At 73.0% G+C, this 50,476-nt stretch carries 42 protein-coding genes and 1 pseudogene; 25 read left to right on the forward strand and 18 right to left on the reverse strand.

The genetic code is table 11. The annotated features are described in order from the left end of the window. The 4 genes from IH00_RS39510 to IH00_RS0116765 all read right to left on the reverse strand — a co-directional run. Positions 1-388, reverse strand: a 388-nt coding sequence (locus IH00_RS39510; protein WP_031074330.1) for a glycoside hydrolase family 1 protein, incomplete at its 3' end; no start/stop codon positions are given. A 53-nt stretch (positions 389-441) separates the two neighbouring features. After that, entirely contained in the window at positions 442-1,278 is an 837-nt protein-coding gene (locus IH00_RS0116755; RefSeq protein WP_031074331.1) for a carbohydrate ABC transporter permease, read from the reverse strand. Then, positions 1,275-2,216: a carbohydrate ABC transporter permease gene (locus tag IH00_RS0116760; RefSeq protein WP_031074332.1), complete on the reverse strand. Its 942-nt coding sequence runs from the start codon at positions 2,214-2,216 to the stop codon at positions 1,275-1,277. Before IH00_RS0116760 ends, IH00_RS0116755 begins: the two co-directional genes overlap by 4 nt. Before the next feature lie 528 nt (positions 2,217-2,744). Further along, a complete protein-coding gene (locus IH00_RS0116765; RefSeq protein WP_031074333.1) occupies positions 2,745-4,064 on the reverse strand; it encodes an ABC transporter substrate-binding protein in 1,320 nt (439 codons plus the stop codon). Positions 4,065-4,313: 249 nt separating this feature from the next. Here IH00_RS0116765 and IH00_RS0116770 point away from each other — a divergent pair, with 249 nt between their 5' ends. Continuing rightward, positions 4,314-7,085, forward strand: a complete 2,772-nt coding sequence (locus tag IH00_RS0116770; protein WP_031074339.1) for a glycosyl hydrolase — start codon at positions 4,314-4,316, stop codon at positions 7,083-7,085. A gap of 3 nt (positions 7,086-7,088) precedes the next feature. Here the strand turns inward: IH00_RS0116770 and IH00_RS0116775 are convergent, their stop codons facing one another. Both IH00_RS0116775 and IH00_RS0116780 read right to left on the reverse strand, forming a co-directional pair. After that, positions 7,089-8,144, reverse strand: a complete 1,056-nt coding sequence (locus IH00_RS0116775; RefSeq protein ID WP_031074341.1) for a LacI family DNA-binding transcriptional regulator — start codon at positions 8,142-8,144, stop codon at positions 7,089-7,091. Between the two features lie 183 nt (positions 8,145-8,327). Continuing rightward, positions 8,328-9,854 (reverse strand): M1 family metallopeptidase, encoded by a 1,527-nt coding sequence (locus IH00_RS0116780; protein ID WP_031074342.1) that lies wholly within the window; start codon positions 9,852-9,854, stop codon positions 8,328-8,330. Between the two features lie 203 nt (positions 9,855-10,057). Here IH00_RS0116780 and IH00_RS0116785 point away from each other — a divergent pair, with 203 nt between their 5' ends. The 4 genes from IH00_RS0116785 to IH00_RS37370 all read left to right on the forward strand — a co-directional run bounded on the left by IH00_RS0116785 (position 10,058) and on the right by IH00_RS37370 (position 15,599). After that, positions 10,058-12,067 carry a Xaa-Pro dipeptidyl-peptidase gene (locus IH00_RS0116785; protein WP_031074344.1) on the forward strand — a complete coding sequence of 670 codons (2,010 nt, stop codon included), beginning with the start codon at positions 10,058-10,060 and terminating at the stop codon, positions 12,065-12,067. Further along, a complete protein-coding gene (locus tag IH00_RS0116790; protein ID WP_031074346.1) occupies positions 12,064-13,353 on the forward strand; it encodes a M14 family metallopeptidase in 1,290 nt (429 codons plus the stop codon). Before IH00_RS0116785 ends, IH00_RS0116790 begins: the two co-directional genes overlap by 4 nt. Positions 13,354-13,430: 77 nt before the next feature. After that, positions 13,431-15,203, forward strand: a complete 1,773-nt coding sequence (locus IH00_RS0116795) for a BCCT family transporter (RefSeq protein ID WP_078887791.1) — start codon at positions 13,431-13,433, stop codon at positions 15,201-15,203. Positions 15,204-15,302: 99 nt separating this feature from the next. Then, a complete protein-coding gene (locus IH00_RS37370) occupies positions 15,303-15,599 on the forward strand; it encodes a hypothetical protein (protein ID WP_039947018.1) in 297 nt (98 codons plus the stop codon). A gap of 551 nt (positions 15,600-16,150) precedes the next feature. On the opposite strand, the gene IH00_RS0116805 is transcribed toward IH00_RS37370, so the two are convergent. Then, positions 16,151-17,089 (reverse strand): FAD-dependent oxidoreductase, encoded by a 939-nt coding sequence (locus tag IH00_RS0116805; protein ID WP_031074350.1) that lies wholly within the window; start codon positions 17,087-17,089, stop codon positions 16,151-16,153. Between the two features lie 44 nt (positions 17,090-17,133). On the opposite strand from IH00_RS0116805, the gene IH00_RS0116810 reads away from it, so the two are divergent. Next, complete coding sequence (locus IH00_RS0116810) at positions 17,134-18,246, forward strand: hypothetical protein (protein ID WP_052411426.1); 1,113 nt, start codon at positions 17,134-17,136, stop codon at positions 18,244-18,246. A 213-nt stretch (positions 18,247-18,459) separates the two neighbouring features. Then, the gene (locus IH00_RS0116815) at positions 18,460-20,100 is read left to right on the forward strand and encodes an ABC-F family ATP-binding cassette domain-containing protein (RefSeq protein ID WP_031074353.1); all 1,641 of its coding nucleotides are present in this window, start codon (positions 18,460-18,462) and stop codon (positions 20,098-20,100) included. A gap of 12 nt (positions 20,101-20,112) precedes the next feature. Here IH00_RS0116815 and IH00_RS0116820 read toward each other — a convergent pair whose 3' ends face one another. From IH00_RS0116820 to IH00_RS0116845, 6 genes are all read right to left on the reverse strand, one after another. Beyond that, positions 20,113-20,292: a hypothetical protein gene (locus IH00_RS0116820; RefSeq protein ID WP_031074355.1), complete on the reverse strand. Its 180-nt coding sequence runs from the start codon at positions 20,290-20,292 to the stop codon at positions 20,113-20,115. Positions 20,293-20,457: 165 nt separating this feature from the next. After that, positions 20,458-22,851 (reverse strand): Tex family protein, encoded by a 2,394-nt coding sequence (locus IH00_RS0116825; RefSeq protein ID WP_031074357.1) that lies wholly within the window; start codon positions 22,849-22,851, stop codon positions 20,458-20,460. A 117-nt stretch (positions 22,852-22,968) separates the two neighbouring features. Next, positions 22,969-23,364: a hypothetical protein gene (locus tag IH00_RS0116830; RefSeq protein ID WP_031074359.1), complete on the reverse strand. Its 396-nt coding sequence runs from the start codon at positions 23,362-23,364 to the stop codon at positions 22,969-22,971. A gap of 36 nt (positions 23,365-23,400) precedes the next feature. After that, a complete protein-coding gene (locus IH00_RS0116835) occupies positions 23,401-24,987 on the reverse strand; it encodes an outer membrane protein assembly factor BamB family protein (protein WP_031074362.1) in 1,587 nt (528 codons plus the stop codon). Positions 24,988-25,096: 109 nt separating this feature from the next. Next, positions 25,097-25,225, reverse strand: a complete 129-nt coding sequence (locus IH00_RS45065) for an LPFR motif small protein (protein WP_267882573.1) — start codon at positions 25,223-25,225, stop codon at positions 25,097-25,099. Between the two features lie 63 nt (positions 25,226-25,288). After that, positions 25,289-26,152 carry an SCO6745 family protein gene (locus IH00_RS0116845; protein WP_031074364.1) on the reverse strand — a complete coding sequence of 288 codons (864 nt, stop codon included), beginning with the start codon at positions 26,150-26,152 and terminating at the stop codon, positions 25,289-25,291. A gap of 111 nt (positions 26,153-26,263) precedes the next feature. Here IH00_RS0116845 and IH00_RS0116850 point away from each other — a divergent pair, with 111 nt between their 5' ends. After that, the gene (locus IH00_RS0116850; RefSeq protein WP_031074366.1) at positions 26,264-27,232 is read left to right on the forward strand and encodes a GlxA family transcriptional regulator; all 969 of its coding nucleotides are present in this window, start codon (positions 26,264-26,266) and stop codon (positions 27,230-27,232) included. A 15-nt stretch (positions 27,233-27,247) separates the two neighbouring features. Further along, complete coding sequence (locus tag IH00_RS0116855) at positions 27,248-27,889, forward strand: DJ-1/PfpI family protein (RefSeq protein WP_031074369.1); 642 nt, start codon at positions 27,248-27,250, stop codon at positions 27,887-27,889. A gap of 246 nt (positions 27,890-28,135) precedes the next feature. Here IH00_RS0116855 and IH00_RS0116860 read toward each other — a convergent pair whose 3' ends face one another. Continuing rightward, on the reverse strand, positions 28,136-28,894 hold the full coding sequence (locus tag IH00_RS0116860) for an enoyl-CoA hydratase/isomerase family protein (protein WP_031074371.1): 759 nt from the start codon (positions 28,892-28,894) through the stop codon (positions 28,136-28,138). 445 nt (positions 28,895-29,339) lie between these two features. Between IH00_RS0116860 and IH00_RS0116865 the strand changes: the two genes are divergently transcribed. After that, positions 29,340-29,804 carry an ATP-binding protein gene (locus IH00_RS0116865; protein ID WP_031074373.1) on the forward strand — a complete coding sequence of 155 codons (465 nt, stop codon included), beginning with the start codon at positions 29,340-29,342 and terminating at the stop codon, positions 29,802-29,804. A 40-nt stretch (positions 29,805-29,844) separates the two neighbouring features. Here IH00_RS0116865 and idi read toward each other — a convergent pair whose 3' ends face one another. The 4 genes from idi to galE all read right to left on the reverse strand — a co-directional run bounded on the left by idi (position 29,845) and on the right by galE (position 34,088). After that, entirely contained in the window at positions 29,845-30,438 is a 594-nt protein-coding gene (gene idi / locus IH00_RS0116870; protein WP_031074374.1) for an isopentenyl-diphosphate Delta-isomerase, read from the reverse strand. A gap of 120 nt (positions 30,439-30,558) precedes the next feature. Continuing rightward, positions 30,559-31,815, reverse strand: a complete 1,257-nt coding sequence (locus IH00_RS0116875; protein ID WP_031074376.1) for a bifunctional class I SAM-dependent methyltransferase/N-acetyltransferase — start codon at positions 31,813-31,815, stop codon at positions 30,559-30,561. A 196-nt stretch (positions 31,816-32,011) separates the two neighbouring features. Beyond that, positions 32,012-32,953 carry a cation diffusion facilitator family transporter gene (locus IH00_RS0116880; protein ID WP_031074378.1) on the reverse strand — a complete coding sequence of 314 codons (942 nt, stop codon included), beginning with the start codon at positions 32,951-32,953 and terminating at the stop codon, positions 32,012-32,014. Between the two features lie 148 nt (positions 32,954-33,101). Then, on the reverse strand, positions 33,102-34,088 hold the full coding sequence (gene galE / locus IH00_RS0116885; RefSeq protein WP_031074380.1) for a UDP-glucose 4-epimerase GalE: 987 nt from the start codon (positions 34,086-34,088) through the stop codon (positions 33,102-33,104). Between the two features lie 182 nt (positions 34,089-34,270). On the opposite strand from galE, the gene IH00_RS0116895 reads away from it, so the two are divergent. From IH00_RS0116895 to IH00_RS0116965, 15 genes and pseudogenes are all read left to right on the forward strand, one after another. Continuing rightward, the gene (locus IH00_RS0116895; protein WP_031074383.1) at positions 34,271-36,139 is read left to right on the forward strand and encodes a DUF5941 domain-containing protein; all 1,869 of its coding nucleotides are present in this window, start codon (positions 34,271-34,273) and stop codon (positions 36,137-36,139) included. Then, on the forward strand, positions 36,136-36,870 hold the full coding sequence (locus tag IH00_RS0116900; RefSeq protein WP_031074386.1) for a phosphocholine cytidylyltransferase family protein: 735 nt from the start codon (positions 36,136-36,138) through the stop codon (positions 36,868-36,870). Before IH00_RS0116895 ends, IH00_RS0116900 begins: the two co-directional genes overlap by 4 nt. Beyond that, a complete protein-coding gene (locus IH00_RS0116905; protein WP_031074388.1) occupies positions 36,858-37,919 on the forward strand; it encodes an iron-containing alcohol dehydrogenase family protein in 1,062 nt (353 codons plus the stop codon). Before IH00_RS0116900 ends, IH00_RS0116905 begins: the two co-directional genes overlap by 13 nt. Further along, complete coding sequence (locus IH00_RS0116910; RefSeq protein WP_052411427.1) at positions 37,897-38,676, forward strand: CDP-alcohol phosphatidyltransferase family protein; 780 nt, start codon at positions 37,897-37,899, stop codon at positions 38,674-38,676. Before IH00_RS0116905 ends, IH00_RS0116910 begins: the two co-directional genes overlap by 23 nt. Positions 38,677-38,681: 5 nt before the next feature. Next, complete coding sequence (locus IH00_RS0116915; RefSeq protein ID WP_031074391.1) at positions 38,682-39,554, forward strand: glycosyltransferase family 2 protein; 873 nt, start codon at positions 38,682-38,684, stop codon at positions 39,552-39,554. 98 nt (positions 39,555-39,652) lie between these two features. Further along, positions 39,653-40,591 carry an ABC transporter permease gene (locus tag IH00_RS0116920; RefSeq protein ID WP_031074394.1) on the forward strand — a complete coding sequence of 313 codons (939 nt, stop codon included), beginning with the start codon at positions 39,653-39,655 and terminating at the stop codon, positions 40,589-40,591. Between the two features lie 13 nt (positions 40,592-40,604). After that, a complete protein-coding gene (locus tag IH00_RS0116925) occupies positions 40,605-41,426 on the forward strand; it encodes an ABC transporter ATP-binding protein (protein WP_052411450.1) in 822 nt (273 codons plus the stop codon). Between the two features lie 500 nt (positions 41,427-41,926). Next, positions 41,927-42,838 carry a squalene synthase HpnC gene (gene hpnC, locus IH00_RS0116930; protein ID WP_031074396.1) on the forward strand — a complete coding sequence of 304 codons (912 nt, stop codon included), beginning with the start codon at positions 41,927-41,929 and terminating at the stop codon, positions 42,836-42,838. 8 nt (positions 42,839-42,846) lie between these two features. Further along, the gene (gene hpnD / locus IH00_RS0116935) at positions 42,847-43,785 is read left to right on the forward strand and encodes a presqualene diphosphate synthase HpnD (protein ID WP_031074399.1); all 939 of its coding nucleotides are present in this window, start codon (positions 42,847-42,849) and stop codon (positions 43,783-43,785) included. 76 nt (positions 43,786-43,861) lie between these two features. Beyond that, the gene (gene hpnE / locus IH00_RS0116940; protein ID WP_031074401.1) at positions 43,862-45,250 is read left to right on the forward strand and encodes a hydroxysqualene dehydroxylase HpnE; all 1,389 of its coding nucleotides are present in this window, start codon (positions 43,862-43,864) and stop codon (positions 45,248-45,250) included. Continuing rightward, complete coding sequence (locus tag IH00_RS0116945; RefSeq protein ID WP_199819764.1) at positions 45,247-46,347, forward strand: polyprenyl synthetase family protein; 1,101 nt, start codon at positions 45,247-45,249, stop codon at positions 46,345-46,347. The genes hpnE and IH00_RS0116945 overlap by 4 nt, the downstream gene beginning before the upstream one ends. Before the next feature lie 122 nt (positions 46,348-46,469). Then, positions 46,470-48,482: a squalene--hopene cyclase gene (shc, locus tag IH00_RS0116950; RefSeq protein ID WP_031074410.1), complete on the forward strand. Its 2,013-nt coding sequence runs from the start codon at positions 46,470-46,472 to the stop codon at positions 48,480-48,482. Beyond that, positions 48,482-49,153: a phosphorylase family protein gene (locus IH00_RS0116955; protein WP_052411428.1), complete on the forward strand. Its 672-nt coding sequence runs from the start codon at positions 48,482-48,484 to the stop codon at positions 49,151-49,153. The genes shc and IH00_RS0116955 overlap by 1 nt, the downstream gene beginning before the upstream one ends. A gap of 5 nt (positions 49,154-49,158) precedes the next feature. Beyond that, positions 49,159-50,181 carry an adenosyl-hopene transferase HpnH gene (gene hpnH / locus IH00_RS0116960; protein ID WP_031074413.1) on the forward strand — a complete coding sequence of 341 codons (1,023 nt, stop codon included), beginning with the start codon at positions 49,159-49,161 and terminating at the stop codon, positions 50,179-50,181. A gap of 96 nt (positions 50,182-50,277) precedes the next feature. After that, positions 50,278-50,476 (forward strand): annotated as a pseudogene (locus IH00_RS0116965) (1-deoxy-D-xylulose-5-phosphate synthase N-terminal domain-containing protein); the annotation flags it as partial.

A 50,476-nucleotide genomic window follows, 5' to 3' on the forward strand; every position in this document is an offset into this window, starting at 1 on the left:
CCTCCAGCTCCTGCGGCAGGTCCCAGTGGTAGAGCGTCGCGACCGGCCGGATGTCCGCCGACCGCAGCTCGTCGACGAGCCGGCGGTAGAAGTCCAGGCCCTTCTGCACCGCCGGGCCCCGGCCCGTCGGCTGGACCCGGGGCCAGGCGACGGAGAACCGGTAGTCCGACACCCCCAGGTCCTTCAGCAGCGCCACGTCGTCCCGCATGCGGTGGTAGTGGTCGGCGGCGATGTCACCGGTGTCGCCGTTGCGGACCTTGCCCGGCACACGGCTGAAGGTGTCCCAGATGGACGGCGTCCTGCCGTCCTCGTCGGCGGCACCCTCGATCTGGTACGCGGCGGTGGCCGTGCCCCAGCGGAAACCGGCCGGGAAGGTGAGCGCGGTCATGAGACTCCCAACGGAGGTGAAGTGGACAGGAGGAGAGGGAAAGCGGGGGCCGGTCAGCCCTTGACGGCGCCCTGCATGATGCCGCCGACGATCTGCCGGCCCAGCAGCCCGAAGACCAGCAGCACGGGCAGGGTGCCGAGCAGCGTGCCCGCCATGATCACGGACTGGTCGTGCACATAGCCGCCGCCCAGCTGGCGCAGCGCGACCTGCACGGTCGGGTTCTGCGAGGAGAGGGCGACGATCGGCCAGAAGAAGTCGTTCCAGGCCGCCATGAACGTCAGCATGCCCAGCACCGCCATTCCGGGACGGGCGACGGGGACGACGATCGACCAGAAGATACGGGCGTTCGACGCGCCGTCCACCCGTGCCGCCTCGATGAGCTCGTCCGGCAGCGACTGCACCAGGAACTGGCGCATGAAGAACACGCCGAACGCCGACACCAGCCCGGGCAGGATCACCGACTGGAGCTGGTTGACCCACTCCAGCTTCGCGATCAGCATGAACAGCGGGATCACACCCAGCTGCGGCGGGATCATCATCGTGCCCACGGTCACCGCCAGCAGCGCGCCCCGGCCGCGGAAGCGCAGCTTGGCGAAGGCGAACCCGGCGAGCGTGCAGCACAGCACCGTGCCGACGGTGATGGAACCCGACACGATGAAGGAGTTCAGCAGCGCCGTGCCGATGTCCGCCTCCTCCAGCACCGCTTCCAGGTTCCGCATCAGGTTCGGTCCCGGGAGCAGAGCCGGCGGCACCTGCGCCAGGTCCGCGTTCGAACGGCTCGCGGCGACGATCGTCCAGTAGAACGGGAAGGCGGAGACGAGGACGGCCAGGATCAGGACCGCGTACGCGACCTTCCCGCCGTGCATCGTGCGCCCGGCGCGCGCGGTCATCGGGTGGCCTCCTTGCGGGCGCGGCGGCGCACCATCAGGGCGTTGACCCCGACGAGCACCAGGATCAACAGGAACATCACCCAGGCGACGGCGGCGGCCCTGCCCAGGTGGAAGAAGCCCCAGCCCTGCTCGTACAGGTACAGCCCGAGCGTCTGGTACTGGTGCGAGATGCCGCCGGAGACGCTGCCCTCGAACAGCAGCGGCTCGCCGAAGAGCTGCGTGGCGCCGATCGTCGACACGATGGTGGTGAACACGATCGTCGGGCGCAGCCCCGGCAGCGTGACGTGCAGGAACTGCCGCCAGCGCGAGGCACCGTCCATCTCCGCGGCCTCGTACAGCTCGGTCGGGATGGACTGCATGCCGGCGAGGTAGATCAGGGCGTTGTAGCCGGTCCAGCGCCAGATGACGATCGTCGACACCGCGATCTGCGAGGCGACGGTGCCCGTCTGCCAGTCGACCGGGCCGAATCCCACCAGCCCCAGGACGTAGTTGACCAGACCGAAGTCCCGCCCGAAGAGCTGCGCGAACACGAGCGTCGCGGCGGCGACGGACGTCGCGTACGGCAGCAGCATCGCCGTGCGGAAGAACGTCCGGCCGCGCAGCCTGTAGTTCAGCAGGTGCGCCAGGCCCAGCGCCATGATCAGCTGCGGGACCGTGGAGATGACGCCGATCGTGAACGTGTTGCGGAGCGAGATCCAGAAGAAGTCGTCCGTGAAGAGGGCGGTGTAGTTGCCCAGGCCGCGCCACTGCATGTCGCCGGGCGTCTGGAGTTCGACGCGGTACAGCGAGACGAAGGCGGTGTAGAGCAGCGGGAAGAGGCCGAAGGCGGCGAAGAGGGTGAGGAACGGAGCGATGTACGCGTACGGCGAGGCCGCCTGCCATGCGCGCCGGAGCCTCGTGCCGCGTGGGGCGGCGACGGGTGGAGCGGGGAGGGTCACGGTACGGGCCCTTCAAACGAGTCGATACGAACACGAACGATGCGGCGGCTTCCGCTGCGCGGGGCGCTGCGTGCGGGGGCGCTCCGGGGTGCGGGGCCTGGTGGTTACGTGGGTCCCGCCGTGGTCCGGGGCGGGTGCTTCGGTTCGGGGGCCCGTGCGGCTCGGTGGGTCGCGCCGTGGTCCGGGGTGGGTGCCGGGGCCTCCGGTGGGGGGCGGCCGGACTCTCGTTCACCGCGCTTCGCGCGAGTTCGGTCGTCTTACGTCCGGCCACCCCCCACGCTCCGACCCCGTCCCCCTCACGCGCTCCGGGGTTGCTCCCCCGCGCGGGTGGGCGCGCCCGGCCCCGTCTCCCTCGCGCGGGTGGTCGCCCCCGGCTCACGCGCTCCGGGGTTGCTCCCCGCCCAGGGGCCGTGGCCTGCCTCCTGCCTCGCCTCCGCGCGCAGGGCCCACCCCGGGGACCCCCGTGGCCGGGACCGGGCAGGGGTCCGAAGGCCAGGGAGGTACCGGGGGCGTAGCCACCGGTAAGGGTCAGCCCGTCGCGTTGGCGACGCCCTTCTTCGCGGTGGACCACGCCTCGTCCGGCGGCGTGCCCTTCCGCTCCACCTCGCTGAGCGCGTTCGTGATCTGGTCGGCGACGTTCTTGTCGTGGACCCCCAGCACCTGCACCGGCGCGGCCTTCGCCGCGTCGCCGAAGATGCGGCCGATGGGGGCGCCCGAGAAGTACGGGTCCGTGGCGTCCGCGATCGTCGCGATCGCGCCCGTCGACGACGGGAAGTTGCCCTGGGCGCGGAAGAGCTTGGCCTGCTGCTCCGGGGCCGTGAGCCACTGGATCAGCTCGTACGCCTCCTTCTTGTGCTTCGCCGCGCGCGGCACGCTCAGGTACGAGCCGCCCCAGTTGCCCGCGCCTCCCGGCAGCTTCGCGATGTCCCACTTGCCCTTGCCCGCGTCACCGGCCTGGCCCTTGATGTAGCCGAGCATCCACGCGGGGCAGGGGATCGTCGCGAACGACCCGGCGGCGAACGCCTGGTTCCACTGGGGCGACCACTGGTCGAGCTTGGCGCTGAGGCCCGCGGCCGCGGCCTCGGCGGCGGTGTCCCACGCGGCCTTGACGGCCGGGTTGGACTCGTAGATGAGCTCGCCGGAGGCGTTGTAGTACCGCTCCTCCTCCTGCCCGATCATGATCGTGTAGAGGCTGCCGACGCTGTCGAGCCATGCGCTCTTGGCGGGGGCCTTGGCCTTGTACTGCTTGCCGAGCTCCACGTAACCGTCCCAGGTGGACCACCGCTTCGCCAGCTCGGTGCGGTCGGTCGGCAGGCCCGCCTTCTTGAGGAGGTCCGTGCGGTAGCACATCGCCTCCGGCCCCACGTCGGTGCCGAGGCCCAGGACGCGGCCGTCCTTCGTGGTCGCCGCGGACCACTTCGCCTCCGCGAACTGGTCCTTGAGCTTGTCCGCGCCGTACTTGGTCAGGTCCTCGAACTTGTCCGCCTGCTGCTGGGTGACCGACGCGATGCGGCCGACCTCGATGCCCTGGACGTCGGCGAGCCCGCCGCCGCCGGCGAGCCGCGTCTGGAGGGACTTCCAGTAGTCCTGCTCGTCCTCGGTGTCGGTCTGCTTGATCTTGATGCCGGGGTGCAGCTTCTCGTACTCGGCGTACAGCCCGGCCTCCTTGTAGCCGAAGGAGCCGAAGAGGTCGACGGTGACCGTGACCGTGCCGTCGGACGCCTCGTCCGCGGACCCGGATCCGCAGGCGGCGAGCAGCGCCCCGGCGAGCGTGACCGCGCCGAGCCGGACGGCGGTCCTGGTGACGGCCGATCTCGTGGCCCTACTGGCGGCTCGGGCGATGGGCATGGGAAGCCTCCCTTGGCTTCGGAGGAGCGGGGATGCCGAGAGACGCTCTGAGAGCGCTCTCACCAAACTGCGTCGGAGCGTGCCCGCTGCGGCCCCCCGGCGTCAAGACTCGAACGCATAACGGCTGCGGTCACCGGCCAACTCCCGCTGTTGCCGGATGTATTGACAGTCATGTTTCAGGAGTCTTACGTTCCTCGGCAATTGAGAGCGCTCTCAAGCGCTCGCCCCCCATACCCCGAGGTGCTGTCCATGCCATCCCCGCGCACCCGATCAGCCGCATTGCTCCTGGCCACGGCCTTGGCGACGCTCGGCCTGGGCGGTCCCGCCGCCGCCCCGGCCGCAGCGGCCACCGTCCCGGTCGGTGCAGGCGGTTACTCCGACACCCGCCCCGCCGGAACCTCCGGCCCCACCACCAACACCGGCACCCCGGTCACCCCCAAGCTGACCGCGGCCGCCCAGGGGAAGCCCGTCCCCACCAACGACTGGTGGTCCTCGCTCGCCTTCCAGCGCTACGGGGACAACCCCTGGTCGACCCCCATGTACGGCCACCCCCTCACCTACCGGGCCACCGCCGCCGGCCTGGACGTCGGCTACCCCACGGCGCCCGCGATCGTCGGCGACGGCCGCCAGTACGAGTACGCCCACCAGCGCGACCTCACCCTCGGTCTGACCGGCCTGAACTCACCGGACACCAAGGCCGACGCCTGGTCCGACTGGACGGTCACCCCGTACTGGTCCGACGGCACCCGCACGCTGCGGACGACCATTGGGCACGGCCTGCCCTTCGTGTACGCGAAAGGAACCGGCGGAAGCGCCCGCATCACCACCGCCACCGCCCCGGCCGTCTTCGCCGACCAGGGCAACGTCCTCGGCATCACCGTCGCCGGCCACCACTACGCCCTGTTCGCCCCCACCGGCACCGACTGGACCGTCTCCGGCTCCACGCTCACGGCGCCCCTCGGCGGCAAGGACTACTTCTCGCTCGCCGTCCTGCCCTCGACGGACGCGCTCGCCCTGTACAAGAAGTACGCCTTCAGCTTCGTGACCGGGTCGAAGGCCGCCTGGAGCTACGCCGGCGGCACGGTCAGGGCCACGTACACCCTGACCACACAGCCGCAGGAAGGCACCGAGACCGGCAGCCTGCAGGCCCTCTACCGCCACCAGTGGCTGCACACGACCGACCCGCTGACGCCGTACACGTACGTCTCCCCGCGCGGCACCATGAAGGTCCGCGAGGGGCTGTCCTTCACCACGAGCCAGCGGGCCGCCGCCGTGCTGCCCGGGCTGCCGAAGTCGGCCGGCACCGACCCGGCCCGGCTGCGCGGCCACCTGCGCGAGGTCGCCGACGCGGCGGACCCGTTCGCCGGTGCCACCGACACCTACTGGACGGGCAAGGCCCTCGGCCGGCTCGCCCAGCTCGTGCCGCTCGCGGAGCAGACCGGCGACACCGCCGTCCGCGACAAGCTGCTCGGGCTGATCAAGGGCCGCCTCCAGGACTGGTTCACCACCGGCGGGCCGAACGAGTTCTCGTACGACACGGCATGGAAGACGCTGATCGGCTACCCCGCCTCGTACGGCAGCGACACCGAGCTCAACGACCACCACTTCCACTACTCGTACTACGTCTACGCGGCGGCGGTCGTCGCCCAGTACGACCCCGGCTGGGCCGCCGACTCCGCGTGGGGCGGCATGGTGAGGACACTCGTCCGCGACGCCGCCAATCCCAGCCGCACCGACAGCGCCTTTCCCTTCCTGCGCGGCTTCGACGTGTACGCGGGCCACAGCTGGGCCTCCGGCCACCAGGGATTCGCCGCCGGGAACAACCAGGAGTCGTCGTCGGAGTCCACGAACCTCAGCGCCGGGCTGGTGCTGTGGGGCTCGGCCACCGGGGACACCGCCCTGCGGGACCTCGGGGTGTACCTGCTGACCACCGAGTCCGAGGCCATCGCCCAGTACTGGTTCGACGCCGACCAGCAGGTCTTCCCGGCCTCCTTCGGCCATGACACGGCCGGCATGGTCTGGGGCAGCGGCGCCGCCTACGCGACCTGGTGGACCGCGAATCCCGAGGAGATCCACGGCATCAACGTCCTGCCGGTGACCGGCGGTTCCCTGCACCTGGGCGGCGAGAAGGCGGCCATCCGCCGCAACATCGCCGAGATGGAACGCGAGAACGGCGGCCCGGCCGTCGAATGGCGCGACATCCTCTGGGAGTTCCAGGCCCTCGCCGACCCCGCCGCCGCGAAGGCGAAGTGGGACGGCGGCCACGCCTCCTACACTCCGGAGGCGGGGGAGTCGAAGGCGCACACCTACCACTGGATCACCACGCTGGACGCGCTCGGCGCGCCCGACGCGGCCGTGACCGGTGACATCCCCACCTCGGCCGTCTTCACCAAGGGCACCGTCCGGACGTACGCGGCGCACAACCACGGCTCCACCGCCCGCACCGTGACCTTCTCCGACGGCGCGAAGCTCACCGTCCCCGCCCGGTCGACCGCCACGGGCACCGGCAGCGGCGGCACCGACCCGGACCCCGGCCCGTCCACCGGGGACACCTTCCAGCTCCGCTCCGGCGGCACCCTGACGACCGCCACCGGCGGGACGGCCGGCAGCGACACCATCGCCTCGGCGGGCGGCGCCAACCACGACGGCACCCCGTACCAGCCGCTGGTGTACGAGGCCCGGGGCGTCAACGGCACCCTGAAGACGGGAGGCGCCACCGCCTTCCGGCTCCAGGTCGACGCCGGGACCACGGTCGGGCTCGGGCAGCAGGCACGGGTCAGCTACGACCTGACCGGCGACGGGACCTTCGAGCGGACGGAGACGTACCACTACTTCGCCACCGACCCGGTGGCCGGCTGGGAGGAGTACGGCCAGGCCCGCGGCCTGAAGTCGGCGACCGGAGCACTGGGCGACCTCAAGGGCGGCACCGTGCGGCTGGAGGTGTGGCCCGCCATCGGGAGCGGCACCGCGAAGCTCCAGACCGGTACCGACCGGTCCGTGCTGGTGATCCCGTACCAGTAGCGGTCAGGCCGACGCCCGCCGGACCAGTTCCGTCGGCGTGATCACCGAGCCCGGGGCGCTGCCCGCCCCGGGCTCGTCCCCGTTCTCCGCCCGGTTCAGGACGCGCATCAGCAGCCGGACCATGAGCCGCCCCATGCCCTCCACGTCCTGGCGGACCGTCGTCAGGGGCGGGTCGGTCGCCTCCGCGATGGACGTCATGTCGTCGAAGCCGACCAGCGCCACGTCCTCGGGCACCCGCAGCCCGCGTTCGCGCAGCACCCGCAGCGCTCCGGACGCCATCAGGTCGTTGGCGGCGAACACCCCGTCCAGGTCGGGCCGGCGCGCCAGCAGCTCCGCCATCGCCCGCGCCCCGCTCTCCTCGGTGAAATCGCCCTGGGCGATCAGCCCGGGCCCGGCGTCCAGCAGGACGTCCCGGTAGCCGTCGAGCCGGTCCACCGCGGACGTCTGGTCGCGCGGCCCGGCGATGTGCCCGATGCGCCGGCGGCCCAGCGAGAGCAGGTGCCGCACGGCCTCCCGGGCCCCACCGCGGTTGTCCGCGTCCACGTACGGCACGGCGAGTTCCCCGGTGGCCCCGGCCCAGCCCGGCCGCCCGCCGAACACGGCCGGGATCTGCACGCGGCGGATCACCCCGGGCAGCTCGTCGTCGTCGTGCACGGAGAAGGCGAGCGCGCCGTCGACGTGGCCCCCGCCGAGGTAGCGGCCGATCCGGTCGTAGTCGCCGGGACCCTCCACCCACAGCAGGACCAGCTGGGAGTCGTGGGCCGTCAGCTCACGGCTGATGCCGCGCACCTGCTGTTCGAAGAAGGGGTCCGAGAAGATGCGGAACTCCGGCTCCGCGATGATCACGGCCACCGCGCCGTTGCGGCGCGTCACCAGGGTGCGGGCCGCGTGGTTGGGGATGTAGCCGAGCTCCTCGACCGCCCGGCGGACCTTCTCCACCAGGGGCGTGCGGACCCCGGCGGCGCCGTTCACGACGCGCGAGACCGTCGCCCGGGAGACCCCGGCGCGGGCCGCGACGGCTTCCAGGGTGGGACGGGCCCCGGGGGTGGGCTCGGGCAAGGCGGGCAAGGGCGCTCCTCGGCTGCGCGGCGGACCGTACGCGGGCTTGTACGTACAGGAGCAGCGTAGCCGGTGGCGGCGACTGCGTGAGAGCGCTCTCACGAGGTGGGACGGGAGGTGGATCGGTGGTGCCGGGGCCGGGAGCCGCCGCCCCACCCCTGAGGGGCGGCGGCTCCGCGGTGATCAGTGCCGGTCGCGTCCGTGGTCGTGCCCGTGGTCGTGGACCGAGTTGGTCTCGGCGATCTTCTTCCACGACTTCGGCGGGGCGGGCGGCGTGGCCGTCCGCGACCGCGCCGTGATCCCGGCCTCGGCCGCCGTCGGCGCCGCCGGCTTCGACGGCTGGTACAGCCAGGTGTCGAAGAGCCCGGCGAGGGGCTTGCCCGAGATCCGCTCGGCGTACGCCACGAAGTCGCTCACCTTGGCGTTGCCGTACGCCCGCTCGGCCGGCCAGCCCTTGAGGACGGCGAAGAAGTCCTCGTCACCGATCTCGTTGCGCAGGGCCTGCACCGCGAGCGCGCCCCGGTCGTAGACGGCGATGTCGAACTGCTTCTCCGGGCCCGGGTCGCCCGGCTTGACCGTCCAGAACGGGTCGTCGGCGGCACGCGTGGCGTACACCCAGTCCGCCAGCTCCTGCGCCGTGCCCTCGCCCTCCTTCTCCGACCACAGCCACTGGCTGTAGCGGGCGAAGCCCTCGTTGATCCAGATGTCCTTCCAGCCGTCCACCGACACGCTGTCGCCGTACCACTGGTGCGCCAGCTCGTGCACGACCACCGAGACGTTCGCGCCGTTGGCGAACTGCCGCGGGCTGTAGAACGGCCGGGTCTGCGTCTCCAGGGCGTATCCCGTGGTCACGTTGGGGACGTACCCGCCGAGCGCGTTGAAGGGGTACGGCCCGTAGACCTCCTCCAGCCACTCGGCGACCTCCTTGGTGCGCTCGATACTGGCGCGCGCCGCGCCCGCGTTGGCCCCGAGGTCCTTGCTGTACGCGTTCAGGACGGGCAGGCCCTTGTCCGTCTTGTCGGTGGTGATGTCGAACTTGCCGACGGCGAGCGTGGCGAGGTAGGTCGCCTGCGGCTTGTCGGAGCGCCAGTTGAAGCGCGTCCAGCCGAGGCGCGAGGACTGCGACTGCAGGACGCCGTTGCTGATGGCCTGCGTCCCGTCCGGCACCGAGACCGAGACGTCGAACGTCGCCTTGTCCAGCGGGTGGTCGTTGGACGGGAACCACCACACGGCCGAGTCCGGCTCGTCCGCTGCGACCGCGCCGTCGGGCGTGCGGTGCCAGGCCGTCCAGCCGCCGACCTTCACCTCGGACGGTTTGCCCGCGTACCGGACGACGATCGAGATCGCCCGGCCCTTCTCCAGCGGTGCGGCCGGCGTGACGACCAGCTCGTGGTCGCCGGACGCGCTGAACCTGGCCCGGGTGCCGTTCACCCGCACCTCGCTGACCTTCAGCCCGAGGTCCAGGTTGAAGCGGGAGAGGTTCTGCCGGGTGGTGGCGAGGATCGTCGCCGTGCCCTCCAGCAGGTCGGTCGCCGGCTGGTACTTCAGGCGCAGGTCGTAGTGCGACACGTCGTACCCGCCGTTGCCGCTCGTCGGGTAGTAGGGGTCGCCGATGCCCGCGGCGCCCGGGGTGTAGTCGGCGGCCGATGCCGGGATCGCCAGCAGCAGCGAGGCCGCGAGTGCGCTTGGGACGATCAGTCTGCGGTGCACGTCAGACACTCCAAGTCGTATGGTCGGAAGATCTCCTGAAGGCTATTCAGCCGTCGCACACCTCGCCATGTCCATGGCCCCATCCGTCACACGATCGCCATTCGGCCGACATGAACGGTCATCACCCACCCCGCCCCATCCATCCCTTTGGTGGTGTTCCGGCCCTCTGTCCCGCGGCAGACGACGCGTGTACGTTCCCGCCCATGCCTCTACACATACGCGGCAGCCGCCCGGCGAGGAGATCCCTGGCCGTGGCGGCAGCGGCCGCACTGCTGTCCGTCGTCCCCGCCCCGGCCGCGAGCGCGACGCACGGGGCGCCGCCCCGGGAGTCGGCGCCCGTCCACTCGTACGACAACGCCATCCGCGAGTCCGTGTGGGTCGACACCGGGCTCGACGGCGACCGCGACGGGAGGCCCGACCGCGTCGCCGCCGACATCATCAGGCCGCGCGAGGCGGACCGGCGGGGCCGGAAGGTTCCCGTGATCATGGACGCCAGCCCGTACTACGCCTGCTGCGGGCGCGGCAACGAGAGCCAGCGCAAGACGTACGACGCCCAGGGCGACCCCGTCCAGTTCCCGCTGTTCTACGACAACTACTTCGTCCCCCGCGGTTACGCCTTCGTCGCCGTCGACCTGGCCGGTACCAACCGCTCCGACGGCTGCGACGACGTCGGCGGACGCTCCGACATCCAGTCCGCCAAGGCCGTCGTCGACTGGCTGAACGGCCGCGGCCGCGCCTACACCACCCGCACCGGCTCCGAGCGGGCCCGCGCCACCGGCTGGTCCACCGGCGACACCGGCATGATCGGCAAGAGCTGGGACGGCACCATAGCCAACGGCGTGGCCGCCACGGGCGTCGAGGGGCTGAAGACCATCGTCCCGATCGGTGCCATCTCCTCCTGGTACGACTACTACTTCGCCCAGGGCGCCCCGCTGTACGACTCGGGCCCCGAGTGGCTGTCCCACTACGTCAACAGCCCCGACGCCCGCGCCCGCTGCGGCCACGTCCAGCGGCAGCTGGTCGACGGCGCCCCCCGCACCGGTGACTGGACCCCGCTGTGGAGCGAGCGCGACCACGTCCCGGACGCCCGCAAGGTGAAGGCCAGCGTCTTCGTCGTCCACGGCCAGCAGGACCTCAACGTCCGCGCCAAGCACTTCGGCCAGTGGTGGGACGCCCTTGCCGAGCAGGGCGTCGAGCGCAAGATCTGGCTCTCCGGGACCGGGCACGTCGATCCCTTCGACTTCCGCCGCGCCGAGTGGGTGCGCACACTGCACCGCTGGTTCGACCACTACCTGCTCGGGTACGACAACGGGATCGACCGCGAGCCGATGGCCGACATCGAGCGCGCCCCCGACCAGTGGACCACCGACCGCGTCTGGCCGCCGCGCGCCACCACCGCCACCACCCTGCGCCCCGGCACGGGAACGGCCCCCGGCGTCGGCACACTCGGCCTCGCCCCCGCCCGGCCCGGCACGACGGAGACCTTCACCGACGACCCCGCCCTCGGCGAGCTCGACTGGGCGGCCCACATCGACGCCTCCACCCCGTCCAAGGCGGGCTTCCTGTCCCGGCCCCTCGCCCGGGACCTGCGGTTGTCCGGCTCCTCCACGGTCACGGTCACCGCCACTCCCGACACCACGAGCGCCCACCTCTCGGCGGTCCTCGTCGACATCGGCCCCGACACCATCCGCGACTACACCGCCCGCGGCGAAGGCATCACCACGCTGGCCGAGCGCACCTGCTGGGGGGCGAGCACCACCGGCGACAGCGCCTGCTTCAAGGAGACCAGGGCGAAGACGGCCGACGTCGGCTTCACCGTCTTCAGCCGCGGCTGGGCCGACCTCGGCACCTGGGCCGACGAGAAGAAGGGCCGCCCGCTCACCCCCGGCAAGGCCCACACCATCACCCTCGGCCTCGCCGCCGCGGACCACGTCGTCCCGGCCGGACACCGTCTCGCGCTGATCATCGGCGGCACCGACGCCGGACTCATCGACCCTCCCGCCGCCCCGGCCGCGCCCACGCTCACCCTCGACCTGACCCGCACCAAGGCGAAACTCCCGGTCGTCGGCGGCCCGTGGGCCTACCTCCGCGCCACGTCCGGCGCCCTGCACCCGACGCCCGACCGGGCGCCGCGCACGGCCCCGCTCGACGGAGTCGCCGAGCCGCCCGCGACGACCCGCGTCCCCGGCCCGGGAGGAGGCGGCACCCGATGAGAGCCCGCCTCCGCGCCGCAGTACTGTCCGTGACCGCCGCGGTCCTCGCCCTGCCGTTCGTCGCCGCCCCGGAGTCCCGGGCGTCGGCCACCGCGCCGCCCCGCACCGGCTTCGAGCGGAGCGGCGGCGCCCGCTGGACCGGGGAGGCCGAGGAGCAGCGCTTCCTCGCCGCCGTCGACCGGGCCAGCGACCGCGTGTCCGTGACCCGGATCGGCACCACCGGGCAGGGCCGGCCCCTCCGGCTCGTCACCGTCGGCACCGGCCGCACCGCCACCAGGCTCCTCCTCGTCTGCAGCCAGCACGGCGACGAACCGGCGGGCCGCGAAGCCTGCCTGACCACCGTGCGCGACCTCGCCCTCGCCGAGGATGCGGAAACGATTCGCTTCCTGTCCCGCACGACCGTCCTCGTCGTACCGACCGCCAACCCCGACGGGCGGGCCGCGAACACCCGCACCAACGCCGACGGCATCGACATCAACCGCGACCACCTCGCCCTGGAGACGGCCGAGGGCCGCGCCCTGGCCGCCGTGCAGCGCGACCACCGCCCCGACGTCGTCCACGACCTGCACGAGTACGACGCCACCCCGCCGTACTACGACAAGGCGCTGCTCTCCCTGTGGCCGCGCAACCTCAACACCCACGCGCGCGTGCACGACGAGGCCCGCACCCTCTCGGAGGCGTACGTCCGCCCCGCCGCCGAGCGCGCCGGACACAGCAGCGGCGTCTACGGCATCTGGACCGACCCGGTCACCGGCGAACCGCTCAAGCAGGTCGCCGGCGACGGCCAGGAGCGCATCCTGCGCAACACGGCCGGCCTCAAGCACTCCGTCGGCCTGCTCGTCGAGACCCGCATCACCCCCCTCACGGAGGAGGAGAAGCGGGACACGGCCGTCAACAACCGACGCCGGGTCACCACGCACCTCACCGCCCTCGACAGCGCCTTCGCGTACGTCACGGAGCGCCGCGGCGCCGTCGAGGCCGCCACCACGGCCGCCCGCCTGGCCGGCCCGGGCGACCGGGGTCCGGTGTACCTCGGCGGTGCCGACAACGACCCCGCCGAACCGGCTGACATCCTGCGGGACCCGCCCTGCGGCTACCGCCTGACCCCGGCCCAGTACACCGACGTCCGCGACGAGCTCGCCCTGCACGGCGTGCGCGCCCGACCGCGGGGCGACGGCTCCGCGTTCGTACCGCTGGGGCAGTCCCGGCGCGCCCTGGTGGCGCTGCTCCTCGACGCACGCGCCGCGTACCACCTCGCAGAGGGGCAGCCCGTCATCGCCTGTTGATCCCCATGCGTACCGGTCCGGTGTGGTAGGGGGTACCGAGAAGCGAATTCCCGTGGAATGCGTGAAAGGTACCGCCTGTGTCGCACGACGAACGGAAACCGGGCCAACGGCTGCGGCTGCCGGTGAAGGCGGCCCTCCCGGGCCGTCACCCGCACGAGGGCGAGCCGCCGGTGACGGACCGGGTGGTGTTCGGCGTGACGGCGGCCCTCACCCTCGCCTTCGTCGTCTGGGGGTCCACCGCCACCAAGTCGCTGGAGACCGTCTCCGACACCATGCTGAGCGGCCTGATGCACAACGGCGGCTGGGCGTTCGTCCTGGCCGCCTCGGGCTTCGTCGTCTTCGCGCTCTGGCTCGCCATCAGCCGCTACGGCCGGATCAAGCTCGGCCAGGAGCACGAGCAGCCGGAGTTCCGCACCGTCTCGTGGGTCGCGATGATGTTCAGCGCGGGCATGGGCATCGGCCTGATGTTCTACGGCGTCAGCGAGCCGCTCGCGCACTACACCACGCCGCCGCCCGGCACGGACCCGGCCGACTCGGCGGACCGCATGCAGACGGCCCTGGCCACCACGCTGTTCCACTGGACCCTCCACCCCTGGGCCATCTACGCCGTGGTCGGCCTCGCCATCGCGTACAGCACGTTCCGGCGCCGCCGGCGGCAGACCATCAGTGCCGTGTTCGAGCCGCTGATCGGCAGGAAGCACGCGTCGGGGGCGGCCGGCCGTGTGATCGACATCCTGGCGATCTTCGCCACGCTCTTCGGGTCGGCGACCTCGCTCGGCCTCGGCGCCCTGCAGATCGGCAGCGGCTTCCAGGAGCTGGGGTGGCTGGAGCGGGCCGGGGTCGGGCTGCTCGTCACCATCATCGCCGTGCTGACGGTGGGCTTCGTGCTCTCCGCCGTGTCCGGGGTGGAACGGGGCATCCAGTGGCTGTCCAACACCAACATGGTGCTCGCCGTCGTCCTCGCCCTGTTCGTCTTCGTCGCCGGGCCGACGATCCTCGTCCTCGACCTCGTCCCCACCTCGCTCGCCGCCTACATCGGCGACCTGGCGCAGCTCGCCGGGCGCACGGAGGCGGCGACCGGGGGAGGGGGCGTCGCCGACTGGCTGAGCGACTGGACCGTCTTCTACTGGGCGTGGTGGATCTCGTGGACGCCGTTCGTCGGCATGTTCATCGCCCGCATCAGCCGGGGCCGCACGATCCGCCAGTTCATCGGCGGCGTCATCCTCGTCCCGAGTACCGTCAGCCTGGTCTGGTTCGCCATCTTCGGCGGTACGGCGATGAGGCTGCAGGAGCGCAACCGGCTCGGCGACGAGACGACGCCCGAGGGGCAGCTCTTCGGCGTCCTGCAGGAGTTCCCGATCGCCGGCGTGATGAGCCTGGTGGTCATGATCCTGGTGGCGATCTTCTTCATCTCCGGCGCGGACGCCGCCTCCATCGTCATGGGCACGCTCTCCCAGCAGGGCACCTTCGAACCGGCCCGGTTCGTGGTCGTCTTCTGGGGGGTGGTGACCGGGGGTGTGGCGGCGGTGATGCTGCTCGTCGGCGAGGGCAAGGGCGACGCGCTCGCCGGCCTCCAGCACCTGACGATCCTCGTCGCGGCCCCGTTCGTACTCGTGATGCTCGGCATGTGCTGGTCGTTGATGCGCGACCTCCGCGACGACCCGCTGATCGTGCGCGGCCAGCTCGCCGAGGAGGCCGTGGAGGAGGCCGTGATCGCGGGGCACGAGAAGTACGAGGGCGACTTCGAGATCCGCATCGGCCCGGGTCCGGAGCACACCGGCAGGACCGGACCGGAGGAGCCCGACGCCGGTCCGGAGCCGGGTGCTGACGGACCGTCACCGGGACGCTGACGGGCCGTCCGGGCGCCCGCAACACGTACGCTATGGTTACCAATCGGTAATGATCACCCCCCACAACGGGCTTGTCATGCCCGGAAGTTGGAGTTCCATATGCGTGTACGTATCCCCGCTCTCGCCATCGGCGCGCTGATCGCCGGCGGCCTTCTGCTCGGCGGCGCCCCCGCCGCGCAGCAGCCGTCGCTGGAGATCACGGCCGGCCACAGCACCTGCAACGTCCGGCAGATGCAGGCGGAGATCAAGGAGAAGCGGGATCGGGCGAAGCGCCTGGAGCGCGACGGCGCCCCGCGTGAGGCTGCCAAGGTCCGCGCCGAGGCCAACGCCATCGAGAAGAGGATGAGGGCCTGCATCAAGGCCGACGAGGACATGAGCAAGCCCTTCCCGGGCTGACCCCTCCGCTCCCCGGGCGGCTCGTCCGGTGACGCGCGCAACGCGCGTGCCACCGGCAGCGCCTGACGGAGTGCATGCTCTCCGGCCCGGCCGGCCCGTTCCCGGACGCGCCGCCCGGGAACCGCGAAAGGGCCGCCACCGGCGGCCCTTTCGGCATGTACGGGCGTACGGCGTACGGGCCTCGGGCGGCGCGGGCCCTCGCCGGCGGCGGGCCGTTGCGGCCGGTGCGGCGCGGCGGCGCCCGGCGGGGGCACCGGAGGCGGGGCCCGGCGGTGCGTGGCCTTTCCGGTCTGCGGGAGCTGCGGGCGCGGGTGCCGGCACGGCGGGTGCGCGGGGTGCGGGTCGTGCTGAGAGGGAGAGCCCGCGGCCCGGGGTGTCTCCGGTCGGCCGGGTACTGCGGCGCGGGCGCCGGTGCCGGAACCGGCACCGCGGGCGGGGGCACCGGAGGCGGGGCCCGGCCTTTCCGGTCTGCGGGAGCTGCGGGCGCGGGTGCCGGGGCAGCACAGCCGCAGCGCGGGGGGCTCGCCGGTCGGTGGGTCCACGCCGGGGTGTCAGTCGTGGCGGAGCGCCAGCGACGCCGCCTCCCGTGCGCAGCCCCACGCCACCGTCACGCCCGCCCCGCCGTGGCCGTAGTTGTGCACCAGCACCCCGCCGCCGGCCAAGGGCTCCGCGTCGAGCCGTACCCCGCCCGCCCGTACCGGGCGCAGGCCCACCCGGTGCCCGAGGACGCGGGCGTGCGCGATGTCCGGGTGGACGCGCGCGCACCGGGCCACGATCGCCGCGGCCGTGCGGGCATCGGGTTCCGTGCGCTCGTCGCCGTCCTCCGCCGTGCCGCCCAGCACGAGCCGCCCCGGCTGCGGGAAGAAGTACGTCGTCGTGCTGTCCGCGGCGTCCGCCGCGGTGAACCACTCCTCGATCCCCGGGTTCTCCACCAGCACCAACTGGCCCCGCACCGGCCGCAGCGACGGGTCGGGCACGAGCTCGCGCGCGCCGAGTCCTGTGCAGTTGACCACCACGGGCGCTCGCGCCGCCGCCGGGGCGAAGGACGTCACCCCGCGCGTCTCGACGGTCCCGCCCGCCGCCTCCAGCCGGGAACGCAGCCACGCCAGGTGCACCGGCATGTCGATCAGGGGCAGCCGGGCCGCCAGCGCGCCGGAGGCCAGCTGCCGCAGTTCCGCGACCTCGCCCGCCCACCGGCCCAGCCCCGCGAGGGCGGTGTCCGCATGGATGCCCGCCACCATCCGTACGCCCGTCGCCGCCGGATCCGCGGCGAGTTCCTCGTACGTCCGAAGCGTCGCCGAGGCCCAGGCACCCACCCGTTCCTCCGGTTCGATGCGGTAGGGCCACCACAGGGCACCCGCCACCGCCGAGGTCGTGGCGTCCGGTGCGTCGCGCGTCCACACGCGCACCCGTCGGCCCCGCTCCGCCAGGACGACGGCGGTCGTCAGGCCGATCACGCCGCCGCCCACCACGATCACGTCACCGCTCATGACGGGACGGTAGCCGACCGCTCCGCGGCGGGAATACTCCCGGCATGCCTGCCGAGCACGAGCACGAGCACGCCCCCGCCCACGCCTCCTTCGCCCTGGCCCCGGCTGTCCGGGCCGGTGCCGTCCTGGCCGGCGGCGGCTACCGGGTGCACCGCGACTTCATGGACTTCATCGTCGACGGACACCCGCTGCTCCATCAGCTCTCCGACCTCGACGCCGTGTCCCCGCTCGCCTCCGACGTACCGCCCGCCGTGATCACCGGCCATGTGCGCCGGCTGCTGCTGGAGGCGGATGCTCCCCTTCCCGACGGGCGGTACGTCATCTACGGGTGCCCCGAATGCGAGGACCTCGGCTGCGGCGCCGTCACCGCTGTGATCGAGCGGGACGGCGACGACGTCGTGTGGCGCGACTTCGCCTGGCAGACCGACGAGACCGCCGACCTGGAACGCAACGGCTACCACGGCATCGGCCCCTTCCGCTTCCGCGGCGAGGAGTACCGCACCGAGCTGGAGCGGCTCCTGACCGGCGGTCCCGGGGTGCACGGCGACTCCGCGGACCCGGCGGACCCCGGCCCTCCCGGCAGCGCGGACGGGACCACCGCCCCGGTACGCCACCGCGTCCTGCTGATCGGCGCGCGCGTCGCGATCCTCGCCCGCCTCGCCGCCGCCCTGCGCGGCATCGGCGTCGGCGCCGACATCGCGGAGGACGCCACCAACGTGCCGCCCGAGGAACTGCGCGCCTACGACGCGGTGGCGTTCGGCCGGGCGGTCGGGGAGGAGCGGCGCGCCGCCGTGCGGGACGCCTTCCGCCGGGCGGGCGCGGACATCGCGTACGTCGACGGGCTCGCCCCCGTCATCCCGCTGCTCGTCGCGCAGATCGAGCATGCCCTGGACCGCACCCCCTTGCCGAGGCGGCGCCTGACCGGCCTGACCGTGGCCGACAGCGAGGCGGTCGTGGAGGTCACCTCCGCCTGCCGCGTCCAGCTGGTCGCGTACCGGCTCGACCGCCTCCACCGCACCCGCACCCACGAGCTCTTCGACGGCGTCCTGGAACCGGGCAGCCACCGCATCCCGCTGGGGACACGGGCGGCCAGGGGTGGCTCGTACCTGGTCGCGCGCACCATGGACAGCGTGCTGGTCGCACCGGCGACGGCCTGAGCGGCCTGGCGAGGATGACGTTGCCGCGGCGCGCCGGGGCGGGCCTCAGCAGGCCGCTGGGCCCGGACGCCCTGGGCCGGTTCGGGGCCGGGAGGCGGCGGAGACCCGTCCGGCGGGCGGGCGGGGCTCCGGCGGACACTCTCCGGGGCCGGTCCCGCCGAGCAGGACGGGCACGGCGCGGGCCACCGGGCACCCTTTAGGATCGACCACCTGATGACTGCCACCCTCGTCGCCAAGGACCTCGCCGCCGGCCACGGCGAACGCTCCCTCTTCTCCGGTCTGGACCTCGTCGTGGCGCCCGGAGACGTGATCGGCCTCGTCGGCGCCAACGGCGCCGGCAAGTCGACCCTGCTGCGCCTCCTCGCCGGGCTCGACACGCCCGAGCAGGGGCAGCTGCGCCTGTCGCCGCCCGCCGCCACGGTCGGTCACCTCCCGCAGGAGCCGGAGCGGCGCGAGGGCGAGACCGTACGCGGCTTCCTCGCCCGCCGCACCGGCGTCGCCGCCGCGCAGACAGCGATGGACGAGGCCACCCAGGCCCTCGTCGACGGTGCCCCGGGCGCCGACGACGCGTACGCCACCGCACTGGAACGCTGGCTCGGCCTCGGTGGCGCGGACCTCGACGAGCGCGCCGAGGAGGTCGCCGGCTCGCTCGGCCTGACCGTCGGCCTCGACCAGCCGATGACCGCGCTCTCCGGCGGCCAGGCCGCCCGCGCCGGACTCGCCTCGCTCCTGCTGTCCCGTTACGACGTGTTCCTGCTCGACGAGCCGACCAACGACCTCGACCTGGACGGTCTGGAGCGCCTGGAGCGTTTCGTCACCGGTCTGCGCGCCGGGACCGTCGTCATCAGCCACGACCGCGAGTTCCTCGCCCGCACCGTCACCAAGGTCCTCGAACTGGACCTGGTCCAGCAGCGGATCACCCTCTACGGCGGCGGCTACGAGGCGTACCTGGAGGAGCGCGAGACAGCCCGCCGCCACGCCCGCGAGGACTACGAGGAGTACGCCGACAAGAAGGCCGCCCTCGAGGACCGCGCCCAGATGCAGCGCTCCTGGATGGACAAGGGCGTCAAGAACGCACGCCGCAAGGCGGGCGGCGACAACGACAAGATCGGCCGCAAGTTCCGCAGCGAGGCCAGCGAGAAGCAGGCCGCCAAGGCCCGTCAGACACAGCGCATGATCGAGCGCCTCGACGCGGTCGAGGAGCCCCGCAAGGAATGGGAGCTGCGGATGGAGATCGCCACCGCCCCGCGCTCCGGCGCGGTCGTGGCGACCCTGCGCGACGCGGAGGTGCGGCGCGGCGACTTCCGCTTCGGACCGGCCTCGCTCCAGGTCGACTGGGCCGACCGGGTCGCGATCACGGGGGCCAACGGCGCCGGCAAGTCCACCCTGCTCGCCGCGCTCCTCGGCCGCCTCCCACTGGACGCGGGCCACTGCGCCCTCGGCTCCGGGGTCGTCGTGGGGGAGGTGGACCAGGCGCGCCGCCTCTTCCACGGGACCCTGTCCCTGCTGGACGCGTTCTGCGCGGCGGTGCCCGACACCGAACCGGCCGACGTACGCACCCTGCTGGCGAAGTTCGGCCTCAAGGCCCAGCACGTGCTGCGCCCCGCCGCCTCCCTCTCGCCCGGCGAACGCACCCGCGCCGCGCTCGCCCTGCTCCAGGGCCGGGGCGTGAACCTGTTGGTGCTGGACGAGCCGACGAACCACCTCGACCTGCCGGCCATCGAGCAGCTGGAGACGGCCCTCGACGCGTACACCGGCACACTGCTGCTGGTCACCCACGACCGCCGCATGCTCGACGCGGTCCGCACGACCCGCCGGGTCGAGGTGGCGGACGGCAAGGTCACCGAACTCTGACGCGCCCCGCCGCTACGGGCGGTCCTCGGGCTCCTCGTAGGTGTCCTCGGAGGCGTCCTCGCCGGGTCGGGGGCGCCCGGCGCGGTCCGGCCGGTCCGCGTCCGCGGCCCCGCGCTCCTTGTGCCGCGCCTCCCGCTTCTCCTCCTCCAGGTGCTTGCGGACTTCCTCGGGCTTTTCTCCGAGCTGGTTCATGACCGCCTCCGTCTGGCGCCTGTGGTCGTCGGACGACCTCGTGACGCGGTCAGGGTCACACAGCCCGCCGCCGCCCGCACGTCGTGGGGCGGGCGGGAACACCCTCCCGCCCCACGGTCACGGCCACCCGGGACGGCACCTCGGCACCGGGCGGCCCGGGGGAGGTCAGCGGCGGCCCTTGCCGCCGCCTCCTCCTCCGCCGAGCAGTCCCGCCTTGCGCAGGGCGTCCGCCATGGCACTGTTGGCGGGCGCCGGGGCCTGGGACGTACGGCCGCCGCCCCCGCCCTTGCCGCCGCCGGCCCCGCCCTTGCCGCCCCCGCCGCCCTTGCGCTGCTGCGGGGGCCGGCCGCCCCGCTCCCGCTTCGGCGCCGGAGCGCCGTCGGAGCCGGTGGTCTCGTCGTCCAGGCGCAGCGTCAGCGAGATCCGCTTGCGCGGGATGTCGACGTCCAGCACCTTCACCTTCACCACGTCACCCGGCTTCACCACCTCGCGCGGGTCCTTGACGAAGTTCCGGGACATGGCCGACACGTGGACGAGCCCGTCCTGGTGCACACCGACGTCCACGAAGGCACCGAACGCGGCCACGTTCGTGACGACACCCTCCAGCACCATCCCGGACTCCAGGTCGCCGATCTTCTCGACGCCCTCCTTGAAGGTGGCGGTCCTGAACGCGGGCCGCGGGTCGCGCCCCGGCTTCTCCAGCTCCCGCAGGATGTCCGTGACCGTCGGCAGACCGAAGGTCTCGTCCACGAAGTCGTCGGCCCGCAGCGACCGCAGCACCGACGTGTTGCCGATCAGCGACGCGACCTCGCCGCCCGTCGTCTTCACCATCCGCCGCACCACCGGGTACGCCTCGGGGTGCACGCTGGACGCGTCCAGCGGGTCGTCGCCGCCGCGGATCCGAAGGAAGCCGGCGCACTGCTCGTACGCCTTCGGGCCGAGTCGCGCCACGTCCTTGAGCGCCTTGCGTGAGCGGAAGGGGCCGTTGGCGTCCCGGTGGGCCACGATGTTCTCCGCGAGACCCGCACCGATCCCGGACACCCGCGAGAGCAGCGGCGCCGAGGCGGTGTTGACGTCGACGCCGACACCGTTCACACAGTCCTCGACCACCGCGTCGAGCGACCTGGACAGCTTCACCTCGGACAGGTCGTGCTGATACTGGCCGACGCCGATCGACTTGGGGTCGATCTTCACCAGCTCCGCGAGCGGGTCCTGCAGCCGCCGCGCGATCGACACGGCGCCGCGCAGCGACACGTCCAGGTCCGGCAGCTCCTGCGAGGCGAACGCGGACGCGGAGTACACCGAAGCGCCCGCCTCGGACACCATCACCTTCGTGAGCTTCAGCTCCGGGTGCTTCGCGATCAGTTCACCGGCCAGCTTGTCGGTCTCGCGCGAGGCCGTGCCGTTGCCGATGGCGACCAGCTCGACGGCGTGCTCCTTCGCGAGCCGCGCCAGGGTGGCCAGCGACTGGTCCCACTTGTTGGCCGGGACGTGGGGGTGGATCGTGTCGGTGGCGACGACCTTGCCGGTCGCGTCCACGACCGCGACCTTCACGCCCGTGCGGAAGCCGGGGTCGAGCCCGAGCGTCGCCCGCGTCCCGGCCGGCGCCGCGAGCAGCAGGTCACGCAGGTTGGCGGCGAAGACCCGTACCGCCTCGTCCTCCGCCGCCGTGCGCAGCCGCAGCCGGAGGTCGATGCCGAGGTGCACGAGGATCCGGGTGCGCCACGCCCAGCGGACCGTGTCGGCGAGCCACTTGTCGGCCGGCCGGCCACGCTGCGCGATCCCGAACCGGGCGGCGACGATGCCCTCGTAGGACGAGGGACCCTCGACCGGCTCCTCCGGTTCCAGGACGAGGTCGAGGACCTCCTCCTTCTCCCCGCGGAACATGGCCAGCACCCGGTGCGAGGGCAGCTCGGTGAAGGGCTCGGCGAAGTCGAAGTAGTCGGCGAACTTCGCGCCCGCCTCCTCCTTGCCCTCCCGGACCTTCGCCACCAGCCGTCCGCGCGTCCACATCCGCTCGCGCAGTTCGCCGATCAGGTCGGCGTCCTCCGAGAACCGCTCGGTGAGGATGGCGCGCGCGCCCTCCAGGGCGGCGGCCGGGTCCGCGACGCCCTTGCCGGCGTCGACGAACGCGGCGGCCGCGGCCGGCGGGTCCACCGACGGATCGCCGAGCAGCCTGTCGGCCAGCGGCTCCAGCCCGGCCTCCCGGGCGATCTGCGCCTTGGTGCGCCGCTTCGGCTTGAACGGCAGGTAGATGTCCTCCAGCCGCGCCTTGGTGTCGGCCGCGAGGATCCGCTCCCGCAGCTCCTCGGTGAGCTTGCCCTGCTCGCGTACGGAGTCGAGGATCGCGCTCCGCCGCTCCTCCAGCTCCCGCAGATAGCGCAGCCGCTCCTCGAGCGTGCGCAGCTGCGCGTCGTCGAGCATCTCGGTCGCTTCCTTGCGGTAGCGCGCGATGAACGGCACGGTCGACCCGCCGTCGAGCAGCTCGACGGCCGCCCTCACCTGCCGCTCCCGTACGCCGAGCTCCTCGGCGATCCTGCCTTCGATGGACGTCGTCACGGTGTCCCGACTCGCCTTCTCGTGCCTCCAGCTTGCCGTTGCATTCTGCCGGGTCGGCCCGCGACGTGTCGCGTGCCCCGGCGCCGGGGCGCGGCGCGTTCCGGCCGGGGCGGCGGCCTACGGCCGGTCGGCGAGGTCGTCCAGCACCCGCATCGCCTCGGCGTGGGCGCTCATCCGCAGGCTGACGGCGCCCACGGTGAGGAGGACCGATCCGGCGACGGCGAGCGGCACCGAAAGCCCCAGCACGGCCAGTGCCTCGGGCCAGTCCCGCTCGTCCGCGCACCGGTCACCGCGCCGGACACCGTCGTTGGCCGTCCCCGCATCGGTGAACAGGCGCGCGGCGCACTCCTCGGGATGGCGGTCGCCGGGCCCTTCGTCCACCTCGTACGGCGTGATCAGCAGCAGGGCGCACCACGTCCACAGCAGGGCCGCCACCGCCAGCAGCGCCGCTCCCAGACCCCGGGTCCGGGCGGCCCGGTCGCGGAAGTCCCGGTCGTACTCATGTGATCGCATGACGGAGGAACGTAGCAAGCGCCCGCACGGCGGCGATCACCGCGTGAGCGCGTACTCCAGGACGCGGCCGTCGACCGTCCCGACGAGCAGCCGGTCCCCGGGCGCGACCGCCAGGGACAGCCCGACGGTCGGCGCGCCGCCGACGCGGAGTTCCGTGCGCCACCGCACCGAGCCGTCACCGGCGTCCAGCGCCACCAGGGAGCCGGAGTTGCAGGTCACGTAGACCGTGGCACCGTCGGTGTCGAGGGCGGTCGCGGGATGGTCCGAGCGGTACCGCCACCGCACCGCGCCGTCGGTCAGGGACCGCCGTACGACGTACGCACCCCCGGGCTGGAGGCCGTGACCGTGGTGGACGGTTCCGGCGTGCACCAGGGACCGGCCGGTCTCCACGGCCGGACCGCCGCCGTGGTGCTCCTCCGCGGCCCACGAGTGCGGGAAGAGCCGTCGCAGCGTGCCGTCGGCCTCCAGGGCCGTGACCCACTTGTCCACGTGCGGTTCTCCGGGATCGGAACCGACGAGCAGGTACGGGCGGCCGGCGCGCCGCACCGGGAACGCGTGGTTGAACGGGTCGAAGCCGCTGACCCCGGGGCCTTCGGCCGGGCCCCCGGAGCGGAGCAGCACCAGCCGCCCGGTCCGCCCCCGGGGTACCTCCAGGGGCCGCAGGACGGTCCGCCCGCCGCCCGGGACGAGGACCACGGGCCCTTCGGGGTCCGCGGTCTCCAGCACCCGCCCTCCGTCGACCGCGATGCGGACGAGCCGGGTGGTCTCCCGGTCCGCCGGTGACCGGCGGCCGCGGCGTTCGGAGTTGGCCCAGACCGACGTCCCACCGGCTGCCGGCACGAGCTGCCGACCGCCCTGCTCGTCTCCGACGGCCCACTGCCGTTCGCCCGACGGGAGCCACGACTCCGCCAGGACCCCGTCCAGAGCCGCCAGTACGCGGCCGTCCTCCAGACCCTCCACGGCCCACACCCGGCGGCGCCGGGACCATGGCAGGCCGGCTTCCGCCGCGAGCTCCGCGAGGAGACGGCGGGCCTCCTCGGCGGAGTCCCGCACCGGCAGGGGCTCCGGGGGCGCGGCCAGCTCCCGCGCGCCGATCGCGCCGTCCGCGACCGCGCGCCAGTCGGCGCGTTCGACGACGGCCGTGTGCCCCTGCCCGTGGGCCCCGGGGTTGTCCCAGTCGTCCGGCGGCGAGAGGACCAGACGCAGCGCCGTACCGCTCAGCCACTCGACGGCGCGCACCTCCCGCCGGTCCTCCAGCGCGGAGACGACCGTCCCGGTGTCCAGGTCGACCAGGAGCAACTCGCCTTCGAAGAAGTAGCCGCCGTCGTAACCGCCGGTGGCGACGGCGAGCAGCGGAAGGACGGGATGGAAGGCGAGCGAGCGGACCGGGTACGAGGACCGCACCAGGTGCCGGCACCGCAGACCGTCCCGTTCGTAGACCCCGGCCCGGTGGCCCGTCCACTTCTGGTCCGCCGTTCCGTCGCCCGACCACTGGAGCCATCCGACGTCCCCGCCCACGGCGATCAGCCGCGAGCGGTCGTCCACGACGGCCACGGCGGGTTCACCGGTCTGCGCGAACGGCTCGTCGCCGAACACGCGCCGGACGTCCGGAACAAGGGGCATACGGTTCCCTCCTGGGGCGGCACACGCGAACGCCGCCCCGGGAGGCGGGACGGCGGTCCATGATCGCGTCGGGGCGGCGGTGCGCGCCAGTCCGTTCTGGGGGCGCCCCTCAGGCCCGGCGCGCCCTGCCGCCGTGCGAGGCCCCGCCGAAGAGCCGGGCCAGCAGCCGGAAGGGCAGGGTCACCACCGTGGCGACCGCGGAGCCGATCATGCGGAAGAAGTCGGCGATCGTACGCAAGGGGCACCTCCGTGTGCTCTCGGGTTGCCTCCTGCGGGTTGCCGCCGCGTACCTGCCGAAACGTCAGCCCTTGCCGACCAGGTCCTGCGGGAACGCGCCCGCCGTCGCGGCGGCGCCCAGGAAGACCCGCCCCAGCTCCGTCAGCCGCTCGACACCCGCGGCGCCGAGGTGTTCGTACGGGGCCGCGTCCAGGCGATCGGTGTGCTCCTCCAGCTCCGCGCGCAGCGCCGTGCCCGCCTCGGTCAGCTCGCCCCGCTCGTCCAGCACACCGCGCTCGCGCAGCCGGTCGGCCGCCGCGTCCCAGTCGCCGCGCCGCCAGCCGCGGGTGGCGAGGATCCAGCGGGGCGCCATGCCCTTGCCGGTCGCCGTGTGGCTGACCAGCGCCTCCAGCGGGTCGAGGCCGGCGGAGAGCAGGGCGACGAGGTGGGCGTCACCGCGGTGTTCGCGCAGCAGTGTCGCCGCGTGCCAGTAGGCGAGGTGCGGTTCCTCGGGCACCGGCAGGTCGGCATGCGCGGCGTACAGCGGCCGGGCGTGCCGGGTGCACCCTTCCGCGGCGCGCAGCGCGAGCCCGGCGGCCTCCGCCATCGCCTCCGAGGCGACCGTGTCGTCCCCGAGCAGCCGGCGCAGGGTGGTGTCGGCGGCCCGCAGCCGCGCGGCGAGCACGGCCGCGGGCGGGGCGACGTCCCAGACGGCCGGGAGGTGCTGGGCGATCAGCTCGTGGCTGAAGTTGTAGAAGGTGGCTGCGACGGTGCCGGGGCCCACGGCTCCCATGGCGGCGGCCCGGCCGGCGAAGTAGGCGGCGTTGGAGTCCTCGATGCCCAGTCCGGCGAGCTCCTTGGCGTAGTCGGGGGAGAAGTAGACCGTCGAGTGGAGCGGATTCAGGGCGTTGTGGCACCGGCGCCCGGCGCGCGGCGGCAGAGTCGTCATGGCGCCAGGTTACCGACTGGTTGGTACGCGCTCCATGGGCGGGAACCGATGGCAGAAAGGGTGGGATCTTCGTCCTTGCGGCCGTACCGCCGGCCCCGAAGGATGAAACGCATGACGAAGCGCCCCGTGCTCGTCGTCCTCTACGACGGCGTGCAGAGCCTGGACGTCACCGGACCGGTGGAGGTGTTCGCCGGAGCGGCCCGCTGCGGTCCCGCCGGTGACGCCTACCCCCTCCGCACCGCCTCGCTCGACGGCGCGCCCGTGCGCACCTGGAGCGGCCTGCGCCTGGCCGCCGACACCTCCCTCGCCGACGCCGGAGCGCCGCACACCCTGCTGGTGCCCGGCGGCGAAGGCTCCCTCCGGCCCGACCCGCGGCTGATCGACTGGCTGCGCCTGCACGCCCCGCGTGCCGAGCGCCTGGTCTCCGTCTGCACCGGCGCGCTGCTGCTCGCCCGGGCGGGCCTCCTCGACGGCCACCGCGTCACCACGCACTGGGCCTTCTGCGACCGCCTCGCCCGTGAGCACCCGGAGGTCACGGTCGACCCGGACCCGATCTTCGTACGGGACGGGAAACTGGCGACCTCCGCCGGTGTCACCGCGGGCATCGACCTCGCCCTGGCGCTCGTCGAGGAGGACCTCGGCCGCGAAGCGGCCCTCACCGTCGCCCGCCACCTCGTGGTCTTCCTGCGCCGCCCCGGCAACCAGGCGCAGTTCAGCGCCCAGCTCGCCGCCCAGACCGCCCGCCGCGAACCGCTGCGCGAACTGCAGCAGTTCATCACCGAGCACCCGGCCGCCGACCTCTCCGTGGAGGCCCTGGCCTCCCGGGCCCGCCTCTCACCACGCCACTTCGCCCGCGCCTTCCACGCGGAGACCGGCACGACACCCGGCCGCTACGTCGACCGCGTCCGTCTCGAACACGCCCGCCGCCTCCTGGAGGAGACCGCCGACGGCGTCCAGGAAGTGGCACGCGCCTCCGGCTACGGAACGCCGGAGGCCATGCGCCGCGCCTTCGTCAGGACGCTGGGCACCCCGCCGGCCGAGTACCGGCGGCGCTTCCACGCCCCCCTGCCCACCCGCTGAAAGGACAGCCTCCGCATGCAGATCGCCTTCCTCCTCTACGACGGCTTCACCGCGCTCGACGCCGTCGGCCCCTTCGAGATGATCAGCCACCTGCCCGGTGCGGAGACCGTCCTGGTCGCCAAGGAGGCCGGCCCGGTCCGCAACGACCAGGGCAACCTCGCCCTCGTGGCCGACCGCTCCCTCGCGGAGGTCACCCGGCCGGACATCGTCCTCGTCCCCGGCACCGGCGACTGGGAGCCCGTCGTCCGCGACGAGGAGACCCTCGACTGGCTGCGCACCGCCGACGCGACGAGCACCTGGACCACCTCCGTGTGCACCGGTGCGCTGATCCTGGGCGCCGCCGGACTCCTCGAAGGCCGCCGCGCCACCACCCACTGGCTCTCGCTGGACGAGCTGAAGGCGTACGGGGCCGAGCCGGCGGAGGAGCGGGTCGTCACCGACGGCAAGTACGTCACGGCCGCCGGAGTCTCCGCCGGCATCGACATGGGCCTGCATCTGCTCGGCCGGATCGCGGGCGACCGGCACGCCCGAACCGTCCAGCTCATCACCGAGTACGACCCGCAGCCCCCGTACGACGCGGGCTCCCCGGCCAAGGCCCCGGCGGAGATCGTCGCCTTCTGGCGCGACCGCTACGGGCAGGCCCCGGCGCCCCGCTAGGGCATCTCGTCCGGATCCCGCCGGGCTCGTGACGCCTGCACCTCGCGGCGTTGTCGTCGGTCGTCGCTGCCCCGCCGTGCGATGCGTCCCCCGGGCCCTGACGGGCCTGGGGCCCCATGCACCGGACGCCACTGCCCGATCCGGCCCGGTCCGCACGAAAGACCCGGGCCCGCGGTCCCGCGCCGCGGCCCGCCCGCTCCGGCAGGCCGTGCGGCCGTACCTCGCGCGGCCCGGCCGGGGCGCCGCCTACACGCCGTAGGTGAAGCGCGGCGACCGCCGCTCCAGGAAGGCGGCGATGCCCTCGGCGGTGTCGTCGCTGCCGCGTGCCTGATCCGCCCAGTGGCCGTCCCGGTCGGTGCGCCCCGCAGCGAACTCCTTCGCCGCCGCCTGGGTCAGCTGGGAACGGGAGGCGAGGATCCTGGTGAACTCCGCCACCCGTTTGCCGAGCTGCCCGGCCGGCAGCACCTCGTCCACCAGGCCGGTGCGCAGCGCCCGGTCGGTGTCGATCAACTCACCGGAGAAGAGCAGGTACTTGGCGGCCGAGGGACCCACCAGGGAGACCAGCCGACGGGTGGACGACGCCGGGTAGACGATGCCGAGCTTCGCCGGGGTCACGCCGAACAGCGCGCCCTCCTCGGCGAACCGCAGGTCGCAGGCGGCCGCGAGCTGGCTGCCGCCGCCCACGCAGTAGCCGCGCACGGCGGCGAGCGACGGCTTGGGGAAGGCGGCCAGCGCCTCTTCGGCACGCACCGCGAGGGCCTGCTGCTCGTCGCCCGGTTCGCGCAGCGACGCGATGTCCGCGCCGGCGCAGAAGGTGGTGCCCGCGCCGGTGAGCACCAGGACCCGGACGGCGCGGTCGGCGGCCAGCTCCGCGAGGAGCCCGGGCAGCGCCCGCCACATGGCGGCCGTCATCGCGTTGCGCTTGGCGGGGTTGCTGATGACGACCGTGGCGACGCCGTCCGTGACGCTGTGCTCCAGCTGCGGCTGCTGCTCCGTGCGCTCCATGCGCCGGATGCTATCCGGCGGGCCCGATCGTACGATCAAGAAGGGGGCGCCGTCCGGACGAGCGACAAGCAAGGAGGCGCGTGATGACCGGTACGACTCCGCCGCCCGGCCCCACTCCCACCCCCGATCCCGCTCCGGATCCCACCCCATCTCCCGGCCCCGGCCCTTCCCCCGGCCGGGTCCGGGAGGGGGAGCCCGGACCCGAGGCGGTGCGCCGGGAGGGCAGGCGGCTCAGCCGCAGCTTCGGTGCCGCAGGATCGTTTCCCTCGTGTCGACAAAGATGTCAGAAGACAATCCCGAGCGGTCGAACACCTGACTTTGGCATATCCACCCGGTCGGAATCCGTCGATAGTCGTTGACTTCTGGTCAACAGCCAGGCCGGAGGCGGCTCACTCCCAACACTCGATGCGTGGCGACAATCGAGCACGAGGGTGAGAGCCGGACCATCGAGAGCCGTGGGGGAACCCCGGCACGGCCACCGGTGTACGAAGGGGTCTGGCGTTTCACCGCTCCCGCCGTCGACCTCTCCGTACCCCAGGCCCGGCACGCCGTCAGGGATCTGCTGAAACGTCAAGGCGTCCCCGCCCACGACGACGTCGTACAGGGACTGCTGCTGATCGTCTCCGAGCTGGTGACCAACGCCGTGCGGCACGCGGCACTGTTGTCGCCCGAGGTCGCGGTCGAGGTGGGGATCGGCACCGAGTGGATCCGGGTGTCCGTCGAGGACAACCACCCCTACCGCCCCAAGGCGCTGGAGTCGGACGCCGCCCGCACGGGCGGGCGCGGACTGATGCTGGTCCGGGAGATCACGCGCGAGGCCGGTGGTGTGTGCGACGTCGAGCACACGGCGAGCGGCGGCAAGATCGTCTGGGCGGCGCTGCCGCTCAGACCCGGCCCGGCCGAGCCCTGAACCCCGTCACCGGAGCCCAGGGCACGGCCTCGCGCGTGGCTCACCAGCCGCCGCTCTCCCCGGTCAGTTCCTTGATCGCCGGACGCGCCGCGTCCAGCACCGTCATGAACCAGGCCGAGAACGGCGCCGACGCGTGCCGGTCCTCCAGCTCCTGCGCCGTCACGAACGCCGTCTCCTCCACCTCCTGCGGATCCGGCCGCAGCGGAGCCTGCACCATCCCGACGAAGAGGTGGTTGTACTCCTGCTCCACCAGACCCGACGCCGGGTCCGGGTGGTTGTAGCGGACCGTGCCCGCCTCGGCGAGCAGCGACGGCGACACGCCCAGCTCCTCGTGCACCCGCCGGGAGGCCGCCGCGAACGGCGCCTCGCCCGGATAGGGATGCCCGCAGCACGTGTTCGACCACACGCCGGGGGAGTGGTACTTCCCCAGCGCCCGCCGCTGCAGCAGCAGCCGGCCCGCCTCGTCGAAGAGGAACACCGAGAAGGCGCGGTGGAGCTGCCCCGGCGCCTGGTGGGCGGCGAGCTTCTCCGCGGTGCCGATGGTGGTGCCGTCCTCGTCGACCAGTTCGAGCATGATCGAGGGCTTGACTCCGTTCGACGAGTTGTTCGCCGCGGTGGCTGGTGTGATCGGCATGACCATCCTTCGCTTCGGTTCCCGGCCCTGTGGGGCAGTCTCAGTCTGCCGCACAAAAGCCGCTTGTCGGCACACGTCGGCCCGCGCCCGTGATGTCTGAGCCACCGGAGTGACGGGAGGTCAGACGCCGAAGGCCGGCGGATAGTGGATCCTGCCCCGCGGAACGGGTCCCGAAGAGTCCATGACCAGCGCCATCATCGCCTCGTCCGGCACCTCGAAGGGCGCATCGATCCCGTACCGGGAGGCCGGGGCGAATCCGAAGCGCGGGTAGTACTCCGGATGGCCGAGAACCAGTACCAGCCGCTCCCCGCGCAGCCGCGCGGCGTCCAGCACCGCCCGCACCACCGCCTGACCCGCGCCCTGCCGCTGGTACGCGGGTGCCACGGAGACCGGCGCGAGCGCCGCCGCCGGAGCGCCGCCGACCCGGCAGCGGGTGATCAGCGCGTGCGCCGCCACCGTGCCGTCCGGGGCCTGGGCGACGTACGACAGGCCGGGCAGCCAGGCGGCCGGATCCTCGCGCAGGGCGTCGACCAGGTCGGCCTCCGCCCCGGTGGTGAAGGCCGCGGCCGTGACCTCCCGTACGGCGCCCCGGTCGGCGTCCGTCTCCGGCCGGGTGTGCCAGCGGGCGTCGGCGGGCCGCAGGGCGTAGCCCCGGTAGCCGTACTCGGTGCCGTGCTCGCGGCGCAGGGCGATCTCCGCGCGCGTGGCGGCGAGGGCCTCGGCCATGCCGGGCGCCGACGGATCGGCGGCATCGGCCCGGGCATCGAGCGGCCCGTAGTACTCGTCCCAGTCGCTCTCGGGCTGCAGGTGCGTGCCGAGGACGTGGTACCCGGCCGCGACCGCCGCCGCCGTGTTGGCGGCGGAGGTGCGCAACGGGTAGTGGGCGTCCCAGAACGCCCGCGCCGCGGCGGACGGCTCTCCGGCTGTCCACTCGCACTCGGTGACGACGAGCGCGCCGCCGGGGGCGAGCAGTCGCCGCCACGAGCGCAGCGCGCGGTCGAAGCCGATCGCGTACGCCGAGCTCTCCGCCCAGACGAGGTCGAAGGACCCGTCGGGGTACGGCAGCTCGGCCATGTCGGCCGCGACCGTACGGACGGACGCGGCGAGCCCGCGGTCGGCCGCGGCCCGCCGCAGCTCGGCCAGGAACGGTTCGTGCAGGTCGACGGCCGTCACCTCGGCACCGGCCTCGGCGGCCAGCAGCAGCGCGGCGCGGCCGGGACCGCAGCCGAGGTCGAGCACCCGCGGACGCGCCGGGAGCGTGCCGGCGGCAGCGGCGAGACCGAGCAGTCGGCGGGTGGTGTCGTCGGAACCGGGTCCCTGCCGCGGCAGACCGTGGTGCAGGGAGAAGAAAGCATCGTGCAGAGCGTTGTCGGACAACGTGGAAACCCTTGGTGTGAGGCGGGCCCCGGCCGACGTACGGGACCGCCGGTCCTCACTCGTGGAACGAGGACCGGGGTCTTTCGCAGATCAGGTCAGCCGAGCACCCGAGGCTGAGGTTCGAGCTCGAGCGGGAAGGTCACCGCGACAGTCATCAACCTCAGCTCCTCTCACAGGCATGGACCGGACAACCGTATCAGTGGCAGAGCCTCGCCTCGTGCTCCGCGTGACCGCTCGGCTCCAGCTGGAACGTGCAGTGCTCGACGTCGAAGTGGTCGCCCAGGCAGTGCTGCAGGTCGTGGAGTATCTTCTCGTGCCCCACCGCGTCCAGCGCGCTCGGATCGACGACCACGTGCGCCGAGAGGACCGGCATCCCGGACGTGATCGTCCACGCGTGCAGGTCGTGGACGTCCTCCACCCCCGGCAGCGCCAGCATGTGGGCGCGCACCTCCGCCATGTCCACGCCCTTGGGCGCCGCCTCGAGCAGCACGTCGAGGGTCTCGCGCAGCAGCTTCACCGTGCGCGGCACGATCATCAGGCCGATCACCAGCGAGGCGATCGGGTCGGCGGCCTGCCAGCCGGTGGTGAGGATGACGCCCGCCGCGATCAGCACCGTCACCGAGCCGAGCGCGTCGGCCAGCACCTCCAGATACGCCCCGCGCACATTGAGGCTCTCCTGCTGCCCCCGCACCAGCAGGGAGAGGGAGATCATGTTGGCGATCAGGCCGAACAGCGCGAACGCGATCGTCAGGCCCCCCTTGGTCCCGGCCGGCGTGATGAACCGCTGCACCGCCTCGAAGAGCAGGAAGCCGCCGGCACCGAGCAGCAGCAGGCAGTTCGCCAGCGCGGCGAGGATCTCGGCCCGGGCGTACCCGTAGGTGCGCTTCGCGGTGGCGGGGCGGCCGGCGAAGTGGATCGCCATCAGGGCCATCGCCAGGCCGACCGCGTCGGTCGCCATGTGCGTGGCGTCCGCGATCAGCGCCAGGGAGTCGGCCATGACGCCGCCGATGATCTCGGCCACCATGACACAGAGCGTGATCGTGAGCGCGATCCGCAGCCGGCCCTTGTACGCGGCGGCCGCGGTGCCGGTCGGCGGCGGGCCCCCGTGCGTATGCCCGTGGTCGTGCCCAGCCCCCATGCGATGCCTCCAGCCGCTCGACAACACCTGTTCGAGCGGCCAGTGAACTACGGGTGGGGGGTATGTGCAAGCCGGGACTGAACACCGTTGTCATATGCTCTGACCTGCGGTGATGCCCGCAGGTCAGAGCGCCGGCCCCGCCGGATCGTCAGGGGGTTCGGCGCGCCTCGGGGTGGCGCAGGCACCAGCCCTCCCACGCCGACTCGACCATTTCGCGGACGCCGTACGACGCCGTCCAGCCCAGTTCCTCGGTGATCCGCTCGACCGACGCGACCGCCTTGGCGGCGTCGCCCGGCCGGCGCGCCTCGACCACCGGCTCGGCGGTGGCGCCGGTCACCTCGGCGACGAGCGCGGCGAGCTCCCGCACGGAGACCCCCTCGCCGCGGCCGATGTTGACCGTCAGGTCGCCGGGGCCGTCCTGTCCGGCCAGCCGGCGGGCGACGGCCAGGTGCGCGTCCGCGACGTCGGCGACGTGGATGTAGTCGCGGATGCAGGTGCCGTCCGGCGTCGGGTAGTCGGCGCCGAAGATCCGCGGAGCCTCGCCGCGGGTGATCCGGTCGAAGAACATCGGGATGATGTTGAACACGCCCGTGTCGGCCAGCTCCGGCCGCGCGGCCCCCGCCACGTTGAAGTAGCGCAGACAGGACGTCGCCATGCCGTGGGCCCGGCCCGCCGCGCGGACCAGCCACTCGCCCGCGAGCTTCGTCTCGCCGTAGGGATTGATCGGCGCGGTCGGCGCGGTCTCACCGATCAGCTCGGCGTCCGGAACGCCGTACACCGCCGCGGACGAGGAGAAGAGGAACCGCTTCACCCCGGCGGCGACCACGGCCTCCAGCAGCAGGGTCAGCCCGTGCACGTTCTCGCGGTAGTAATGGAGCGGCCGCTCGACCGACTCCCCGACCTGCTTCTTCGCCGCGAGGTGCACCACACCCGTGACGGCGTGCTCGGCGAGCGTCCGGTCGACCAGCTCACGGTCCGCGATCGACCCGCGCACCACGGGTATCGCGGCGGGCAGTCGTCCGGGAACGCCGGAGGACATCTCGTCGAGCACGACGACGCGCTCGCCGGCCTCCGCCATGGCGTGCGCCACATGGGCGCCGATGTATCCCGCTCCGCCTGTGATCAGCCAAGTCATGACGGTCAGCCTATGCCCTGGGGGTCGGCGGTTTGTGGGCCGAGGCGTGGATCGACCATGATGATCTCGGCCGCCCGCACCCCCGGAAGCCTCGGTGAACTTCGGCTTCCGTTCATCCGATAGCCTCAGCCGGCGTGCCGTCGCGCCCCCCGTCCCTGTCCGGCTCCAAGGAGTGAGTTCGTCTGTCGACCGCCATCCTCACCGGTCCTCCGGTACCCGGATCGCCGCTCGAGGGCGATCTGCGGTCGCTGGGCTTCGACGTCCGCACCGCCACGGACCCGCGGGAGACCGCCGCACTGCTCGCCGCCGTCCCGGCCGCCGAGCGCGTCGCGGTCGTCGACCCCCGCTTCGTCGGGCACGTCCACGCCCTCCGGCTCGCGCTGACGGACCCCCGCTTCCCGGCGGCCGCGGCCCCCGGCGCGCTGACGGCGCAGCCGGAGGCCCGCACCGCCCTGACCCGGGCGCTGACGTCGCTGCCGCCCGGGGCCGCCGCGACCGCCCCCGGCGCCCAGGACGACACGGACGGCACCGGGCCGGGGCCCGCCGCGGACACCCGCACCGCCGTCGTGACCCTGCCCGACCTCATCGCCGACGCGCTCCGCGCCGAGGGCGTCGACGTGCACCGGCCGGAGTTCGGGACGCTGGTCGCCGCCGTGCCGGCCGACCCGCAGAGCCGCAAGGAGACGCGGGACGCCGTCGAGGCCGTCGACGACGAGGCCGTACGGCTGCGCTCGGCCGTGAAGGCCCGCGACGGGTTCTTCACCACCTTCTTCATCAGCCCGTACTCGCGGTACATCGCCCGCTGGTGCGCCCGCCGGGGCCTCACCCCCAACCAGGTCACCACGGCCTCGCTGCTCACCGCCCTCGTCGCGGCGGGCTGTGCGGCGACCGGCACCCGCGGCGGGTTCGTCGCGGCCGGCGTCCTGCTGCTCCTCTCCTTCGTCCTGGACTGCACCGACGGGCAGCTCGCCCGCTACTCGCTGCAGTACTCGACGATGGGCGCGTGGCTCGACGCCACCTTCGACCGGGCCAAGGAGTACGCCTACTACGCGGGCCTCGCCCTGGGCGCCGCCCGCGGCGGGGACGACGTGTGGGCGCTCGCGCTCGGCGCGATGATCCTGCAGACCGGCCGCCACGTCGTGGACTTCTCCTTCAACGAGGCGAACCACGACGCCACTGCCAACACCAGCCCCACCGCCGCGCTCTCCGACAAGCTCGACAGCCGGGGCTGGACGGTGTGGGCGCGCCGGATGATAGTCCTGCCCATCGGTGAACGATGGGCCATGATCGCCGTGCTCACGGCGGTCACCACACCCCGCGTCGTCTTCTACGCCCTGCTCGTCGGCTGCGCCTTCGCCGCCTGCTACACCACCGCCGGCCGCCTCCTGCGGTCGGTCACCCGCCGGGCCCGCCGCACCGACCGCGCCGCCCTGGCCCTCGCCGACCTGGCCGACTCCGGTCCGCTCGCCCAGGGCTTCGCCGCGGCCTTCCGCGGCGCCGCCCGCGCCCTGCCCTCCTTCGCGCCCCCCGTCGCGGCACTGACCGGCGCCGCGGCCGTCGTCGCCACCGCGGCCCTCGCCCCGGCCGGCGGGCCCTGGCCGGCGGTCGCCGCCCTCGGCTACGCCTGCCTCTCGGGCCTGGCCGTCGCCCGCCCCCTCAAGGGCGCCCTCGACTGGCTCGTCCCGCCCTTCTTCCGGGCCGGCGAGTACCTCACGGTCCTCGCCCTCGCCGCCCGCTCCGACGCCCCGGGGGCGCTCCCCGCGGCATTCGGCCTGGTCGCGGCCGTCGCCTACCATCACTACGACACGGTCTACCGCATTCGCGGCGGCACCGGCGCGCCGCCCGCCTGGCTGGTGCGGACGATCGGCGGCCACGAGGGCCGCACGCTCGTGGTCGCGGTCCTCGCCGCGGCCCTGACGGCAGGCGACCACTTCACCGTCGCGCTCACCGTTCTCGCGGTGGCCGTCGCGCTGGTCGTGCTCGTGGAGTCCATCCGCTTCTGGGTGTCCTCCGGAGCACCCGCAGTACACGACGAAGGAGAACCCGCATGATCGGCCTCGTACTGGCAGCCGGTGCCGGACGGCGTCTGCGCCCCTACACCGACACGCTCCCGAAGGCCCTCGTGCCCGTCGACGGCGACCGGACGGTCCTCGACCTGACCCTCGCCAACTTCGCCGCCGTCGGCCTCACCGAGGCCGCCATCGTCGTCGGCTACCGCAAGGAGGCCGTGTACGAGCGCAGGGCCGCCCTGGAGGCCGCGTACGGCCTGAAGCTCACGCTGATCGACAACGACAAGGCCGAGGAGTGGAACAACGCCTACTCCCTGTGGTGCGCCCGTGACGTCCTGAAGGAGGGCGTCATCCTCGCCAACGGCGACACCGTGCACCCGGTCTCCGTCGAGCAGAACCTCCTCGCCGCCCGCGGCGACGGGCGGAGGATCATCCTCGCCCTCGACACGGTGAAGAAGCTTGCCGACGAGGAGATGAAGGTCGTCGTCGACGGCCAGGGCGTGCGCCGCATCACCAAGCTCATGGACCCGGCCACCGCCGACGGCGAGTACATCGGCGTCACCCTCATCGAGCCCGAGGCCGCCGAGCCCCTCGCCGACGCGCTGAAGACCACCTTCGAGCGCGACCCGGACCTGTACTACGAGGACGGCTACCAGGAGCTGGTCGACCGGGGCTTCCGGATCGACGTGGAGTCCATCGGCGACGTCAGGTGGGTCGAGATCGACAACCACGACGACCTCGCGAAGGGCCGTGGGATCGCGTGCCTGTACTGACCCGGCTCATCCCCTCACCCGTCGTCGTCGACATCCGCCGCGGGGCGATGGACGACCTGGCCGGCCTCCTCGCCGACCAGCGGATCTCCGCCTCCGGCAAGCTCGCCATGGCGATCAGCAACGGCTCCGGCCAGGCGCTGCGCGAAAAGCTCGCGCCGCTGCTCCCGGACGCCGACTGGTACCACGTGGCCGACGGCAGCATCGACTCCGCCGTGCGCCTCGCCGACGCCATCAGGGGCAAGCGGTACGACGCCGTCGTCGGAGTCGGCGGCGGCAAGATCCTCGACGTGACGAAGTACGCCGCGGCGAGGGTCGGCCTGCCCATGGTCTCCGTCGCGACGAACCTCTCGCACGACGGCATCTGCTCGCCCATCGCGACCCTCGACAACGACAACGGACGCGGCTCCTACGGTGTCCCCTCGCCGATCGCCATGGTCATCGACCTGGACGTGATCCGGCGGGCTCCGGCGCGGTTCGTCCGTTCCGGCATCGGTGAGGCGATCTCGAACCTCTCGGCGATCGCCGACTGGGAGCTCTCCCACCGGCACACCGGCGAGCAGATCGACGGCCTTGCCGCCGCCATGGCCCGTACGTCCGGTGAGTCGGTGCTGCGTCACCCGGGCGGCGTCGAGGACGACGAGCTCCTCATCGTGCTCGCCGAGGCTCTCGTCCTCGGCGGCATCGCCATGTCGATCAGCGGCGACTCCCGCCCCTCGTCGGGCGCCTGCCACGAGATCAGCCACGCCTTCGACCTGCTGTACCCCGGGCGCGCCGCGCTCCACGGCGAGCAGGTCGGACTCGGCGCCGCCTTCGCGATGCACCTGCGCGGCGCCCGCGAGCAGTCCGGGCTCTTCGCCGAGGTACTGCGCCGGCACGGCCTGCCGGTGCTGCCCGAGGAGATCGGGTTCTCCCCGGACGAGTTCGTCGCGGCCGTGGAGTACGCACCGCAGACCCGCCCCGGGCGCTTCACCATCCTCGAGCACCTCGACCTGTCCACCGACCAGATCAGGGACGCGTACGCCGACCATGCCAAGACCATCCGTAGCTGAACTCCGCCCGGTCGTCCATCCGGCGGGAGTGAAGGACCGGCGCAGCGGCGAGCACTGGGGCGGCCGCCTCTACATGCGCGAGATCTCGCTGCGCATCACCCGCCTGCTGGTCACCACCAAGGTCACGCCCAACCAGCTGACCTACGTGATGACCCTCTGCGGCGTGCTCGCCGCCCCGGCCCTGCTCGTGCCGGGCGTCTGGGGTGCCGTCCTCGGTGTGGTGGCGGTCCAGCTCTACCTGCTGCTCGACTGCGTCGACGGCGAGGTGGCCCGCTGGAAGAAGCAGTTCTCGCTCTCCGGCGTCTACCTGGACCGGGTCGGCGCCTACCTGTGCGACGCGGCGGTCCTGGTCGGCTTCGGCCTGCGCGCCGCGGACCTGTGGGGCAGCGGCCGGATCGACTGGCTGTGGGCCTTCCTCGGCACCCTGGCCGCGCTCGGCGCGATCCTGATCAAGGCCGAGACCGACCTGGTCGGTGTCGCCCGGCACCAGGGCGGGCTGCCGCCGGTCAAGGAGGCGGCCGCCGAGCCGCGCTCGTCCGGCATGGCGCTCGCCCGCCGGGCCGCCGGCGCGCTCAAGTTCCACCGGCTGATCCTCGGCATCGAGGCGTCCCTGCTCATCCTGGCCCTCGCGGTCGTGGACCAGGTCCGGGGCGACCTGTTCTTCTCCCGCCTCGGCGTCGCCGTGCTGGCCGGCATCGCGCTGCTCCAGACGGTGCTGCACCTGGTGTCCGTCCTCGCCTCCAGCAGGCTGAGGTGACGCGCATGAGACTCGGTGCCGTCATCATCACCATGGGCAACCGCCCCGACGACCTGCGCGCCCTCATCGAGTCCGTCCGCAAGCAGGACGGCGACCCGGTCGACATCGTCGTCGTCGGCAACGGCGCCCCGGTCACGGGCGTCCCCGACGGGGTGCGCACCATCGACCTCCCGGAGAACCTGGGCATCCCCGGCGGCCGCAATGTCGGCATCGAGGCCTTCGGGCCCCACGGCAGCGACGTCGACGCCCTGCTCTTCCTGGACGACGACGGCCTGCTGCCGAACACGGACACCGCCGAGCTCGTCCGCCGGGCCTTCGCCGCCGACCCGGAGCTGGGCATCATCAGCTTCCGGATCGCCGACCCGGACACCGGCGTCACCCAGCGCCGCCACGTACCGCGGCTGCGGGCCTCCGACCCGATGCGCTCCTCGCGGGTGACGACCTTCCTCGGTGGCGCCAACGCCGTCCGCACGAAGGTGTTCGCCGAGGTCGGCGGGCTGCCGGACGAGTTCTTCTACGCGCACGAGGAGACCGACCTCGCCTGGCGGGCGCTCGACGCCGGCTGGATGATCGACTACCGCGCGGACATGATCCTGTTCCACCCGACGACCGCGCCCTCCCGGCACGCCGTCTACCACCGGATGGTCGCCCGCAACCGCGTCTGGCTGGCCCGCCGCAACCTGCCCGCGCCGCTGGTACCCCTCTACCTCGGCGTCTGGCTGCTGCTCACCCTCGCCCGCCGCCCCTCGGCGCCCGCGCTGAAGGCGTGGTTCGGCGGGTTCCGGGAAGGCTGGACGAGCCCCTGCGGTCCCCGGCGCCCGATGAAGTGGCGTACCGTGTGGCGGCTGACGAGACTGGGCCGTCCTCCTGTCATCTGACAAGCTCGTACCGACAAGCACCGGGCGTACCCGGGACCTGGCCGCCACCTGACCCGCGCCCTTCCCGCCGCGCATCTTGAACACGAAAGTGCCAACTGGTGAGTGAGACAATCCATGACGGAGCGATCGCCGTGACCGCGGCCCCCGCCCCGCCATCCCCCGACGACGGCCTGTCCCCGGCGGAGCTGGCGGCCAAGTACGGTCTGTCGGTGAGCGGTGCCCGGCCGAGCCTGCCCGAGTACGTCCGGCAGCTGTGGGGCCGTCGCCACTTCATCCTGACCTTCTCGCGCGCGAAGCTGACGGCCCAGTACAGCCAGGCCAAGCTCGGCCAGCTGTGGCAGGTGGCGACTCCGCTGCTGAACGCCGCGGTCTACTTCCTGATCTTCGGGCTGATCCTGAACGCCGGGAAGGGCATGCCGAAGGAGGTGTACATCCCGTTCCTGGTGACGGGTGTGTTCGTCTTCACCTTCACCCAGACCTCGGTGATGTCCGGCGTGCGGTCCATCGCCGGCAACCTCGGCCTGGTGCGGGCGCTGCACTTCCCCCGCGCGTCGCTGCCCATCTCCTTCGCGCTGCAGCAGCTCCAGCAGCTGATGTACTCGATGATCGTGCTGTTCGCGATCGTCGCGGCGTTCGGCAGCTACCCGTCGGCGAGCTGGCTGCTGATCCTGCCGGCGCTGACGATGCAGTTCGTGTTCAACACCGGGCTCGCGCTGGCCATGGCCCGGCTGGGCAGCAAGACCCCCGACCTCGCCCAGCTGATGCCCTTCATCCTGCGGACCTGGATGTACGCCTCCGGCGTGATGTTCTCGATCCCGGTGATGCTGCAGGACAAGCCGGCCTGGATCGCCGACGTCCTGATGTACAACCCGGCCGCCATCTACATGGACCTCATCCGCTTCGCCCTGATCGACGGTTACGGCTCCGCGAACCTCCCCTCGCACGTCTGGTTCGCCGGCCTGCTGTGGGCGGTCCTCGTCGGCGCCGCCGGTTTCGTGTACTTCTGGAAGGCAGAGGACCGGTACGGCCGTGGCTGAGGACATCAAGGACATCACCGCCGGGGACGCCGAGGACGCGCCCCCGACCGTCACCGCGGACGGCGCCCGCATCCCGACCGTCATCGCCGACGACGTGCACATCGTGTACCGCGTCAACGGCGGAGGCACGGCGGGCAAGGGCAGCGCCACCGCGGCGCTGAACCGGATAATCCGGCGGGACCGGGGCGAATCGCGCGGTGTGCGGAGGGTCCACGCCGTGCGCGGTGTCTCCTTCACCGCGTACCGCGGCGAGGCCATCGGCCTCATCGGCACCAACGGCTCGGGCAAGTCGACCCTGCTGCGCGCCATCGCGGGCCTGCTGCCGTGCGAGAGCGGCAGGGTCTACACCGACGGCCAGCCCTCGCTCCTCGGGGTCAACGCGGCGCTGATGGGCGACCTGACCGGTGAGCGCAACGTCATCCTCGGCGGTCTGGCCATGGGCATGTCCCGCGAGGAGATCCGCGAGCGCTACCAGGACATCGTCGACTTCTCCGGCATCAACGAGAAGGGCGACTTCATCACGCTGCCCATGCGGACGTACTCCTCCGGCATGGGCGCCCGCCTGCGCTTCGCCATCGCCGCCGCCAAGGACCACGACGTCCTCATGATCGACGAGGCGCTGGCGACCGGCGACCGCAAGTTCCAGATCCGCTCCGAGCAGCGCATCCGCGAGCTCCGCAAGGAGGCCGGCACCGTCTTCCTCGTCAGCCACAGCAACAAGTCGATCAGGGACACCTGCGACCGCGTGCTCTGGCTGGAGAAGGGCGAGCTGCTGATGGACGGCCCGACGGACGAGGTCCTCAAGGCCTACGAGAAGGAAACCGGCAAGCCCTGACCCCGGTGCCGCCGCTCCCGGGTCCGGCAGGGGCGTACCCCGTCCGGTCCGGGCGCGCCCGGACCGGACGGGGACCGGTGCCACCGACGGCGGCGCAGCGGCCACGCGGACCCGGGCGGCCCTGCCGGCTCATGCGCGCCGTCCGGCGTCCGGGCGGTCCAAGTCCCGCGGTGCCGAGGGTGTTTGGTGGCATATGCGAACTTCTTCGGGTCCGTGTTCCCCGAGCGCGTAACACCCCGACAGGAGCTCCGGCGTTGTACAACGTAAGCTGTACCGGTGCTGATTCGCGGCAAGTGGGGCGTTACCCCCGGAGGCGAACCGTGGGGGCCCATGAGCCTGCCGGGCGGCCCCGCCACTCCGGCCCGCCAGTCCGGAGGACCGGCGGCGTGTCCGAAATAGGATGTTTTGGATCGGCAGTGTAGAACGGGAGACGTGACGGCAATGACGGTGAATCTCCAGCTCCGCGAGGATCCCGCCGTCCCCGCGCCGGGCAGTCCGCGGTGACAGGTACCCGGCAGGCGCGCCCCGACGCCTCCTCGCGCGCCACGCTCGACAAGGCCGCCCACGAGAACTTCCCCGTGGCCCCCTTCTTCCTGCCCCGGGCCTGGCGCGACGACCTGATGGCGGTGTACGGCTACGCCCGGCTCGTCGACGACATCGGCGACGGCGACCTGGCGCCCGGCGGCGGGGACGCCCGCCACCTCGGCGTCCCCCCGGAGCTCGCCGGCGACCGGCTCACCCTCCTCGACGCGTTCGAGGCGGACCTGCGCCGCGTCTTCGACGGCATCCCCGCCCACCCCCTGCTGCGCGCCCTGCAGCCCACCGTGCGGCGCCACGCCCTGAGCCCCGAACCGTTCCTCGGCCTCATCGAGGCCAACCGCCAGGACCAGCTCGTGCGCCGCTACGAAACGTACGACGACCTCGTCGCGTACTGCGAGCTGTCCGCCAACACCGTCGGCCGTCTCGTCCTGGGCATCACCGGCACCACCAGCCCCGAACGCCTGCGCCGCTCCGACGCCGTCTGCACCGCCCTGCAGATCGTCGAGCACCTCCAGGACGTCGCCGAGGACCTCGCCGGCGACCGCGTCTACCTGCCCGCCGAGCACATGAAACGGTTCGGCGTCACCGAGGCCGATCTGGCCCGCCCCACCGCCGGCGCGGCGGTCCGCGCGCTGATCGCGTCCGAGGTGGACCGCACCCGCGCGCTCCTGGACGAGGGCATGCCCCTGGTCGGCAGCGTCCACGGCAGGCTCCGGCTGCTGCTCGCCGGGTTCGTCGCCGGCGGACACGCCTCGCTCGACGCGATCGAGGCCGCCGGACACGACGTACTGCAGGGACCGCCCAAAGCCGGCAGGCCGCAACTGCTGCGCCGGATGGGAGCCGTCTTGCGAAGAGCGCGTGGAGAGGGGTGAGCGGGACCATGGAAGGACGGACACACATGTCCGCGCCGGTGCAGGCCGCGTACAGCTACTGCGAGGCCGTCACCGGGCAGCAGGCCCGCAACTTCGCCTACGGCATCCGCCTGCTGCCCACCGAGAAGCGGCAGGCCATGTCGGCGCTGTACGCCTTCTCGCGGCGGGTCGACGACATCGGCGACGGCCGGCTCGGGACCGCGGCCAAGGAGGAGCGCCTCGACGCCACCCGTCAGCTGCTCGACCGCATCCGCAAGGACGCCGTCGACGAGGACGACACCGACCCGGTCGCCGTCGCCCTGTGCGACACCGCCCGCCGCTTCCCGCTGCCGCTCGGCGCCCTCGACGAGCTCATCGACGGCGTCCTGATGGACGTGCGCGGCGAGACGTACGAGACCTGGGACGACCTCAAGGTGTACTGCCGCTGCGTCGCGGGTGCCATCGGCAGGCTCTCGCTCGCCATCTTCGGCACCACGAACGGCACCCGCGGCACCGAACGCGCCTCCGAGTACGCCGACACGCTCGGCCTCGCCCTCCAACTCACCAACATCCTCAGGGACGTTCGCGAGGACGCCACCAGCGGCCGCACCTACCTGCCCGCCGACGACCTCGCCAAGTTCGGCTGCACCGACGGCTTCCGCAGCGCCACCCCGCCGGCCGGCGCGGACTTCCCGGGCCTGGTGCACTTCGAAGTGCGGCGCGCCCGCGCGCTGTTCGCCGAGGGCTACCGGCTGCTGCCCCTGCTCGACCGCCGCAGCGGCGCCTGCGTCGCCGCGATGGCGGGCATCTACCGCCGCCTCCTCGACCGCATCGAGCGCGACCCGCAGGCCGTGCTCCGCGGCCGGGTCTCCCTGCCCGGCCGGGAGAAGGCGTACGTCGCCGTGCGCGGCCTGTCCGGCCTCGACGCCCGGACCATGTCCCGGCAGACCCTCAGGAGGCGTGCCTGATGCCCCGTGGAGCAACCCGCGCCCCGCTTCCCGCGTCCCTGACGGCGGCGGCCGGACGACGCAGGGGGGAGGTCGCATGAGCGACGACGGCCTGACGCCGGGCCCGCACGCCGTGGTCGTCGGCGGCGGGATCGCCGGCATCACCGCCGCCCTGCGCCTCGCCGGGGCCGGACTGGGCGTCACCCTCCTCGAAGGGCGGCCCCGCCTCGGCGGCCTCGCCTTCTCCTTCAAGCGCGGCGACCTCACCGTCGACAACGGCCAGCACGTCTACCTGCGCTGCTGCACCGCCTACCGGTGGTTCCTCGACCGTGTCGGCGGTGCCCACCTCGCGCCCCTCCAGCCACGGCTCGACGTCCCCGTCCTCGACGTCGCCCACCCCCGCGGCCCCCGCCTCGGCCGGCTGCGGCGCACCGCCCTGCCCGTACCGCTGCACCTCGCCGCGAGCCTCGCGACCTACCCGCACCTGTCGCTCGCCGAGCGCGTGAGCGTGGGCCGGGCCGCCCTCGCCCTCAAGAAGCTCGACCCGGCCGACCCGGCCCTCGACGGCGTCGACTTCGCCACCTGGCTCGCCCGCCACGGCCAGACGCCCCGCGCCGTCGAAGCCCTGTGGGACCTCGTCGGAGTCGCCACCCTCAACGCCACCGCGCCGCACGCCTCCATGGGCCTGGCCGCCATGGTGTTCAAGACCGGGCTCCTCTCCGAACCGGGCGCCGCCGACATCGGCTGGGCGCACGTCCCCCTCGGCGAGCTCCACGACACCCTCGCCCGCACGGCCCTCGACTCGCTCGGCGTCCGCACCCAACTGCGCACCAAGGCCACCTCGCTCTCCCGCACGGAGGACGGCCGCTGGCGGGTCGGGGTGCCCGGCGGAACGCTCCACGCGGACGCCGTCGTCCTCGCCGTACCGCAGACCGAGGCCCACGACCTGCTGCCGCCCGGCGCGCTCGACGACCCCGGCAAGCTCCTGGACATCGGCACCGCACCGATCCTCAACGTCCACGTCCTGTACGACCGCAAGGTGCTGCGGCAGCCGTTCTTCACCGCGCTCGGCTCCCCGGTCCAGTGGGTCTTCGACCGCACGGACGCCTCCGGGTACACCGACGGCCAGTACCTGGCCCTGTCCCAGTCCGCCGCCGGTGCCGAGATCGACGAGCCGGTCGCCGTCCTGCGCGAGCGCTACCTGCCCGAACTGGAACGGCTGCTGCCCGCCGCGCGCGGCGCGAAGGTGCGCGACTTCTTCGTCACCCGGGAGCGCACGGCGACGTTCGCCCCCACCCCCGGCGTCGGCCGGCTGCGCCCCGCCGCCCTCACCGAAGCGCCCGGCCTGTACCTGGCCGGCGCGTGGACCGCCACCGGCTGGCCCGCCACCATGGAAGGTGCGGTACGCAGCGGCTTCACCGCCGCGGACGCCGCCCTCTCGGCACTCGGCCGCCCCCATGTACATCCGCTCGAGGAGGCGGCATGAGCCTGAGTACTGGAACAAGAGGAGAGACCGTGCCGACTGTGCCCCCGGTGAATCCGGCCGTCGACACCGTGGACGTCGCAGCCCTGCTGGAGCGCGGGCGGACCCTGTCCACCCCGGTGCTGCGCGCGGCCGTGAAGCGGCTCGCGCCGCCGATGGACACCGTCGCCGCCTACCACTTCGGGTGGATCGACGCCCACGGCCGGCCCGCCGACGGCGACAGCGGCAAGGCCGTACGCCCCGCCCTCGCCCTGCTGTCCGCCGAAGCGGCCGGCGCGGAGCCCGAGACCGGCGTCCCGGGCGCGGTCGCCGTGGAACTCGTGCACAACTTCTCGCTGCTGCACGACGACCTCATGGACGGCGACGAGCAGCGCCGCCACCGCGACACCGTGTGGAAGGTCCACGGCCCCGCCCAGGCCATCCTCGTCGGCGACGCGCTGTTCGCGCTCGCCAACGAACTGCTGCTGGAGCTCGGCACCGTGGACGCCGGGCGCGCCACGCGCCGGCTGACCACCGCCAGCCGCAAGCTCATCGACGGCCAGGCCCAGGACATCTCCTACGAGCACCGCGAGCGGGTGACCGTCGAGGAGTGCCTGGAGATGGAGGGCAACAAGACCGGTGCGCTGCTCGCCTGCGCCTGCTCCATCGGCGCCGTCCTCGGCGGCGCCGACGACCGCACCGCCGACACCCTGGAGGCGTACGGCTACCACCTCGGCCTCGCCTTCCAGGCCGTCGACGACCTGCTGGGCATCTGGGGCGACCCGGAGGCCACCGGCAAGCAGACCTGGAGCGACCTGCGCCAGCGCAAGAAGTCGCTGCCGGTCGTCGCCGCGCTCGCCGCGGGCGGCCCGGCCTCGGAGCGGCTCGCGGAGCTCCTCGCGGCCGACGCCAAGAGCAGCGACCTCGACAGCTTCTCCGAGGAGGAATTCGCCATGCGCGCGGCCCTCATCGAGGAGGCGGGCGGCCGCGAGTGGACCTCCGAGGAAGCCCGCCGCCAGCACGCCGTCGCGATCGAGGCACTGCACCGCGTCGACATGCCGGAACGGATCCGCGCCCAGCTCATCGCGCTCGCGGACTTCGTCGTCGTACGAAAGAGATGATCGCCATCGGGACGAGCAGCCGCCTCACCACCATATGAATCGCTAGTCGCCGGCCGGTGCCCCGCGCACCGGCCGACGGCCCACCCGCAGCCGCAGCACATCCACTGCACGAAGGGGAAGCCATGACAGCGACGACCGACGGAAGCGCCGGAGCCCCCGAGCCCTGGGCCCCCTCGGCCATGGAAACAGCCACCACCCTCCCCGCCGGCCCCGCCGCCCCGAGGGACGGCGGCGTACGGGAGGCCGCGGAGCGGGCCGTCCGGCGCTCCGTCGAGCACCTCCTCGCCCGGCAGGACGCCGAGGGGTGGTGGAAGGGCGACCTGGAGACCAACGTCACCATGGACGCCGAGGACCTCCTGCTCAGACAGTTCCTCGGGATCACGGACGAGACGGTCACCCGCGCCGCGGCCCGGCACATCCGCGGCCAGCAGCGCGAGGACGGAACCTGGGCCACCTTCTACGGCGGCCCCGGCGAACTGTCCGCCACCATCGAGGCGTACGTGGCGCTGCGGCTGGCCGGCGACCGGCCCGACGAACCGCACATGGCCCGTGCCGCCGCCTGGATCAGGGCCCGGGGCGGCATCGCCGCGAGCCGGGTCTTCACCCGCATCTGGCTGGCGCTGTTCGGCTGGTGGAAGTGGGACGACCTGCCGGAACTCCCGCCCGAGCTGATCTACCTGCCACCGTGGTTCCCGCTCAACATCTACGACTTCGGCCAGTGGGCGCGGCAGACCATCGTGCCGCTCACCATCGTCTCCGCGAAACGCCCCGTCCGCCCGGCACCCTTCGCGCTGGAGGAGCTGCACACCGACCCCCGCCGGCCCAACCCGCCCCGGCCCCTCGCTCCGGCGACCACCTGGGACGGCCTCTTCCAGCGGCTGGACAAGGCCCTGCACGCGTACCGCAGGGTCGCCCCGCGCCCGCTGCGCGGAGCAGCGATGAACGCCGCCGCCCGCTGGATCATCGAGCGGCAGGAGAACGACGGCTGCTGGGGCGGCATCCAGCCCCCGGCCGTCTACTCGCTCATCGCCCTGCGCCTGGTCGGCTACGACCTGAACCACCCGGTGATGCGGGCGGGCCTGGAATCCCTCGACCGGTTCGCCGTCTGGCGCGACGACGGCTCCCGCATGGTCGAGGCCTGCCAGTCACCCGTCTGGGACACCTGCCTGGCGACCATCGCGCTCGCCGACGCCGGCCTGCGTCCCGACCACCCCGCGCTGGTCAAGGCGGCCGACTGGATGATCGGCGAGCAGATCGTCCGGCCCGGTGACTGGGCGGTGCGCAGGCCCGGGCTCACCCCGGGCGGCTGGGCGTTCGAGTTCCACAACGACACCTACCCGGACATCGACGACACCGCCGAGGTGATCCTCGCGCTGCGCCGGGTGCGGCACCCCGACCCCGAGCGGCTGGACGCGGCCGTCGAGCGCGGCGCCCGCTGGACGCTCGGCATGCAGTCCCGCGACGGCGGCTGGGCCGCGTTCGACGCCGACAACACCAGCACCCTGCCCAACCGGCTGCCCTTCTGCGACTTCGGTGAGGTCGTCGACCCACCGTCGGCCGACGTCACCGCCCACGTGGTCGAGATGCTGGCGTACGAGGGCAAGGCCCACCACCCGCGGACGCGCAGGGGCATCGAGTGGCTGCTGGCCGAACAGGAGGCGAACGGCTCCTGGTTCGGACGCTGGGGCGTCAACCACGTCTACGGCACCGGGTCCGTGGTGCCGGCGCTGACGGCGGCCGGGCTGCCGCACTCCCACCCCGCCGTCCGGCGCGCCGTCGCCTGGCTGGAGTCCGTCCAGAACGACGACGGCGGCTGGGGCGAGGACCTGCGCTCCTACCGCGAGGAGAAGTGGATCGGCCGCGGCGCGTCCACCGCTTCGCAGACCGCGTGGGCACTGATGGCGCTGCTCGCCGCGGGGGAGCGGGACTCGGCCGCGGTGGAGCGCGGGATCCTCTGGCTCGCGCGTACCCAGCGCGAGGACGGCTCCTGGGACGAGCCGCACTTCACCGGCACCGGCTTCCCGTGGGACTTCTCCATCAACTACCACCTGTACCGGCAGGTCTTCCCCCTCACCGCGCTCGGCCGGTACGTCAACGGCGAACCCTCCTTCGGTCACCTCGGCAAGGAGGGGTGATGGCATCCGGACCGGAGTCGCCCGACTCCGACGCGGAGCTCGTCGCGCCGCCGCTGCTGATCGCCTGCGCGCTCGGCATCGAACGCTTCGCCCTGCGCGGCCGGCGCCGCCACGGGGGCGCGCCCGGTCCGGTGACCGTGCTGCGTACGGGCATGGGCCCCGCGAACGCCGAGCAGGCGGTGGCGCGGGCGCTCGCCGGGGAGCCGCTGCGGGACGCCGCCGTGGTGGCGTCCGGCTTCTGCGCCGGGCTGGCCCCGGGGATGCACCCGGGGGACCTGGTCGTCGCCGGCGAGACCCGGGGCCCCGGCGGCCCGGCCGCCTGCACGGGCACGGACCTGCTGGTCGAGGCGCTGGGGCGGGCCGTGCCCGGGCGTACGGTGCACACCGGCCCGCTGACCGGTTCCGACCACGTCGTCCGGGGCCCGGAGCGTGCCGACCTGCGGGCCACGGGCGCCATCGCGGTGGACATGGAGTCGGCGGCCACGCTCGGGGCCGCACTCGGCGCGGGGTCCCGCCCGGTTGCGGCCGTCCGGGTGGTCGTGGATGCTCCTGAGCACGAGCTCGTCCGGATCGGCACAGTGCGGGGGGGAATATCAGCATTCCTCGTTCTTCGCTCCGTCTTGCCCGCATTCTTTGAATGGCACCGTTCTTTGCTGCTCCCCAGGAGGTGAGCCAGATGGCCATGCCGCTTCGCCAGACCATCCGGGTCGGGACCTATCTTTTCGAACAGAAGCTCCGCAAGCGTGAGAAGTTTCCCCTCATCGTCGAGCTGGAGCCGCTCTACGCCTGCAATCTGAAGTGCGAGGGCTGCGGGAAGATCCAGCACCCGGCCGGAGTCCTGAAGCAGCGCATGCCGGTCGCCCAGGCGGTCGGAGCGGTCCTGGAATCCGGCGCGCCCATGGTGTCGATCGCGGGCGGCGAGCCGCTGATGCACCCGCAGATCCATGAAATCGTGCGCCAACTGGTGGCCAGGCGGAAATACGTCTTCCTCTGCACCAATGCCCTTCTGCTGCGCAAGAAGCTCCAGGACTTCACGCCCTCGCGGTATTTCGCCTTCGCCGTGCACATCGACGGGCTGCGGGAACGGCACGACGAGTCGGTGGCCAAGGAGGGTGTGTTCGACGAGGCGGTGGAGGCCATCAAGGAGGCCAAGCGGCGCGGTTTCCGGGTCACCACCAATTCGACCTTCTTCAACACGGACACCCCGCAGACCGTCATCGAGGTGCTGAACTTCCTCAACGACGACCTGAAGGTCGACGAGATGATGATCTCGCCCGCGTACGCCTACGAGAAGGCACCCGACCAGGAGCACTTCCTGGGTGTCGAGCAGACCCGCGAGCTGTTCAGGAAGTCGTTCGCCGGCGGCAACCGGCGGCGCTGGAGACTCAACCACTCACCGCTCTTCCTGGACTTCCTCGAGGGCAAGGCCGACTTCCCGTGCACGGCCTGGGCGATCCCGAACTACTCGCTCTTCGGCTGGCAGCGACCTTGCTACCTGATGGCCGACGGATACGTCCCGACGTACCGCCAGCTCATCGAGGAGACCGACTGGAACGCGTACGGCCGCGGCAAGGACCCGCGCTGCGCCAACTGCATGGCGCACTGCGGCTACGAGCCGACCGCCGTCCTCGCCACGATGGGCTCGCTGAAGGAGTCCCTGCGGGCCGCGCGCGAGACCGTCTCGGGAAGCCGCGGCTGAAAGCCGTGACGACCGCCGCGCACACGGCGGTCGCCGGGCCCCTCGGGGCCGCCCGCGCCACCGCCGGCCGAACCGGATCAGAGAGGGTGTCCGAGCGTGACGTTGCTGGAGACCATCCGCGGGCCGCGCGACCTCGCAGCGCTGGACAGCGCCGGGCTCGACGAACTCGCGGACGAGATCAGGCAGTTCCTCATCCAGGCGGTGGCCAGGACCGGGGGACACCTGGGACCCAACCTGGGCGTGGTGGAGCTGACCATCGCCCTGCACCGGGTCTTCGAGTCCCCCAAGGACAAGA

The organism is Streptomyces sp. NRRL S-118, from assembly GCF_000716335.1.
GTDB lineage: Bacteria > Actinomycetota > Actinomycetes > Streptomycetales > Streptomycetaceae > Streptomyces.

What these genes read in the sequence shown, in the direction of transcription:
- IH00_RS0116835 (WP_031074362.1), bottom strand. Translation starts at nt 24,987, where the DNA reads ATGCCCCTTGTTCCGGACGTCCGGCGCGTGTTCGGCGACGAGCCGTTC.
- galE (WP_031074380.1), bottom strand. Translation starts at nt 34,088, where the DNA reads ATGACTTGGCTGATCACAGGCGGAGCGGGATACATCGGCGCCCATGTG.
- IH00_RS0116910 (WP_052411427.1), top strand. Translation starts at nt 37,897, where the DNA reads ATGCCAAGACCATCCGTAGCTGAACTCCGCCCGGTCGTCCATCCGGCG.
- IH00_RS0116790 (WP_031074346.1), top strand. Translation starts at nt 12,064, where the DNA reads ATGAGAGCCCGCCTCCGCGCCGCAGTACTGTCCGTGACCGCCGCGGTC.
- IH00_RS0116755 (WP_031074331.1), bottom strand. Translation starts at nt 1,278, where the DNA reads ATGACCGCGCGCGCCGGGCGCACGATGCACGGCGGGAAGGTCGCGTAC.
- hpnE (WP_031074401.1), top strand. Translation starts at nt 43,862, where the DNA reads ATGAGCGACGACGGCCTGACGCCGGGCCCGCACGCCGTGGTCGTCGGC.
- IH00_RS0116805 (WP_031074350.1), bottom strand. Translation starts at nt 17,089, where the DNA reads ATGAGCGGTGACGTGATCGTGGTGGGCGGCGGCGTGATCGGCCTGACG.
- IH00_RS0116945 (WP_199819764.1), top strand. Translation starts at nt 45,247, where the DNA reads ATGAGCCTGAGTACTGGAACAAGAGGAGAGACCGTGCCGACTGTGCCC.
- IH00_RS0116855 (WP_031074369.1), top strand. Translation starts at nt 27,248, where the DNA reads ATGCAGATCGCCTTCCTCCTCTACGACGGCTTCACCGCGCTCGACGCC.
- IH00_RS0116915 (WP_031074391.1), top strand. Translation starts at nt 38,682, where the DNA reads ATGAGACTCGGTGCCGTCATCATCACCATGGGCAACCGCCCCGACGAC.
- idi (WP_031074374.1), bottom strand. Translation starts at nt 30,438, where the DNA reads ATGCCGATCACACCAGCCACCGCGGCGAACAACTCGTCGAACGGAGTC.
- IH00_RS0116820 (WP_031074355.1), bottom strand. Translation starts at nt 20,292, where the DNA reads ATGAACCAGCTCGGAGAAAAGCCCGAGGAAGTCCGCAAGCACCTGGAG.
- IH00_RS0116830 (WP_031074359.1), bottom strand. Translation starts at nt 23,364, where the DNA reads ATGCGATCACATGAGTACGACCGGGACTTCCGCGACCGGGCCGCCCGG.
- IH00_RS0116765 (WP_031074333.1), bottom strand. Translation starts at nt 4,064, where the DNA reads ATGCCCATCGCCCGAGCCGCCAGTAGGGCCACGAGATCGGCCGTCACC.
- IH00_RS0116770 (WP_031074339.1), top strand. Translation starts at nt 4,314, where the DNA reads ATGCCATCCCCGCGCACCCGATCAGCCGCATTGCTCCTGGCCACGGCC.
- IH00_RS0116955 (WP_052411428.1), top strand. Translation starts at nt 48,482, where the DNA reads ATGGCATCCGGACCGGAGTCGCCCGACTCCGACGCGGAGCTCGTCGCG.
- IH00_RS0116900 (WP_031074386.1), top strand. Translation starts at nt 36,136, where the DNA reads ATGATCGGCCTCGTACTGGCAGCCGGTGCCGGACGGCGTCTGCGCCCC.
- hpnH (WP_031074413.1), top strand. Translation starts at nt 49,159, where the DNA reads ATGGCCATGCCGCTTCGCCAGACCATCCGGGTCGGGACCTATCTTTTC.
- hpnD (WP_031074399.1), top strand. Translation starts at nt 42,847, where the DNA reads ATGGAAGGACGGACACACATGTCCGCGCCGGTGCAGGCCGCGTACAGC.
- IH00_RS0116785 (WP_031074344.1), top strand. Translation starts at nt 10,058, where the DNA reads ATGCCTCTACACATACGCGGCAGCCGCCCGGCGAGGAGATCCCTGGCC.
- IH00_RS0116860 (WP_031074371.1), bottom strand. Translation starts at nt 28,894, where the DNA reads ATGGAGCGCACGGAGCAGCAGCCGCAGCTGGAGCACAGCGTCACGGAC.
- IH00_RS0116850 (WP_031074366.1), top strand. Translation starts at nt 26,264, where the DNA reads ATGACGAAGCGCCCCGTGCTCGTCGTCCTCTACGACGGCGTGCAGAGC.
- IH00_RS0116880 (WP_031074378.1), bottom strand. Translation starts at nt 32,953, where the DNA reads ATGGGGGCTGGGCACGACCACGGGCATACGCACGGGGGCCCGCCGCCG.
- IH00_RS0116845 (WP_031074364.1), bottom strand. Translation starts at nt 26,152, where the DNA reads ATGACGACTCTGCCGCCGCGCGCCGGGCGCCGGTGCCACAACGCCCTG.
- IH00_RS37370 (WP_039947018.1), top strand. Translation starts at nt 15,303, where the DNA reads ATGCGTGTACGTATCCCCGCTCTCGCCATCGGCGCGCTGATCGCCGGC.
- shc (WP_031074410.1), top strand. Translation starts at nt 46,470, where the DNA reads ATGACAGCGACGACCGACGGAAGCGCCGGAGCCCCCGAGCCCTGGGCC.
- IH00_RS0116810 (WP_052411426.1), top strand. Translation starts at nt 17,134, where the DNA reads ATGCCTGCCGAGCACGAGCACGAGCACGCCCCCGCCCACGCCTCCTTC.
- IH00_RS0116815 (WP_031074353.1), top strand. Translation starts at nt 18,460, where the DNA reads ATGACTGCCACCCTCGTCGCCAAGGACCTCGCCGCCGGCCACGGCGAA.